The sequence below is a fragment of the Corynebacterium singulare genome (genome assembly GCF_000833575.1).
Taxonomy (GTDB): Bacteria; Actinomycetota; Actinomycetes; order Mycobacteriales; family Mycobacteriaceae; genus Corynebacterium; species Corynebacterium singulare.
Genome location: NZ_CP010827.1, coordinates 1834392 through 1892062, shown reverse-complemented (window position 1 = coordinate 1892062; position 57671 = coordinate 1834392). Strand labels below are relative to the sequence as shown.

The following is a 57671-nucleotide window of genomic DNA, read 5'->3' as shown; positions in this document are numbered from 1 at the left end:
GATGAGTTCCCGCGCGGAGAATCAACGGACATCGAGGGGCTCATCGAAGGATTCCGCAAGACTGGGCTGCGTATTAGCACAAAGGTTTCCCATGATCTGGCGCAGGCATCGAGCCTTGTTCAACTTGTGGTAGCCCGAATCATCACGGAATCCCTGACCAACGTCATCCGCCATCAAGGCATCGACAGCGATGTTGAGCTGGAATTGGAATGCAACGAGAGCGTCGACATTTCCATCACGTCATGGGGCAGCGTGCAGGCAGAAAACTCTGGCTCGCGTACCGGCCTGATTGGGCTGGAGGAGCGAACATGTTCCCTCGGAGGAAGTTTTAGTGCCGAAGGAACTCCCGATCTGTTCTACGTCCGCGCGCAATTACCATTTCGGAGTACGACATGAGCATCCGGGTTTTGCTAGCTGATGACCAAGTTCTGCTCGTCTCAGCGTTATCCACCATCCTCAACGCTGCACCTGACATAGAGGTCGTGGCGCAAGTTGCCAATGGGGTGGAGGCAGTCGCTGCAACCGGCATGCATCGCATCGATGTGGCCGTACTGGATATTCGAATGCCGCACATGGACGGTATCGCCGCGGCAAAGGCAATCAAGGCAGCGCATCCGAATATTCAGGTGGTCATGCTGACTACCTTTCACGACGATGAGCTCGTCGCCGATGCTCTGCAGGCTGGAGCGAACGGTTTCCTCCTGAAAGATGCCGACCCTGACATCTTGGCATCGACGGTGCGTTCCGTTGCCGCGGGTGAGTCTGTTCTATCGACCAAAGTTACTGGCTCGGTCCTTAACTCTTATCGTGCGGCGATGAGATCTGGCAGGGAGTTGACTACGCAACAGCGAAAGGACTTGGAACTCGTGACTGTGCGTGAGATGGACGTGTTGCGTCTTGTCGCCGAGGGGCTAACCAACGGTGAAATCGCAGATCACCTTCATGTTGCTGAGACGACCGTTAAGACACACGTTTCCTCGCTGCTTGCAAAATTACAAGCGCGCGACCGAATTGCGCTCGTTTTGTTTGCAGTGAGTGCTGGACTCGTCTCCTCCTAGAGTAGGAGACAGTGTCGCTGAAATTCGTTTCGGGGGCTGATGTATTAGTGCTGTCTTCTAACCATGATGAGTCACATGACTCGTACACCGACAATCAGCTTTGAACACGTCGCCAAGAACTTTGGCCCACAACAGGTTCTCAGAGACGTCACTTTCCAGATTCATCCGGGCCGCGTGCACGCCCTGCTAGGACGCAATGGAGCAGGCAAGTCTACTCTCATTTCTATTCTGCTGGGACTTCTTCCGGCGGATTCAGGCCGCGTGCTCGTTGATGGCACGCCATGGAGTAGGGCTCACCTGAAAAGAATCGGCGCATCCGTCAACGGGCCTGCCTTTTATGGTCACTTGAGCGCCCGAGCGAACTTGCTCGTCCACACCCGTTTGCTTGGATTACCGGATTCTGAAGCGGATCGAGCGCTCGATGTCGCAGGTATTGCGGATACCGGTCGTAAGCGGGCAAGCAGCTTCTCGACCGGCATGAAGGCGCGCTTGGCTCTTGCCCAGGCAATCCTCGGGGACCCAGAAATTCTCGTTCTTGACGAGCCTCAAAACGGGCTTGATCCGCAGGGCATCGCTGAGCTGCGTGAACTGCTGCGAGACTGGGCGAAAAATGGGCGCACGGTACTAGTCAGTTCCCATCAGCTAGGTGAAGTTGTCCATCTTGCAGACGACGCTACGGTGTTGGCGGAGGGAGAAATCCGCTACACCGGCCCACTGCCGCAGCTGGCACCAAACGGTGACCTGGAGAAGGAATTCTTCCGTCTGACGATGGGAGGAAGGACGAAATGAGTGGTTACCTTTCCTCTGAAGTAATGCGGGCTCGTAACTCGACGTTGCAGTGGCTACCGCTCATTGCGATGCCGTTCTTAGCGTTGATACTTATCATGCAGGTGAGTGTTGACCCGCGCGCCAATGTGGAGGCCATCCTCAACTGGCAGGCGATTTATCTCACTGGCCTTGCCGCTCCCGTGGCAGCGTTGTTCGCGGCAAGCGCGGAATCCCGTGAAAAGCAGGCGCGGTTCGGTGGTACGCTATGGCGAGATACCTCCGCTCAGCGTCAGCGCGCAGCCCGACTGATTGTCGTACTGTTGAGTCTGTTCGCGTTCCACCTCTTGAACTATGGCGGAGCTTGGGCGTTTGCGGCGCTGATGGGCAGGATTGGCAGCGGGAGACTGCTGTACCTTGGCATGCTGGCATTCATCGGCGTTGTGGGGATTGCAGGGTTAGCCTCCGCTCTCGCGCGTTTAACAAACCTGATCGTGCCGGTCATCGTGTTTCTTTTATGGCAGATGGTCGGTGTATCCCGGAATGTAGTCGAAGGCGACTTTTGGTGGGCCTGGCCTATGGCTTGGCCGGTGAGGCTGATTTTGCCTGTTGCTGGAATCCACCAAAACGCGGTTGCCCTGGAACCGGACTCACCGTTACGCGCTGAGAAGCCGTGGTTGGCACTAGGGTTGTGCGCGTTGCTGGCCCTCATCGGCATTGGCGCGGCGTTGCTCACCCCAGAGCAAACCCTTCAAGTCAAGAAGCGCTTCAAGGAAAGGGCTGTGCCGCGTCCGGCCGTTGCGCTCCGCAGTTATGGCTCCGCAGCAGCTGTTGCGCTTCGCAGCGACGCGCGCCGTCCTCGTCCTTACGCCGCGATAACTCCAGCAGTCATGAACGCTGCTTTGCTCGGCTGTACGGCACTTGCGCTGCTGGTCATGGTGGTTGCTGCCATGTTCTATCCGGTGACTATCTTGCATGGGCTATTCACATACGCCGTGCTGCCGATTGGTGCCGGCCTCATGCCGGTAATCATTTGGCCGCGGCTGCAAAAGGTGTGGCCGCTCATGCTCACCGAATACGCGAACAGCGCACGGGTGGTGCTGACCTGGATGCTTGCATACCTAGCTTTGGTGGCATCGATCGCCGCTGGATTAGGGCTTCTCGCCGGAGGAACCTTCGCTGATGAAGGACGACGTTTTGTCCTTTTCGCCATCGTGGGCGGCATTGTCATCCTGATATCCACTCAACTCGTGCTTCGCACGGGCGCGGCAACTGCTATTGCCGCGGTGTTGTTTATGGTCATTCTTTCCGTCTTGGTAGGCGGAGATGTCCTCGCGCAAACGATGCTATGGGTATTCGCTTTTCCAGCGTGGCCGGAATCCGCGACAACTCCGTTGCGACTTACCATCGCGGGGATTCTAGGAACTGTGATGCTTCTAGTTCTGTGGATGCGCACACAACGTCTGCTCGAACGGCTGATAGAGCTAGTACATAGTTGAAATTCCTTCGCAGTTTCCTTGAACTTGAGGCTGAAAATGAGCGATTGTGATGGCGGATTTGTAGCGGTCAATGGCTTCTAATTTGGACAACTTTCTACTTTAGTTACCGGTTTAAGTCGAGGGTCTGTTTGCTCTAGGCTGCTGCGGTCTCTTGGGCTGTGGAGATGTTTCGGTAGAGCTCGCCGCTGAGCTGGAGGCTGCACGCAAGGAACTCGAGGCTACAAAGAAGTCGGGCGCATCCGAACCGCAGAAGGCCGCCGCACCAGCAGCGCCGGCAGCTGCTGATGGTGCCGGAGTCGGCGCTATTGCCACCCCGGACACTCAGATGCAGGCCGTCAAGGTCTTGGGCTTGGCCCAGGAGATTGCAGACCGCCTCACCAACGAGGCCAAGGCCGAGTCCATGCTGCATGAGGACCGCAGCACCGCCGCTGAGAAGCAGATCAACGACGCTGACGCACGCTCCAAGGCTCAGCTGGCTGACGCTCAGAAGAAGTATGACGCCCAGCTGCACGAGGCAGACACCCGCTCCAAGAAGCTCGTTGTTGACGCTGAGGCGAAGGCAAGGCAGACCGAGACCGACGCTGCGTCCCGCGCTGAGGCTCAAGTCGGCCAGGCTCAGGAGAAGGCGGCTGTTCTGCAGTCTGACGCTGAGAAGAAGCACAACGTGTCATTGAACACCGTGAAGCACCAGTAGACCGCTCTCGAGGCCCGCATTTCCGAGCTGTGCACCTTTGAGCACGAGTACCGCAACCGTTTCAAGACCATGCTCGAGTCCCAGCTGGAATAGCTTGCTACCCGTGGCTCCACTGCTCCGAGCAATGAGGCTAAGTAGGGCCCGCCCACCACAAGAACTGATGCCCATTACAAGGGCGTTTGCCCTTGTAATGGGAGTTGAAGGACCCCGCAGCGAGTGCAACCGCACCGCCGCTGGGGTCCTTTTCCATGACCTGTCAGGCCACTGCCACGGTAGCCCCGCAGGCGCCGGCCGAACCCCTTCGGAAGGAGTGGACCACCATGATGCTCGCAGCCTTGTTGAGCGCGCTCGCTGCCTTCGTCGCCTTTGTCACCTACGTCCTGAGCGGAGGCAATGGCCTCGCTGGTCATCACCGTCGTCTGCGCGGTGGGCGGCCTCGGGTACCTGGTGGCGGACTGGTGGCGCGCCCGGGTGGGCAAAAAGAGAGTCCAGCGGCACGCCCGTTGTAAAGGCATTGCGTACAGCATTGCTAGGGCGGCGGCGGGGTGGCTATAATGACCACTTGTATGCGTTGATCCGGTAATCACCGGGGGAGCATTTCGGAAGAACAGTGGCGCGGGTGCGCTGCCCAGTAGAACCGAACGGTCGGGGAGCCGTATAAATCCTTCACTAGAAACGAAGCGGGCGTGGTGCCCGCCGGTACGGGTTGCACGGTGTGTGCGGCGCGGCATCGGCAAGCACGGCGTCAAGCAGGGTGGTACCGCGTGCAACGGTGCCGCGCCGAATCCGGCGCGGGCGTTGGGCGTCCCTGCACCAAGCAACCGTGTAGTGAAGGATGAATTAATGAGCGCAGAAGAAACACAGGCCGGCCAGGTCGGCAGCGTATACCCCAAGGTTGACATGACCGGTGGAACGAGCAAGTTCCCGGTCATGGAAGAGATCGTGCAGAAGTACTGGAAGCAGGACGACACCTTCCAGGCCAGCCTCCAACAGACGGAAGGCTGCCCGGAGTACGTCTTCTACGACGGCCCGCCGTTTGCTAACGGCCTGCCGCACTACGGCCACCTGCTCACTGGCTACGTCAAGGACATTGTCCCGCGTTACCGCACCATGGCCGGTAACCATGTGCCGCGTGTTTTCGGATGGGATACGCACGGTCTGCCTGCGGAACTAGAGGCAGAAAAGCAGCTCGGCATCACCGACAAGGCCCAGATCGAGGAGATGGGTCTGGAGAAGTTCAACGAGTACTGCGCCAAGTCCGTCCTTGAATACACCGATGAGTGGGAAGAGTACGTCAACCGCCAGGCCCGCTGGGTGGATTTCGAAAACGGCTATAAAACCATGGACCTGGACTACATGGAGTCTGTCATGTGGGCTTTCAAGGAGCTCTACGACAAGGGCCTGATTTACCAGGGCTTTAGGGTTCTGCCGTATTCCTGGGCTGAACACACGTCGCTGTCGAACCAGGAGACGCGCCTGGATGACTCGTACAAGATGCGCCAGGACCCGACCCTGACCGTGACGTTCCCGGTGGCGGGCGCACGCGAGGGCAGTGCTGCGGAGAAGACGTTGACGGATAACGCCGAGCTTGTCGACGCCTCCTTCCTCGCCTGGACCACCACTCCCTGGACCTTGCCGTCGAACCTGGCTTTGGCAGTTCACCCAGAGGTCACCTACGTCCTGTTCAAGGCTACTGAGGGCGACTTTGCTGGCCGTACGTTCATCATGGCAGAAGCTCTGGTGGGCACGTTGGCTAAGGAGCTTGGTGAAGCTGAGATCCTTAAGACCTTCACCGGTGCTGAGCTGGAGGGCTTCCAATACCAGCCGATTTTTGATTTCTTCCCGGACGTAGAAAACGCTTACCAGTTGCTTCTTGCGGACTACGTCACCACGGAGGACGGTACCGGTGTGGTCCACCAGGCTCCGGCCTTCGGTGAGGACGATATGCTGACGTGCCAGAAGTATGGCGTGGGTCTGGTCATCCCAGTCGATGAGGATGGCAAGTTCACCTCTCAAGTGCCGCCGTACGAGGGCCAGCTGGTCTTCGATGCGAACAAGGCCATCATCAAGGACCTTAAGGCTGCTGGCCGCGTGGTGCGCCATGTGACCATCGAGCACTCCTACCCGCACTCGTGGCGTTCGGGCGAGCCGCTGATCTACATGGCGCTGCCGGCCTGGTTCGTGAAGGTGACGGAGTTCCGTGACCGCATGGTGGAGCTCAACCACAATGAGATTGAGTGGCTTCCGGAGCACATCCGCGATGGTCAGTTTGGTAAGTGGCTGGAAGGCGCCCGTGATTGGAACATCTCCCGCACGCGCTACTGGGGTGCTCCGATTCCGGCGTGGATCTCCGATAACCCGGAGTACCCCCGCGTGGATGTCTACGGCTCGCTGGATGAGCTGGAGCGTGATTTCGGTGTGCGCCCGACGAGTTTGCACCGCCCGCACATTGATGAGCTGACTCGCCCGAACCCGGATGATCCGACGGGCAAGTCCATGATGCGCCGCGTGCCAGACGTGTTGGACTGCTGGTTTGAGTCTGGCTCCATGCCGTTTGCACAGAAGCATTACCCGTTTGAGAACAAGGAGTGGTTTGAGACCCACTCGCCGTCGGATTTCATCGTGGAGTATTCCGGTCAAACCCGTGGTTGGTTCTACGTCATGCATGCGCTGTCGACGGCGTTGTTTGACCGCCCCGCGTACAAGAAGGTTGTTGCGCACGGCATTGTGCTGGGTAATGACGGCCTGAAGATGTCGAAGTCGAAGGGCAACTATCCGAACGTCAACGAGGTCTTTGACCGCGATGGTTCGGACGCGATGCGCTGGTTCCTCATGTCCTCGCCGATTCTGCGCGGCGGTAACCTCATCGTGACCGAGCAAGGCATTCGCGAAGGCGTGCGCCAGGCTATCCTGCCGATCTGGAACGCCTACACCTTCCTGCAGCTCTATGCCTCCCAGGAGGCGACGTTCGATGTCAGTTCAACCAATGTGCTCGATCGCTACATCTTGGCCAAGACGCATGACTTGGTGAAGAACACCAATGACGCACTGGCCAATACCGACATTGCCTCGGCCACGGAGGAAGTCCGTCTCTTCGCTGACGCGCTGACTAACTGGTACGTGCGCCGTTCCCGTGATCGTTTCTGGGAGGGTGAGGAGACCCATGAAGAGGCTTTCAACACTCTCTATACGGTGCTGGAGACCGTCACCCGCGTGGTGGCGCCACTGCTGCCGCACGTGGCTGAGGTGATCTACCGCGGTCTGACCGGTGAGCGTTCCGTGCACTTGGCGTCCTACCCGAAGGCGGAGGACTACCCGGCTGACGACGCTCTCGTAGCTGCCATGGACGCTACCCGCGCGGTGGCATCGGCAGCGTCGTCGGTGCGCAAGTCCAACAAGCTGCGCAACCGTCTTCCGTTGCCCAAGCTGACGGTGGCGATGCCGGAGTCAGCTCGCTTGGCTGACTTCAAGGACATCATCCGCGATGAGGTCAACGTTAAGGACGTCGTGCTCACTGATGATGTTGATGAGGTCGGCACCTTCGAGGTTGTTTGTAACGCCAAGGTTGCGGGCCCGCGCCTAGGCAAGGATGTGCAGCGCGCCATCAAGAACCTCAAGGCGGGCAATTATGAGCGTGAGGGCGACGAGGTCGTCGTCGATGGCGATATTCGTCTGTCGCCGGAGGAGTACACCGAGCGCCTCCAAGCCGCCAACCCGGAGTCTACGGCGCGCGTGGACGGCGTGGACGGTTTGGTCGTGCTGGACACCGAAGTTACCGAAGAACTCGAGGCGGAGGGCTGGGCCGCTGACGTCATCCGTGGCTTGCAGGATGCCCGTAAGGCCGAGGACTTCGTGGTCACCGACCGCATCTCGGTGGTTCTTTCGGTTCCGGCAGACAAGGAAGAGTGGGCACAGCGTCACCGCGAGCACATCGCGGCGGAGGTTCTCGCTACGGACTTCACCGTGACTGTGGAGGAACTGACTGCCGATGCTGGCCAGGCCGTTCATGACGTTCTCAAGGGCGTTACCGCTACGGCGGCCAAGGCCTAAAGCCATCACAAGCAGACAAAAGCTCCACCTCCCGGAAGGGGAGAGTGGAGCTTTGTGCTGTGCGGAGTTAGCGTCGAGCACCTGGCAGGTGCGCGCGCCAGGCCAGGATGACATTGACCAAGCACACTAGGGCGAGAGCGCTGCCGATGATGAATAGGTTGGTGAACCCGATGTAGGGAGCTAGGGCGCTGAAGGCCATGGGGATGAAAAAGCCGGTGTAGGAGATGGAATAGTACACGGCGGTCAGGCCGGCGAGCTCGCGCTCACCTGCAATGCGCTGTACCTCGGAGAGGCCGGCGACGAGAGCCAAGCCATAACCAGCGCCCATGGTCGCGGCCGCCGCGATGCCGAGCGGCAAGGAGAGCGAGTGGGCAGCAAGGGCGCCAAGAATAGCACCAATAGTGATCACGCCCATGGCGATGGCTGAGGCTCGAGCGGATTTATGGGTATCCACGAGACTGCCTAGCATTTGTACGCCTACGCCGCAGCCCAAGGTGATGACGGTCATGAGGCCGGAGAAGGCAATAGGCGCGCCACCAGCTGAGTCCGAAAGCAGCTGTGGAAGCAGGGCATAGGCAGCGCCAGCGCAGCCGAAGACCCACGGAGCTACCGGGATGACAACGCGAACGAAGCGCTTGTGGGCGGCGGTGGGCACGTGGAGCATCTCGAGCATCTCGCGAACAGTGAGATCCAGAATGGTGGTTTTGACCGTGCCGTGGCTGGGCTGACGGGTCTCCGGGGTATGGAGAATCCAGATGGCGGTGACCACGGTGAGGAGCATGTGCAGGATATAGGCGGTGTGCGTTGGCCAAGGACCCCACTGCGCCAGAACCGAGGCAATGCCAGCACCAACAAGGAATCCTGCGGTCAGGCACAATGACGCCTTGCGCGCACCGGAGGCAGGATCACCGCCGGCGCGGGTAATGAGTTCGGTAATCCATGTGGAACCGACCGCCATGACTAAGCCCAAGGCCATGCCGCACAGGACTCGGCCCAGAGCGATGATGAGGGGCTCCTCGGGAGCGATGGAAAGTAGGAAAGAACCGGCGAGGGAGAGCGGGGCAGCTGGAAGCAACATCGGACGGCGGCCGATGAGGTCAGAGAGCGGACCGCCGATGAGCAATGCTGGAATAATACCGATGACGTATGCCGCGAGCAGACCATTGACCGTGACCTGGGAGAAGTGCGAGGCCTCGCGGTACATCACCAGCAGGGGCGTGAACTCGTTGCCGCCCCATGCCACGGCCACCATGGAGCCAGCGACGGGAAACCAGGCATGCGAATGTAGGGGTACGGGGGACTGGACAGGGGCAGTAGGTTGGTCCGAGTCGGCGTCCGGTGCGTCGACATCTGGGTGCGAATGTGCGGAGACAGTCACAGTTGCTTCCTTGAAGAGTTGAGGTGGGATTCTAGTTCGGTGAGGTAGGTGTCGAGGTGGCCGGCGCGGAGGGCGTCGGCAAGCACGGCGTGTTGGGCTACGAACGCTCGGGCGCGTTCCACGCTGCGCCCCACGGCCGTCGCGGTGAAACGCTGCTGGCGCTCGCGCAGGGTATGGCCCAAGTTGGCCAGCAGGCGATTGCCGCCGTTGTCCATGATGGTCTGGTGGAATTTGGCGTCGAGCTGGGCGTATGCGCGCAAGTCGTCCTGATCGAGCGCGGCATGCTGCTCCTCGATGATGGCGTCGAGGACATCGGCGATGAGACCGCGTTCCTCGGCAGAGAGGGTGCAGATATGGCGGGCAGAGTGCTCGTCGACAAGCAGGCGGGCCTCGTAGACCTCGCGAATTTCACGGGGACTAATCGGTACCACGAGCGCACCGCGTTTGGGGTAGAGCTTCAGAAAACCTTCGACCTCTAGGCGGAGGAAGGCTTCACGCACCGGAGTGCGGCTCATTCCTAGTTCGGCGGCGAGGGCGGCTTCAGAAAGCATCTCCGAGTCGTCGACCTCGTCATCAATGATGCGGCGCTTGAGGTGGTCATAAGCCCGTTCCGCGGCGGGCACCCTGTCTTTCTGCATGCATACATGATGCATGCATGTGGGGGCTGGGGTCTAGTGGAAATGCCGAATGGTGAGAGATCGATCACGCGAAGGACAAGTGAGAGCTAGTTCTCTCCTGAGCGTGTTAGTGCAGGTGGAGAAGCTACAGGCGGGTGAGGGTGGCAGTGGGGACGTCGTAAAGCACAGCGCTACCCATGCCGACCCAGCCGATGAACGGTTCCTCGTTGAGCACTTGAGGGGAGTGGACGTGCCCCAGAACCCAGGCATCGTATCCACACGCCTCCAGTTCTTGAGGAGTAATAGGCAGACACAAGCCCTTGGAAAACTCACCGGACACGGACGAGTGCAGAAGACCGAGGTGCGGGCCGTGATGCTGGCGCGCCGGGAAAGTGAGCATGCGTGGATCCGGATCGGAAGCAACTGCAGCCGTAACAACGGTAGCGCCAGCACAGGTGAAGGAATGCACCTCAGTTGGGTGGACCATGACGGCCGCTGGGAAGGTGAGCTCGTGGTGGACATCGTGGTTGCCAGAAATGAAATGGACCTCGTTGAAGCGCTCGCCGGCGCGGCTCAACACCTCATAGGATTGGGGCACGTAGGTTGCGGGGTCGGCATCGCGGTCGATGATGTCACCGAGGCACACGCAGGCGTCCGCGGTAGCGTTCTCCAGCATGTCCAGCGCCCAGTGCAAGCCGGGCGCGCCGGGCTTGCCTAGGTGGAGATCCGCAAAAATGAGAATGCTAGACACTAGTTTTGCGCCCCTGCCACCACGTGATGAGGACGAGCACCACGGTGGAGGTGCCCACACCGATGAGGGTCATTGCCATGGCCTCGGCGCGGTGGCCTTGATCGAACTGATTCATAATCCACGGTGCCAGGAGGTTCAGCTGACTCGGGCGGATAAGCGACGACATCACAAGCTCCCGGAAACCAACGAAGAACGCCAATAACCATCCGGCGAAGATACCGGGAGCGAGCAGTGGGAGCGTGATGCTGCGCAGCGTGTGGGAAGCTGTTGCCCCTGAAACTGCGGCGGCTTCGTACACAGTGGGAGAGACTGCGCTGGCGGAGGTCTTGATGTTCTGCACGGCCATCGGCAAGAAGAGCACGGTGAAGGCCAAGACGAGGATGCCCATGGTGCCATACGGAGACCACGGCAGCCACGGGGCGTTCCACAGGAGAATGAAGCCAATGGCGAGAACTATGCCGGGAACGGTATCGGGAGCCACGGCGAGGAAGTCGGCGACACGGGCGCTGAGGCGCTTGGTGTGCTGAGTGAGCAGCGTGACTGCAATGCCGAGGACGACGGCCGTCGTAGCCCCGACCGCACCGAGGGCAATAGAGCGCAGGAGCGCCTCCTGGGCAGACGGCATCTGGAGAACGATGGCAAAGTAGTCAAAGGTGAGGTTCTGCGGTGTGGGCGGTGCAGAGCGCAGGATAGTCATCGCAGCCAGGGTGATGGAGATGTACGGGATAAGTACCGAGCAAGCGAAGATAAGGAAGGTCACCAGACCACCAATGGACTTACCCACTGCGCCAACACGCAGTGACACCTGGCGGGACACCCGGCCGCCACCGGTCAGGTCGCGGCGCGAGACCCACTGCTGAAATGCCCATGCGGCCACTCCTAGAGCGAAAAGTACTGACGATGAAGCCGCAGCGTCGGAAAAGCTGAGCGGGTCAATGGTGACATCCTGGTAGATGGAAGAGACCAGCACCTTGAAGCCGATAGCGTAGCCCAAGGTAACTGGGGTGCCGAACTCGCCGGCGGCCTTGATGAAGACAATCAGCGCGCCAAGCGAATAGGGGCCTACCACCGCCGGCATGATGATACGGCTTAACTGCTGCCAGCGGCTGGCGCCTGCCACCTGCGCCATTTCCAGAGACGAAGCAGGAATGGAGGTCAGGCAGTTGCGGAGAATGAGGTAGAGGAACGGGAAAAGTTCGCAGGCCATAATGAAGGCCATGCCGGGCACGGAGTAAATGGCATCGTGAGCGAGCTTGCCCAGGGTATGCCCGAGGAGCATTTCGGCGACTCCACCGCGGCGGGTGAAGTCCATCCAGGCCATCGCTGCGGCAAAAGGCGGGGTCATAAACGGAATCATGATGGCGATTTCTATCCAGTTCGCCTTAGAAAAAGGTGTCCATGCACGCAGAAACGCGAGGGGTGCGGCAAACAAGGTAGAAAAGACCACCACGAGCAAGGAGAGGATGACCGTGTTGAGCAACACCTCTCCCATGCCTGGCTCCACAATCTTGTGGAGCGAGGACGGCTCATCGCGGTAGCCCACCACGGCACTGATGAGCACCGAGACCAGCGGTGCGGCGACGAGCACAAGCAGGACGATGAGTACTGCATAAATACCGAGAATGCGCTGCGGGGTGCGTGTCGTGGTGCTCATGAGATGGGGTTACTCCGTGGTAAGAAAGCAGGGGCTACTTCAGGTAGCGCTGGGCAAACTTTTCCTTGACGTCCTTAGAGGTGGACACAACGGTGTCGAGATCCTCGTTCAGGGTCGTGATCTCATCCAGCTTCGGGCCGTTCTTCGGGGTGATTTCGGTGTTGGCCGGGATCATGTTCTTGGAGGCGGAAATCTCCTGGGCCTCGTCAGAGAAAAGGAAGTCGACGAAGGCTTCGGCGGCCTCCTTGTTGTCGGTGGTTTTGAGAATCATGACCGGACGCGGGGTTACGGTGGTGCCGGAGGAGGGGATGACGACCTCCAGCGGCTCGCCCTTGGACTTAGCGGAGTAGGCGGAGTAGTCCACGCCTCCCATGACGATGCCGCGAGAGCCGGAGGTGACCTGGTCGAGAGCAGGGCCATTTGCGCCCTGGACAATCATGCCGTTGTCGAAGAGCTTGTCAAAGAGCTCCCAAGTCTTGTCCTCACCCCACTGGGACACCATGGCGGCGATGAGGTCAGCGGCGGTACCGGACTCACGCGGATCCGGCATGATGACCTGGTCCTTGTACTTTTCGTCAGCGAGGTCCTCCCAGTCTTGCGGGACCGAGTCAACAACGTTGGTGTTGGTTACCAGGGCCAATGCCGAGCCGTCGCGGCCGGTGAACGTGCCGTTCTTGGAAACCCAACTTGGAGTGATCTTGTCTGCGCCCTCCGGGGTGTACTCCTCTAGAGCGCCAGCCTTGTCCTGCTTGGATGCAGCGGACCAGGAAGCCAGGTACACCACGTCTGCCTGCGGGTTAGCTTCCTCGGCCTTGAGCTTCGCGGTGATCTTGCCGGTGGTGTCAGCGAAGACGTTGACGGTGACGTCGGTCTTCTCTTCGAAGGCTTCGACGAGGGCGTCGGTAAGCCCCTGCGGGTTTGCAGAGTAGTAGTCCAGGTCGCCGGACAGGCCTTCTGGAGCCTCCCAAGCTTCAGCGGAGGATGCCTCGGAACCGGTGGTGTCGGTGGAGGCATCGGTGGACTCGGCGGAGTCAACGGAACCGCAGCCAGTCAAGGCCAGAGCGGACGCCGCAGTGGCGGCTAGGGCGAGAGAGAGTTTCTTGTAGACCATGGAGAATCCTTAGAGGTAGAAAATCTGATGGGGTTAGTACGCGAGGCGCACCGTCGAACCGCGCTCGATTCGGGAGCGGCTGTAGGCCACCCACGGCTCGTCGGAGCCTTCGACGTCACAGTGCAGTTCGTAGCGTCCGCCGATGTACTGGGCGGTGCGGACAGTGCCGTCCACATGGTGCGGGAAAGACCCAATGTCTTCCTCTGCGCCGAGGACGGAGAGGTTTTCGGGGCGGACGTCGGGAAGCCCGTCGCGGCGATTCATGGTGCCCACGAAACCACCAACGAAGGACGTGGCGGGGGAGTCGTAGAGAGTGACAGGGTCAGCGAACTGCTCGATGACGCCGTCTTTCATCACCACAACCCGGTCCGACATTGCGAGTGCTTCCGACTGGTCGTGGGTGACGTAGATAACCGTGAGGCCGAGGTCTTGGGCGAGCGCGGTGAGTTCAGCTCGAATTTGGACGCGCAGGGCGGCGTCGAGCGCTGAGAGCGGCTCATCCATGAGCAGTAGCTGTGGGTTGGACACGAGGGCACGGGCGATGGCCACGCGCTGCTGCTGGCCGCCAGAGAGTTGGTTGGGGCGGGCTTGAGCCTTCGGGGTGATGCCAACCATGTCCATGCAGGTGCGCACGCGTTCGGCACGCTCGGCAGCGGATACCTTGTTGCCAGCGGTGGTGAGGGGGAATTCGATGTTTTTCTCCACCGTCATGTGTGGCCACAGCGCGAGGTCTTGGAAGACCATGGAGAGGTTGCGCTTGTTGACCGGAACATTGGTGTGAGGCCCGAAGACCTCGGTGCCGGAAAAGGTGATGGTACCGGTATCGGGGGTTTCAAGGCCCGCGATGCAGCGCAGGAGCGTGGACTTTCCGCACCCGGAGGGGCCGAGGATGGAAATGAACTCGCCGGAGTTGATGACGAGGTCGGTGGCGTGGAGGCCGGTGTTGTCCGCGAACTCACGCTTGATGCCGTTGACGACCACGTGGGCCTGAGAGGCAGGGGTGTGCGGCGAAAGCTGAGAAGTCACATTAGGGAAAGTTAGAGTACGAAAGTAAACGAAAGGGAAACGTCGTGTGGTGGTTGCCTTAAGGAAAACGAAATGATAGGTAACGCCGAGGCGGGGTTTAGACTGGGGCGCATGCAACGCTGGGTCCTTCACATTGACATGGATGCATTCTTCGCCTCCGTGGAGCAACTGACCCGGCCCACGCTGAAGGGTCGACCCGTGCTGGTGGGCGGGGCCGGTGGGCGCGGCGTGGTGGCGGGGGCTTCGTACGAAGCCCGCAAGTACGGTGCGCACTCGGCTATGCCGATGTTCCGCGCGCAGCAGCTTGTTGGTTATCAGGCCGTGGTGGTGCAGCCGCGCCGGGCGGTGTATTCGGTGGCCTCGCGCCGGGTCTTCGGCATCATTGCTGAGCATGCGGGGCTCATTGAGCAGTTGTCCATTGATGAGGCCTTCCTGGAGCCGGCTGCGCTTGTCGACGCCACCCCCACCGACGTCCTTGAATGGTCCGAGAACCTTCGCCGCGTCATCCGTGAGGAGACTGGTCTGCCCAGTTCAATCGGTGCTGGGGCGGGCAAGCAGGCGGCGAAGATTGCGTCCGGGGAGGCCAAGCCCGATGGCACCTTCGTTGTGCCGCACGACCGCTTTGATGAGCTTCTTCACCCGTTGCCAGTAGGGAAATTGTGGGGAGCGGGACCGGTGACGCAGCAGAAGCTCGCGGCAATTGGGGTGGACACGATTGGGCAGCTGGCGGCGATGAGCCGCAAGGAGGTGGAAATTTCCCTCGGTGGCGTGGTGGGCGTGCAGTTGTGGCAGCTGGCGCAGGGCATTGATGATAGGCCGGTGGCGCCGCGAGCGATTGCGAAGCAGATTTCCACTGAGTTCACCTATCCCACGGATTTGCGCACAGTGGCAGAGGTGGATGCGGCGCTGACCCGCGCGGCGGAGGGCGCGCACCGCAGGCTGCTCAAGGATGGGCGCGGCGCGCGCACAGTGACGGTGAAGTTACGGATGGCGGATTTTCACATCGAGTCGCGCTCAGCTACTTTGCCGTATGCCACCGATGATCTTGACATTCTCAAAGCCAAGGCGTTGAGCCTGGCGCGCTATCCTGACGAGCTAGGGCCCATTCGACTCGTGGGCGTGAGCTATTCGGGACTGGAAACCGCCCGTCAAGATGTGCTCTTCCCCGAGTTGGACCGCGAGGTCGTTCGGTCAGCCCCAGATACGGATTATGAAACCGGCGTGAGCGATCATGCTCCCGGTGAGCCCGAGTCTGGGACAGGATTGGGGCCGGAGTCGGGAGAGCTGGGAACAGCGGGGACGGACCCGGCGCGCCGCTGGCACGCTACTCAGGATGTGTACCATCCCGATTTCGGGCATGGCTGGATTCAAGGCACGGGGCATGGGGTGGTCAGCGTACGTTTTGAAACCAGCGCGACAGGCCCGGGGATTGCCCGGTCTTTTGCTACGGATGATAAGGACCTGCAGCCGGCTGACCCCGTGGATTCCCTGGCCTGGGAGGACTACCTGGACAGCGTCGACTCGGAGGAAGACTAGTCAGCGGTGTAGGTCCGGGTGGCCGGGGCTTGGGCGAAAATGTCGGCCACGGGCGTGCCGGTGGCCAGCGCCGCGGCGAGTAGGATGCGGGCCTGGCCAGCGCGGAAGGCGCCTGAGGCCACCGCGCCCAGTTCGCCCACAGTGGCGCCGCCACCGGCACCTCCGTAGGCCAGCTTGGTCTTTCCATAGGGCGTGCGGGTGCTGATGACAACAGGAATCCCCGCCTCCAAGGCGCGGGCCACGCCGGCGCCCATCTCTTCGCCCATGTTGCCCGAGCCCAAGGCTTCAATGATGAGGCCGGAGGAGTGGGTAAGGGAGGCGTCGACAAGCGCAGCGTCCGAACCCGGATACGCTGCGATGATGGAGACGGTGTGGGGAGCGAGCGGCACCAGGGGCAGGGGTGCGTGGAGTGGTTCGCCCACCGGAAGTTCTTCAAAACCGTTGAGGTGGGATGTGTGCCACTTGCGTGCGCCGCGCCCGGCAATGGTGCGCCCGCCAAACTGAACCCACACGCCTGATTTCTTGGTGCGCAGGAGCTCGAGGGCATCGCGCAGGTTACGCGGACCATCGCCCTGCGGATGATCGAAGGAGCGCTGTGCGCCCGTTACAACGATGGGCCCAGAACCAAGATCAAAAAGCGATAGCGCCAGCGCGGTCTCTTCCATGGAATCGGTGCCGTGGGTGATGAGAACGCCCTCAATCTCGTCACGAGCAAGCTGGGACTGCACGCAAGCGAGGAGTTCATCCAGATCCGCCAGGGTGATAGAGCTTGAATCGAGCTGACGAAATTCGATGACGTCGAAGCTCTGTGCATCAGCAGGTGAGTCGTCGAGGGACTCTACAAGCTGTTGCCCGCTGACGGTGGGAACGAGGGAGCCATCTTCGACGGTGGTGCAGGCGATGGTGCCGCCGGTGGCGATGAGCGCAAAAGTCATTCCACCAGGGTACTTCAGGCGCAACGCTGCGCGGGAAACACAGGGTGATGTTCGTGAGCGCTAGAGTGAAAGGGATTAACCACGACCCCCTAGTGAGGAGTATCTGTGAAATCCATCAAGCTGAGCGTCGCAGCCCTGGCCCTAGGCGCCGCCACCACCCTGGCTGCCTGCTCGTCCTCTGACGATGACGCGGTCAACACCAGCAGCGCCGCCAAGCCTTCCGGCGAGACCTCTGCATCCCAGGTCGTCTCCACCGAGATGCCGTCCGTGGAGGAACTCAACGAGATCCTGACCAAGGCCTCTGACCCGAACGTGCCGCAGGAGGAGAAGATTCAGCTGGTGCAAGGCAGTGAGACCGCGCCGGAGCTTTTCGACGTCATGTCCCAGTCCCAGGCTGAATCCGGTGCCACCTTCGAGGTTGTTGCCCCAGTCATTCCGGGCCTTGTGCCGGATTCCGCTCTGGCTACCGTCCATATCAACACCCCGGACGGCCAGCAGCAGACTGCCGACCAGGTGGAGTTCATCAACGAGGGCGGCACTTGGAAGCTGTCCAAGACTTGGGCGTGTGTCCTAGTGACCAACATCGTGCCGCCAGAGGAAGTTCCGGAGATGTGTGCTGACTCTGTTGTTGATGCGCCTGCCGGTGGCGGCGCCGAAGGCGAGATGCCCGCAGAGGGCGGCGCAGAAGCCCCCGCGCAGTAATCTAGTTCGCTACCCACACATTTACGTACGCCCGCATCCCCCTGGCTTCGAACCGGGGGAGTGCGGGTGTTTCTGCGTGCTCTTAGTCGGTGCGGAACTCCATTTCAGTTGCGTTGGACTGCATGACGCGGAGGTCCGAGCCCTCGGAGCCGTAGGAGATGAGGGTGGTGATGGAGACGGCGCCAGCCGTGGGCAAGGGCTTGGAGAGATCAACAGTGACGGTGCCCTCGGATGTGGTTGATGAGTCGAGGACCTTGAGCTCCTTGCCGTGAAGCTCGGCGGGGGCATCGGCGCTGTCGAAGGACAGGGCGCCCAGGGACGGGCGCTGCTCCACGGATACATCGAGGGTAGCGACATCACCCTCGAGTTTGTTCAAGGTGTACGTCGTGGTCTGCAGCAAGGTCGATTCACCGGTGACACGAGACTCCACGGTCCATTGCGCACCGCGGCCAATCTCCTCGTCGGGGAAGACGATAGGCAGGGAGGTGAGGCTGGTAATTGCGCGCTCTACCGTGCTGCGAGCCTCATCGGTGGCGGCCTGTGGGGCGGCTAGGCGCAGTGAATTCATCTGCCCGGTATCGGTGCCGCGCCAGCCAAACTGGAAACCTTCGGCCGACGCCACATCAGCGTGTGCGGCTTCCGGCTTGCCCACGGTGACAAAAGCATTGCGGCTCGCCGGCACCTGTCCCTCGACGTTCTCGGTCGCAGCCTCCACGGAGGCTTGCAGCGGGAGAGTGACCTCGTCGGTGGCCTCAGGTGAGGAGCCTTCGCTGCCGTCCTTGCGCAAGTCCTGGTTGAAGCCAGTGGCCACCGTGTAGGTCAGGGACTGCTCGGAGTCGAGATCCTGGTACGCCAGCACACGGCCGGCACCATCACCGGGGGAGAGGATGGTAACGCGCGGGGCATCGAGGGGCAAGCCCACGGGCTCCTCCACAGGCTTGGCCGGCTGGGAATAGGTACAGCCAGCGAGCGCGCCGGTTACTCCCAAGGTGGCGGCGGACAGGACTGCTAGGACTCTCACACGAAACACGCATTCCAAATTACCGGATCAGGCTGTTTAGAATGGAACGGGTGAAAGCAAGGAGTTATATCGGAACAATGGCCGCGGTGGTGCTCGGCGTGGCCGCCGTCGACCAAGCAGTCAAGCAGCTCATGCTGTCGATCCTCACCGAGGGTGAAGCGATGCCGGTGATTGGCAACTGGTTCCGGTTGTACCTCCTCTTCAATCCCGGCGCGGCCTTCTCTATGGGCGGCGAGGGCTCCACGTGGCTGTTTACCACCATCCAGTTGGTTTTCGTTATCGGCGTCGCCATTGCTGCTCCTCGGCTCCATGATTCTTGGCAGGCCGTGGGTTTGGCCATGATTGGCGGCGGAGCCCTGGGCAACCTCATGGACCGGCTCTTCCGCGAGCCCGGCTTCTGGTTTGGGCACGTGGTGGATTACATCTCCGTGGGTAACTTCGCCGTCTTTAACATTGCGGATGCGTCGATTACGTGTGGGGTCGTTGTCTTTATTATCGGGATGCTCCGGGCCGAGCGGAAGGAGGCGCAGGAATCTGATGCGTGAGAGTCGTAGGTTGCCAGTACCCGAAGGTTTGGAGGGCATGCGCGCTGATGCGGCCCTGGCCAAGCTTCTTGGGCTGTCTCGGGCAAAGGTGGCGGAGCTGTGCGCGGCGGGGGACGTAGAGATCGACGGCGTCGCTGTAGGCAAGTCCGAGAGGCTCACTGCCGGGGGGTGGGTGGATGTCATGATGCCCGCTCCGGACGAGCCCCTCGTTCCGAAGGAAGAGCTGGTTGAGGGGATGGATGTCCTCTACTCGGATGAGGACATCATCTGTGTGTACAAACCGGTGGGCGTGGCCGCACACCCCACGTTGGGCTGGGACGGCCCCACCGTGATTGGTGGGTTGCGGGCGGCGGGCTATGCGCTTGCCGACGCCGGCCCTACCGAACGCAAAGGCATTGTCCACCGCCTCGACGTGGGAACGTCTGGCGTCATGGTTGTGGCAGCCAGCGAACGTGCCTATTCCCAGCTCAAGACGGCCTTTCGCGAACGCACCGTGGAAAAGACCTACCACGCGGTGGTCCAAGGTCTGCCGGATCCCATCGTTGGCACTATTGATGCCCCGATTGGGCGCCATCCGTCGGCGGGCTGGAAGTTCGCGGTGGTCGATGACGGCAAGCCGGCGGTGACGCACTACACGCTGCTCGAGGCTTTCCGCGAAGCCAGCCTCCTCGAAGTCCACTTGGAGACCGGCCGTACGCACCAGATTCGCGTCCACATGTCTGCCACTGGGCACCCGTGCGTCGGTGATCCGATGTATGGCTGTGATCCGAACCTAGCCAAACGGGTGGGGCTTATCCGCCAGTGGCTGCATGCGGTCACCTTGGGCTTTACTCACCCGGGCACCGGTAAGTGGTTCGAGTGCACGGCCCCGTACCCGGAGGACCTTGAACATGCAGTTGAGGTTCTGCGCGGATGACGAGCCGGCGAGTCCCAAGCGAACGCATCTATTGGCGGCGGCGCATCGCTGCCCTCGTGCTGCTGGCCGTGGCGGCCTGTGCCGTGGTGCTTGCGTTTGGTGTGTTCGGTACCCAACCGAGTACCGCGCTGCAGGGCGATCAGCTGGGACCAGATGGCGCAGAAAGCGCCGCCGAGTACCGTGAGCGTGCCGAGGAATCACTGGCGCAGGCCGACGAGCCGACGTACGCGCTGGTGGGGTTTAATGACGCACTTACCCCCAAGGAAACCGCTGACCTCCTGAGCCCTGTTCAGCGCATGAACGCCATCGTTATCGGCTTGGCAGCCCCCGTGGTCGTCCCGGAGCCTACTGCGGGCAAGGACCGTTCCGATGTCATCGATACTGTGCTTCACCGCGTGGCAGACCGCGCCCGCGATATCGGCGAGGATGCCCCCACCACCGTGGATGCTGCGGTGGTATATTCCAGCGGTGCGGAGCTGCGTGCGCTCGCCGCAGATCCCCGTGTGGCGACTGTGGAGGCCGCGCCTGCCGACGCCCCCTGGGGCTCCTTCGGAGTCCGCCCACCGTCCAACGTCCACCAGACCGCGAAACCTTAAGAGCTAACCATGCGCCTTGTCCCTCAGACCGCTACGTGGCCTGCCAATTACCGCTTCGCTTACATTATGGTGTGGGCAGGAGCAATCATCACAGTTCTCGCCGCTATCGCACTAGCCATCCTTGGCACGGATGGATTGACGCTGGGCATCATGGTTGTCGTTGCACTCTACTGCATTGCCATGGCGGTACTCATGCCGCGCTGGGCGCTCAATGCCGATGAGGAGGCCGCCAAGCGAAAGCGTGCCAAGCAGGCCCGCGACGAGCTTCGCCGCCGTTCCTAGCTCGGTGTCTGATCCGGGGCGGGGTGGAGGCGGGCGTGGCGTCGAGAAGCGCGGCCCATACGCACCAAATCCGCCAGGTAAATGATGACCGCCACCCAGATGATGATGAAGCCGATCCAGCGCTCGGTTGGCATGTGCTCCTGGGTCACGAACACTGCCCACAACATCTGCATGATGGGCGTCATGTACTGCAGCATGCCCAACGTAGAAAGACGAAGGTGCTTAGCTCCTTGTGCGAAGCACAGCAGCGGTAGGGCCGTGACGAGGCCGGACGTCACCAGGAGAGCACTGTGCCCAGGACCCTCGCTGGTGAATGTGGACTCGCCTTGGGCCTGCAAGTAGCCCAAGTACATGAGGGCAAAAGGCAACATAACAATCGTTTCTGCGGCTACAGACCCCATCGAGGACACCGTAATCTGCTTCTTAAGCAGACCATACAGCGCGAAACTAAAAGCCAGCGCCAGTGAATAATACGGTGCCTGGCCGGTCATGAACGTCAGCCATAGCACCGCCGCAAACGCAATGCTGACCGACGCCACCTGTGCCTTAGTGAGCGTCTCTTTGAGGACAACGATGCCCAAGGCCACCGAAACGAGGGGGTTGATGAAATAGCCTAAAGCGGCGTCCGCCACGTGGTCACTATTGACGGCGATGACATAGGTGCCCCAGTTGATAGTGATGGTGATACCGCAGCCCAGCATCCAGCCCCACGTGCGCAGGCTCATCGCCTTGAGCTCACGCCAGCCGCCCGTCACCACCAACATGAGGGTCACGAGCACCGCAGTCCACACGATGCGGTGAGCAAGGATTTCGAATGGGCTGGCGGGGCGCAGCAGGGGGAAGAAAGCCGGAAAGAAGCCCCACATGAGATAGGCGGCGATAGTGTAGAACATCACAGAAAAATGTACAGGATGTTGAGTAATCCAGGAAGTTTGACGGCCCCGCTAAGATGACCGCATGGCCAAAAACTCCTCCTTCGTCCACCTGCACAACCACACCGAGTTTTCCATGCTCGACGGCATGGCCAAGGTGGATATGTTGGCGGATGAAGTGGTCCGCCAAGGCATGCCCGCCGTCGGCATGACGGACCACGGCAACATGTACGGCTCGAATGCCTTCTATCAGAGAATGACTAGCGCGGGCGTCAAACCCATCATTGGTATCGAGGCCTACTTGGCGCCGGAGTCGCGTTTCAACAAGAAGCGCGTGCTGTGGGGAACCCCGGATCAGAAGCGCGATGATGTCTCGGCGTCAGGCGCCTACCTGCACCAAACTATGGTGGCGGAAAATGAGACTGGCCTGCGCAACCTGTTCAAGCTCTCCTCGTTGGCGTCCTATGAGGGCCAGCTGGGTAAGTGGCCGCGTATGGACGCGGAGCTGATTGCAGAGCATGCCGAGGGCATCATCGCCACCACCGGCTGTCCATCTGGTGATGTTCAGACTCGCTTGCGCCTGGGTCAGTTCAACGAGGCCCTCGAAGCCGCGGCGATGTGGCAGGACATCTACGGCAAGGACAACTTCTTCTTGGAGCTTATGGATCATGGGCTGGACATCGAGAAGCGCACGCGTGACGGCCTGCTCGAAATCGGCCGCAAGCTGGATCTGCCGCCGCTGGTGACCAATGACTGCCACTACGTGCTGGAATCCCAGGCGCCGTCCCACGAGGCCATGCTGTGTGTGCAGACCGGCAAGACCTTCATGGACCCGGACCGTTTCAAATTCGACGGCACCGGTTACTACATCAAGTCCGCAGCACAAATGCGCGAGCTGTGGGACCACATGGTTCCGGAAGCCTGCGATAACACCTTGTGGATTGCGGAGCGCGTTCAAGACTACGGCGCGATTTGGGAGGAGCATACCCATGACCGCATGCCGATTGCGGACGTCCCCGAAGGCCACACCCCAACTTCGTGGCTGACCCACGAGGTCATGGAGGGCTTGAAGGACCGCTTTAACGGGGGCGACGTTCCACAGGAATACATCGACCGCGCCGAGTATGAGATTAGCGTCATCGACATGAAGGGCTACCCGTCCTACTTCCTTATCGTGGCTGAGCTCATCAAACACGCCCGCTCCATTGGTATTCGCGTCGGCCCGGGCCGTGGTTCGGCGGCAGGTGCGCTCGTGGCCTACGCGTTGACGATCACCAACATTGACCCCATCGAGCATGGCCTTCTCTTCGAGCGATTCTTGAACCCAGAACGCCCGTCCGCACCCGATATCGATATCGACTTCGACGATCGCCGTCGCGGCGAGATGATCACCTATGCTGCTGACCGCTGGGGCGAGGACAAGGTCGCGCAGGTGATTACCTTCGGCACGGTGAAGACCAAGCAGGCTATTAAAGACTCCGCGAAGGTGCACTTTGGCCAGCCTGGATTCCAGATGGCGGACCGTATTAACGGTGCACTGCCGCCCGCTATCATGGCGAAGGATATCCCGCTCGCCGGCATCATGGACCCGGATCACGCGCGCTACTCTGAGGCTACCGAGGTCCGTCAGATGATTGAGACCGACCCAGACGTCAAGAAGATTTATGAGACCGCGCGCGGTCTTGAGGGCGTTGTTCGTCAGGCAGGTGTCCATGCCTGTGCGGTGATTATGGCCTCGGTCCGTCTGATGGACCACATTCCTATGTGGAAGCGCCCAGCCGACGGCGCCTACATCACCGGCTGGGATTACCCCGCCTGTGAGGCCATTGGCCTGCTGAAGATGGACTTCCTGGGCTTGCGCAACCTCACCGTGATTGGTGACTGCCTGGAAAACATCAAGAAGAACCGCGGTGAGGAAATCGGCCTCGAGGATCTACACGCCGATGACCCGAAGGTCTCCAAGGTGTATGACCTGCTCTCGCGTGGCGATACCCTCGGCGTGTTCCAGCTGGACTCCGGCGGTATGCAGGAGCTGCTCAAGCGCATGAAGCCGACGGGCTTCAAGGATATCGTCGCGTCACTGGCGCTGTACCGCCCCGGCCCGATGGGTGTGAACGCTCACTGGGATTACGCCGACCGCAAGAACGGGCGCAAGGAAATCACTCCGATTCACCCGGAACTGGAGGAACCGCTGCGAGAGATCCTCGATGAGACCTACGGCCTCATCGTGTACCAGGAGCAGATCATGCGTATCTCGCAGAAGGTGGCCAACTACACCGCTGGCGAGGCAGACGGCTTCCGCAAGGCGATGGGTAAGAAGAAGCCGGAAGTTCTGGCGCAGCAGTACGACAAGTTCTGGGGCGGCATGCAGGATAATGGCTATTCCAAGGAAGCCATGGATGCGCTGTGGGGCACGATTGAGCCCTTCGCGTCCTACGCGTTTAACAAGTCCCACGCCGCAGGCTATGGTTTGGTGTCATTCTGGACGGCGTACCTCAAGGCCTACTACGCGCCGGAATACATGGCTGCACTGTTGACCTCCGTGGGCGATAAGAAGGACAAGTCCGCCATCTACCTCGCAGACTGCCGCCATCTAGGTATTCGCGTTCTTTCACCGGATGTTAACGAGTCCGTTGAAACTTTCCAGGCCGTGGGAGAAGATATTCGCTTCGGCATGGGTGCCATCCGCAACGTTGGTGGGGAAGTGGTGGATTCCATCGTGAAGACCCGCCGGGAAAAAGGAGCCTTTACCTCGTTCTCCGATTACCTGGACAAAATTGAGCTGGCTGCGTGTTCCAAGCGCGTGACGGAGTCACTCATCAAGGCCGGCGCGTTCGACTCCCTGGAACACCCCCGCAAGGGTCTGATGCTCATCCATGAGGATGCCGTGGATTCCGTCCAGACCACGAAGAAAGCAGCGGATAAGGGGCAGTTTGACCTCTTCGCCGGCTTCGGCGGGGGCGAGGAAAATGGTGAGTCGGTATCTGCCTTTGCCATCGACGTCCCCGATGAGAACTGGGACCGCAAGCACGAGCTCGCCCTCGAACGCGAGATGCTGGGTCTGTATGTCTCTGGCCACCCACTTGATGGTTTTGAGGAAGCGCTTGAGGCGCAGACCGATACCCCGATTACGAAGATTCTGAACGGTGAGGTTGGCAATGGCCAAGAGTTGGTGATTGGTGGCATCATCTCGGGCGTCGACAGGCGCTTCTCCAAGCGTGATGGCTCGCCGTGGGCCATCGTGAGCATGGAAGACCACAACGGAGCCCAGGTGGACATCCTCGTGTTTAACCAGGTGTATTCGCTGGTAGCGACCCAGATTGCAGAGGACAATATCATCTTGGCCAAGGTCCAAGTGAAGATTCGAGATGAGCGCATGTCGCTCTTCTGCTCCGATATTCGCGTTCCTGACCTGGGCCCCGGCAATGGAGCGGGCTTGCCACTGCGTCTGACCATGCGCACCGACCAGTGCACGATGGACAATATTGCCAAGCTCAAGCAGGTGCTGGTCAATAACCGCGGCGAATCCGATGTGTACCTCACGCTTGTCGACGGCGAAGAGTCCACCATGATGGTCCTCGGCGAGCACCTGCGTGTGGAGCGCTCCAGCAACCTCATGGGTGACCTGAAGGCCACGATGGGGGCCGGCATCCTCGGATGAATTTAAGGTGATGCGAGATCCAGTGGGAGCGTGATGTCTACGTTATTCTAGACAGCATAGACTAGAAGAAAGGACATCCCTTCCCCCATGGTCAACAAGATTCGCACGACTCACGTCGGCTCGCTGCCGCGCACGAAGGAACTGCTGGAGGCCAACCTCGAGCGTTCTGCAGGAACCATCTCAGATGAGAAATTCCACGAAATCTTGGAGCGCTCCGTCGCGGATGTGGTGAAGCGCCAGGTGGATCTCGGCGTCGACATCATCAACGAGGGCGAGTACGGCCACATCACCTCCGGCGCCGTGGATTACGGCGCCTGGTGGAACTACTCCTTTACCCGCCTGGGTGGTCTGACCATGACGGACAAGGACCGCTGGGAAATCGGCGATAAGATTCGTTCCGAGCCGGGGAAGATTCGTCTGTCCTCGATGAAGGATCGCCGCGACCGTGCCCTGTTCTCTGAGGCTTACAACGACCCGGATTCAGGCATTTTCACTGGGCGCAAGAAGGTGGCTAATCCGGAGTTCACCGGCCCGGTGACCTACATCGGCCAGGAGCAGGTCGAGGCTGATGTGAAGCTGCTTGCCGACGCCCTCCCCGCAGACACCGAGGGCTTCGTCGCCGCCCTATCCCCGGGTGCTGCCGCACGTCTTCCCAATAAGTACTACGAGGATGAGTCCGAGCTGGTCCGCGCCTGTGGTGAGGCTTTGTCGGTGGAATACAAGGCCATCACCGATGCAGGATTGACCGTGCAATTCGATGCCCCGGACCTGGCGGAGGCCTGGGATTCCGTCGTGCCGGAGCCAACCGTGAAGGATTTCCAGGCCTTCTTGCACGAGCGCATTGAAATCCTCAACGAGTCCATCAAGGACATCCCGCGCGAGCAAACCCGTCTGCACATCTGCTGGGGTTCGTGGCACGGCCCGCACGTGACGGACATCCCGTTTGAGGACATCATCGATGAGATCCTGCAGGCTAAAGTCGGCGGGTTCTCTTTCGAGGGAGCGTCGCCTCGCCACGCGCATGAGTGGCGCGTGTGGAAGGACCACACTTTGCCGGAAGGCACCGTCATCTACCCAGGAGTGGTGTCTCACTCCACCAATGCCGTTGAACACCCGCGCCTAGTTGCTGACCGCATCATCCAGTTCGCCGAGCTGGTCGGTCCAGAAAACGTCATCGCGTCGACCGACTGCGGCCTCGGTGGCCGCCTGCACCACCAGATCGCGTGGGCTAAGTTGGAGTCCCTCGTTGAGGGCGCTGAGATTGCAACGAAGGAATTGTTCTAGGGCCTAGCCTGGGGGAGGAGCAGAGTCATCCACGGCTAACACAAGGGGAGGCGCTGCGGAGAAAAACTCGCAGCGCCTCCCAGTGTGGACTCTGTGGCTTAGTTCGCAGCCTTTACGTCGGCCTTGTCGTTCTTCTTACTGTTGTCCCAGTAGAAGCCCATGCTCTTGAGGAAGGCGCGCAGGCCGTTCAGGATGGACGGGTCGAACTCAGCCGCGACGACCGCAACGCGGATCCCCGCGGAGAGCAGAGCCAAGGCGCCGACAACCCACGCGGAGATTTCCTTCGTTTTCTCCGTCGGGCGAGCAGACTGGACGAACTCAGGCATCTCGTCCCACTCTTTCTCCAGCTTCGCTTCCTTCTCCGTCTCAATGCACTCCGGCTTCTCCGGCATGCCTGAGGAACCGTAACCATTCAGCACGCCGTATGCCAGCTCCTGCGGGCCCATGAAGGACGACCCTGCAGTGCCGTCGGCGACGGCAGCCTCGTGGTCCTTACGCGCCTGGTTGACCTCATCCTTGCACTCCTGGGACAGCTCTGACGTGTTGGGGTGGCCAACATCTGAGGAACCGCCGTCGAAGCCGGTGGTCTCCTTCGTCGGCTCTTCAGCCGGCTCCTGCGCAGCTTCCTGTGTGGAGGCGGCCTGGGAAGCATCGGCGGAAGCATCCTGGGAGACGGGCTCGGAGGAGGCGTCGGCAGCCGCGGCGGTCGCAGATGCGGTGGCCGATGCGGATGCGGAGGTGTCGTTGTCCGCCGCAGCCAGCGGGGTGACTAGCGCCAGCGTGGTGGCGCAGACGGTGACAAGGGATGTGGAAAGACGCATAGCGAGGGTTCTCCTTGTGAAGGGAAAAGGCAAATATGAAAAGGCTTCTCAGAAAGCTCATTACAATGTAGCAGCCCCTTCCCGTGGGGGGATAGGGCTTAGAGGAACTTCTCCAGCTGTGCACGCAGCGGAGCCGGAGCGAGGCTGAGTACGGTCTCGCGGACGCCCGGGACACGCAGAATGCCAATGGTTGCGGCCAGCGCGGCAATCACACCAATGACGGAACCGGCGATGACACCGCCAGAAACCGAGCGGGAGCTGTTCTCCGCAGAGCCCTTGGAGTCCTTGCCGCCCTGGGTGTCCTTGCTGTTGTCGTCCTGGTCAGAATTGTCCTGGTCGGTGCCGGCATCCTGCTCGTCCTTGCCATCCTGATCGCCGCTGTTGTTGCCGGCGTCATCGGAGTTGGAGTCGTCCGGTTCTCCATCGGTGGAGCCAAGGAGGTCCTCGACGGAGTAGACAGTGGTGGTACCAGAAACCTCGTTGCCGACGATGAGCAGGTAATCACCATTTGGGGAGTCCGCCTTATCTACGAAAGCGAAGCCCTCTGGGCCGAGGTCGCCGGCATCAGCAAACTCATCGGTGGAGAAGTCACGGTTGTTGACGTAGGTGACAAAGGAAGCGTTGGCGGGGTCGGTGACGTCGTAGACGAAGATGCCGCCGACACGCTCAGCACCAATGAAGGCGTAGGTGCGCTCGCCCACCTTGCCAATAACGAGGGCCTCCGGCTCGGGGCCCTTGTTGTCGGAGCGGTCATCGAACTCGGCCCCTTCGTTGTCAGCGTTGTGGTGGAATACGCCCGGCTTGTTGAGCTCTGCCGTGATCTGCTCGAACTGAGCGCCAGAGTCGAAGACGACGGTGCCGTTCGCATCGTAGATGCTGAAGGAGCGGGAGCCGTAGGCGTACAGTTCGTCGAAGCAGCCCTTCTCCTCATTCCAGCCGGAGGCGTTGGTGAGCTTTAGGTTGCCGGCCTGCTTCTTGTCGGCGAGGTCTTCCAGGGAGACGTCGCCAAGCGCGCCCTCGCACACCTTGCCTTCCTCAACAAGGTCCCCGAGCTCCACCTCATCGGTGTAGACGCCGGAGCCGCCGTCCTTCTCCTTGACACCCCACTCGCGGGCGTCGCCCTCATTGGCGGTGGCGAAATAAGTCTGGCCACCCGCAGTGAAAGCACCGATGGAATCCGGCATGGACAGGCCCTTCACCGGAACCGTGCGGAGCTCAGCCTTGTCATCCTTGTTGGAGGTATCGAGCGGAACCGTGGAGTGATCAGCGATGTGTGCCGGCAGAATCTTCTCCACGGTGGCGGACTCGATATCGACGATGGCAATCGCATTCGCCTCCTGCAAGGTCACGAATGCCTTGCCGTCCTGGGAGGAGATGTACTCAGGCTCGAAGTCGATGGAAGGCTTGGACTCGTGTGCGGACGGGCCGAAGACGCGCACGCCCTCCGGGAGATCCTGGCCGTCAAAGGCCTTAAAGTCAGCAACGCGGGCATCAGCCTCGGTTGGGGCTTCGACGCTCTCTGGCAGCTTGATAACGGACACGGAGCCCTCCGGGTCCGTAGCGTAATCAGTACCTTCAGCGTTGAGCTCGTTGGAGGGCTCACCCTCGTTGGCCACCAGGGCGTAGCTCCCATCGGCAGTGATATGAACGTTATCCGGAAGAGCGCCGACGGTCACGCGGCCCAACTCTGCGGACTCCAGGTTCTCAGCCGCGACGTTGAAGAACAGCGCTTCGCCTTCCTCGGTCTTGTCGGCCTGCTGAACGGCGGCGACAGCCAGACCGTCAGGGCGAACAGCAACAGAGTTGATCTCTTTGCCTTCGCCTGCGGAAATCGAACTGATGCGAGTGAGGGTTGTCGGGTCGGAAGCATCAAGAACATCAATCTCACCGGCATGAGCATTGACGGTGAGGATGCGCTTGGTTGCTGGGTGGAAGGCCACGATTTCGGCAGCGGACTCCTTGTATACACCCGACTCGTAAGTGCCAATCGGGGAAACCTTGAGGCTTGCGTTGGCAACAGAGTGCTCGATCACGCTATCCACAATCTTGGCGGAAGCTGCTGGGACAGCCAGGCTGACGGTGGTAGCGGTTGCAACGCACAGGGCAAGGGCGCGGCGGGAGAAAGAGCGAGACATAGCGGGAGGCTCCTTGTGATGAGACGGAAAGATTCCGAACTACGGTACGTGCCGCTGTGTGCCGCTTTGAGGAACAGAACATGACGTCCGGGCAAGATCTGGGTGAATCTTCGGTGAACCGGTCGAACGTTAGGTAATGCGCGTCGCGCGCAGAGCAGCGCGTAGAATGAGCCACCATGACACGCACCCCGGAAGACTTCGAGCCAGTCCACGCCTCGGATATCCAGCTGGCCCAATCACGCATTAGCTCGGAGATCGCCCCGACCCCTCTGCAATACTGCCCGCGCCTGTCCCAGGAAACCGGGTATGAGGTCTACCTCAAACGTGAGGACCTGCAGGACGTTCGCTCCTACAAGATTCGCGGCGCCATCTACGGAATGTCCAACCTTGGTGAGAAGCAGCGCGCGCAGGGCATCGTCACGGCGTCGGCAGGCAACCATGCCCAAGGCGTGGCTTACGCCTGCCGGACCATGGGGATCCAAGGCAAGATTTACGTCCCGGAACCCACTCCGAAGCAGAAGCGCGACCGCATCCTCGTTCATGGTGGGGACTTCGTGGAGCTCGTCGTCACTGGCGCTAACTTTGATGAGGCAGCAGCTGCAGCACACGCAGATGCCGCGGAGCGTGGTGCGTTTTTCATCGAGCCTTTTGACTCCCGCGATACCGTCACCGGCCAGGGCACGGTCGCCGCTGAGATCGTGGCGCAGCTATCATCTTTGGGCAAGTCCCTCGACACCGTCGTGGTACCCGTCGGCGGTGGCGGTCTGATCTCCGGCATCACGTCGTATCTAGCGGACATGGCCCCTCGCACGGCAGTGGTGGGGATTGAGCCGGCCGGGGCGGCGTCACTCAGCGCAGCCTTTGCAGCGGGCGAACCGGTGACGCTGGAAACCGTGGACCCATTTGTGGATGGTGCCGCTGTCAAACGCATAGGGGAGTTACCTTTTAAGGTTCTGGAAGCCAACCAGGGCCGCCTGCATTGGGATACCGTCTCCGAAGGTGCCGTGTGCACGGAGCAGCTCGCGCTGTACCAAAACGAGGGCATCATTGCCGAGCCCGCCGGCGCACTGAGCGTCACCGGCTTGCGCACGCTCAACCTGCAACCGGGATCAACGGTGGTCTGCGTGATTTCCGGCGGCAACAATGATGTGCTGCGCTACGCCGAAATCATGGAGCGCTCTCTGGTGCACCGCGGGCTCAAGCACTACTTTCTCGTGAACTTCCCGCAGGAACCAGGTCAGCTGCGCCACTTCCTGCAGGATGTCCTTGGTCCGGAGGATGACATCACGTTGTTCGAGTATCTCAAGCGCAATAACCGCGAAACTGGTGCTGCACTCGTGGGCATTGAGTTAGGAACCGCGGCAGGTATCGATGGTTTGTTGGAGCGCATGGAAGAATCGAAGCTGAACTGCCAGCAGCTGAAGCCAGGCACCCCCGAGTACGACTTCCTCGTCGCCTAATGCTGGAGAAATACCAACGTCCAGTCGCAGGGAAGACTGTCGAGCACGAGATTGAGATTAAGCGTTCTCGATTCATCACCCTTATCGGGCGGGTGACGGATGAGGACGAAGCGCGGGCGTTCATCGATTCCGCCCGGGACCGGTTCCCCGATGCCCGCCACCACTGCTCTGCCTACATCTACCACGTGGATGGTTCGAACCCGGTGGAGCGATCTTCTGACGACGGCGAGCCTTCCGGTACTGCGGGTAAGCCCATGCTCGACGTACTGAAAGGTTCCGGTCTGCTCGATATTTGTGCGGTCGTGGTGCGCTATTTCGGTGGTATCAAGCTGGGTGCAGGAGGGCTTGTCCATGCGTATGGCGGTGCAGTAAGCGAGACCATGGAACAAGTAACGGCCGTCACTCGGGCCCTTCGCGAGCTGTACACTCTTGAGGTTTCTCACGCCGATGCTGGGCGCCTCGAGGCGGACCTACGCAACCGCGGGGTGGACATCGTCGACACTGCCTACGGCCAGGCGGTGATGTTTACCGTGTCCGTCGCACCCGGTGGGGAAGAAGAACTCACCGCCACCCTGGCTGCCCTGACCCAGGGGGAGGTGGCCCCGAACGAAGCGGGCACAGCCTGGGTGGAACTCAGCGGTTAACTCGTAGTGCTACGAGCCCGAGTCCACGCCGCATAGAGGATAGAAGGATTGTAGAATTAGCGCCATGACTATGCAGCGACGCCCCAATAACCCTATTGAGAAGCGCAAGCAAGCCGTGCGTACCCACGCACGGAACGGCGCTATTGCCGTTGTGGGTGGCGTCGGCGGAGGTATCCTCCTGGGATTAACTGTGGGGAGTTTTTCCACGTGGATGGTGCTAGGTCTCGTCATCGCCGTGGTGGGTGGCGCCTATAACTGGCTAAAGATCCAGAAGATCGTGAACGAAAACCACAACCTTTAGGCCTCCCTATGGCTATTCAGCCAGACGGCCGCCCAGTTCGTATCGATGCCTGGGTCTGGTCTGTTCGCATGTTCAAGACCCGTTCCGAGGCTGCCACCGCAGTGCGCGCCGGGCACGTCAAACTCAACGGCAACGCCACCAAGCCAGCACAGCAGGTCGTCCCTGGTGACCGCGTCCGCGTGTGGCGCAACCATCACGAGCATGACCTGGAAGTTCTTGCCACCGTGTCCAAGCGCGTGGGGGCTCCCGTCGCGCGCACCTGCTACATCGACCACGCCCCGCCACCTCCACCGAAGGAATTCCTTCCGTCAGTTCCGGTTCGCCCACGTGGCGCCGGACGCCCCACCAAGAAGGAACGCCGGCAGATGGATAAGTTCCGCGGTGGTTTCAGGTGACTACCTAGCGGGTGCTACGCAAAGCCTTAAGCCGGGCGTTCAAGCGGCGCTTGCGGTCGGAACGGTCGCCCGCTTCCGACGTGGCCTCAATGTGCTGGGGTCCGAACTTGTCGAGCAATAAATCGTCGATAAGCCTGACCTGCCCCGGGCGGAAACGGTAGCGCATAGCGTCGTGCACGTGGGCGATGGCGTCCTCATCCAGTAAATCCCTGAGTTGGCTCAAGCGGGTGATGCCATTGCTCTCTAGGAGTTCAGCGAGGAAGCGGTAGTGCTCTGAGCGGGAGCGTGGGAAACGATTTCCTAAGATGATGGCGAGCACGCCAGGCAACGTTTCCGCAGTGAGATCAATGTCCTTGTCAGTTTCGGTTCGCGGAGCCTTGAGCGCTGCGATTTCATCAAACTGTTGGTCGGCGAGCTCGATGAGACCAGCAGCGAGGGTAAAGAGGCGATCGACCTGTGGAGACGGCGGGTTCGGGCCTTGTTTGTACCGGATATCGTGCTCAAACTCGGCCCACGCATGCTGCAGGACGGTGCGGATCTGAACCTCGAAGGTCCAGCCGACATAGGGCACAAGCTCTTCGAGGGCTGCGGTGCTATCTTCAGTGACTGTGAGGACCAGGTGGTGGGAACCATAACCAAAACCACCGGAAATACGGGTTTCCGCAGCCTTGTCGACGGAACGCTTGACGTCAAACGTTTCCCCAAGGACAGCGAGAGCTTCGGGAATTACCGTGGAATGAAAAACATTGATGCGCACGCCGAGGACATCATGGATGTCCTCCCACGGCGAGGGATACATGAGTTCACCGTTCTCACGCTTTTTCTTAGCCTTGGCCTTGAGTGAGGGCCACTGTTTCACGCGGGTGGCTACGCGGTCGAAGATAATGCCGGCGTCGTTGAGCAGTTCTTCAATGGTGTATCGGAAGTCTTGTGCCGCGGTGGGGTGGGCATGAATCCAGGAGTGGTATTGGTTGCTCAGGCGGGACATGGGTGATTCAGCCATTGATATGAACACGACTCCTTTCGGCAACGGCGGGGAATTCAGTGGAGGTGCCTTATACCTCCAGTGGAAAGCCGTTAGCCAATACTAGTGGTTGTGGGCTGAGAGTGGGTCTATGGCGCGGGCGCAGTTCACACGCGCGGTCAGCCAGTTCAATGGCCGCGTGATGAGAAACATCAACCAAGGCGTAGACCGTCTGGGAATCAGGAACCAGGTAGGTGATGCGCTGAGCTTGGGTCAGCCGCCGAAGGTGATTGTCCACAATAACGAACGTTTGTGGATGAGCGAGCCAAGCAGACATTGTGCAGTGTTGGGTGCGCACTTCCAGGCCGCCGTGCGCGCCGGGTAGGCTGTGCTCGGCCGGGCGGGTAAAGAAGCGCAGGCCCCGGTCGGTGAGTGCTCGGCGCTGCAAGTTCAGTGCGGCGGCATCCCATGCTTGGCGCACTGTAAGTCCCATGTCATCAAGTGCGCGCTGGCTCACTCGCTTAACTGTTGTGCCCGCGCCGTGCTGTATGGCCATAGACAGTGTTCGAGAGAGCTGGATGCTGGCAGGGGAGTCACTGAAACCGTCATCACACAACTTCACGCCGTTGAGGTCCGCACTGGGGCACAAGGCGGGAAGGAGGTGGTCGACATGCAGGGACGTGGGCAGTGCAACGGTCATGGTGGGCTCCGATAAAGGTAGAACTAAGAATTTCTTACCCTTATTGGACTGGCGTTCACCGCCCTAGGTTCCCAACAGCCTGGAAAAATTTTTCTGGGCGAGTTGCCCTCGTGCAAACGGTTTAGAAAGGAGGAGCTTCGTCCAGCTGGAGCTCTTCGAGCAGCGTGTCAGCGGGCCAGATCGCAATGTCTTGGCCCTTGGCCTGCAGTTCCTCTGCACGTTTTTCCTTGGAGGTCTTGGTGGCCCATTGTCCGGCCACAAGAATGGTGGTCTTTTTCGTTACGTTCTTGCCCACCTGGCCACCGCGCTCGGCAATCTTTGACCACAGCACCCCTTTGTCGAAGGGTTCGAAGTCACCGGTGAGAGTCACGTGCTGGCCGAACAGAGCGCCATCGGGATCGGCGTCGGGGTTTGGTTCTGGAATCGTGTCTGGGGTGGACACGGATTGCCAGGGGGCTGGGCCACGGCGGTCCTTAGGTCCGGAGCTCTGCTTCTTTTTGGTAGAAGCGGCTCCAGCCATGCGGGTGTTATCACGGAAATCAGTGCCTGCGCCCACATCGGCAGCGGACAGTGGTGCGGTGTTAGCGCGCAGGACGGGGATGATGGATTCTTCGCTCATGGTGCCTAGGGCGAACTCGCGGGTAGAGAACAGATTCTCAATAGAGCCGGAGTGGCCGAATAGGCGAGCAAGCGCACTGACAATTTCGCCAGCTGCGCGGGCGTCCGCGGTGGCCTCATGGTGGTGGAACTCAGCCGAACCGATGCATGAGGCAACGGTCGGTAGCTTGTGATTGGCCACGTCGATGATGCCGGCTCGGGACGCATCGCGTGCCAAAGCAAGGGAGCAGGCTAAGCGGATTTTTGGAATGGTGGCCTCGGCCTTTTTCAGTCCACTGCGCAGGGCAGTGGAATCGAACTGTGCGTTGTGGGCCAGCAACGTGTCCGAGCCGAGGAATTCGAAAAGCTCGGCGGCAGCATCCGCGAAGGACGAGGCATCGGCCACGTCCTCGGCAGTGATGCCGTGGATACCCACGTTGACCTCATCGAAGTGTTCTAAGCCCGGAGGGGGCGTGCACAGCCACGTGCGAGATTCAGTTTCTTCACCGTCACGGAAGCGAACCGCTCCAATCTGGCAGACAGAACCCCAGTTGTCGTTGGCCGTCTCCACGTCGACGGCGGTGAAGTCTAATCCGCGAACTCCTTCGCTGGCGGTTGGCGCCTCACCACGCAGTGCAGCCTCGACTGCACGTGTGAAAGCCTGCGCATCCTGACCAGGGGCGAAACGAATGATAGCGAGGTCAATGTCTCCTGCATCACGTATCACGACCTGCCCAAAGCCCGTCGCCGTTGGTGCCGTGCACTCCACGCTCGTGGCATCCGCCAGCGACATTTCCTCGCGGGATGCAGCACCAAGTGACGCCGCAAGTTGCGAGCGGTGGAAAGTAAGGGCATCGGCGGTGACGTCGATGACGGCACCGTGGGCGGTGTAGGACACGAATTCCTTTCAGGATGTGGGTTTGACGGCGTGCAGCGCCAGTTTAGCTCTCAGCAGAATCGTCAGAGCCAACAGTCTCCGCAGCCTCATCGGTTTCATCGAAGACGGGTGGCTCGGTTTGGCGCAGGATGAGCGTCGAGCGCGGCTGGACCATGATGGTTCCTTCGGCGTCGATAAGCTTCTCCTCGTCTGGGTAACCACCGGAGTCGGACGTGTCCACGATGAGACGCCAGCTGGCACCCAGGTCCTTGGTGGGGAGGGTGAACTCGATGTCCTCATGGTGAGCATTGAAGATCATGATGAAGGAATCATCCGTGATGCGCTCGCCGCGAGCAGTGGTCTCCGTAATGGCATTGCCATTGAGGTAGACCATGAGGGCTTTACCGAACTCAAAGTCCCAATCTCCGGGAGTCATGAGCTTGCCGGAAGGCACGAGCCATGCGATGTCACGATCCTTCACATCGGAGCCGAAGGGGCCACCGGCCAGGAAGCGCTGGCGGCGGAAGACTGGGTGGTTCTTGCGGATATTGATCAGACGCTTGGTGAAGCCGTGCATGGCGGCATTCTTTTCCTGGTCCAGCATCGACCAGTCAATCCAGGAAATCTCGTTGTCCTGGCAGTACACGTTGTTGTTGCCATCCTGTGTGCGGCCTAGCTCATCACCGTGGCAGAGCATCGGGGTGCCTTGGGACAGGAGCAGCGTCGTGAGGAAGTTACGAATCTGACGGCGACGAAGCTGCTTGATCTCCTCGTCATCCGTGGGGCCCTCCACACCGTGGTTCCATGACCTGTTGTGGGACTCACCATCACGGTTGTCTTCCCCGTTCGCGTCATTGTGCTTCTCGTTATAGGTCACCAAGTCACGCAGAGTGAAGCCATCGTGCGCGGTGATGAAGTTGATAGACGCGGTGGGACGGCGACCATTGTTGGCGTAAAGATCCGAGGAACCAGTCAGGCGGGAGGCGAATTCACCCATGGTGGATGGCTCACCGCGCCAGAAATCGCGGACGGTGTCGCGGTACTTTCCGTTCCACTCGCTCCAGATCGGCGGGAAGTTACCAACCTGGTAACCATTGTGGCCGACATCCCACGGCTCAGCGATGAGCTTGACCTTGGAGACCACGGGATCTTGCTGAACCAAGTCGAAGAAGGTGGCCAGCTTGTCCACGTCATCAAGCTCACGCGCCAGGGTGGAGGCCAAGTCGAAGCGGAAACCGTCGACGCGCATCTCCTCCACCCAGTAGCGCAGGGAATCCATGATGAGCTGCAACGAGTGCGGGTGACGCACGTTAAGGGAATTACCGGTGCCGGTGTAATCCATGTAGTGCTCAGGGTTGTCATCCACCAAGCGGTAATAGGCATGATTGTCGATGCCGCGGAAGGCAATGGTGGGGCCCATGTGGTTACCCTCAGCAGTGTGGTTGTACACCACGTCAAGGATGACTTCGATGCCGGCCTCGTGGAAGGCGCGGACCATGGCCTTGAATTCTGCGACGACCTCACCGGGCTTCTTGGCGTAGGCATAGTCTGCGTGTGGGGCGAAGAAACCGAAGGTGTTATAGCCCCAGTAGTTGCGCAGGTCTAGTTGGCGCAGACGGTCATCCTGGAGGAATTGGTGAACCGGCAGAAGCTCTACCGCGGTGACACCGAGGTCTTTGAAGTAGTTGATGATGGCTGGGTGTGCCATGCCGGCGTAGGTTCCACGCAGTTCTTCGGGGACGTCTGGGTGGGACATCGTCATGCCCTTGACGTGGGCTTCGTAGATGATGGTCTCGTTGTCGGGGGTGTGCGGGCGGTTGTCGCCGTGCCACTCGAAGAAGGGATTGATGACCACCGAGAGCATGGTGTGGCCGAGCGAGTCCTCCTCGTTGCGGCCGGTGCCGGGCTCAGAGGCGTAGATATCGTAGGAGTACAGGGAGGCATCCCCGTCGAAGTCTCCGTCGAATGCGCGGGCGTAGGGGTCCACGAGGAGCTTGGAGGGGTCACAGCGCAGACCGCGCTCAGGCTCGTAGGGTCCGTGGACGCGGTACCCATAGCGCTGGCCTGGGGTGACGTTGGGGAGGTAAGCGTGCCAGACGTGCGCGGTGATCTCGGTGAGTTCAACGCGCTCCTCGGTGCCATCTTGATCGATGAGGCACAGCTCGACCTTTTCTGCTGCTTCGGAAAAGATTGCAAAGTTGGTTCCGGCTCCATCGAAGGTGGAACCGAGGGGAGAAGGGGATCCTGGCCAGACTTGGCGGGAGTGGGGTGCATCAGCACGGGTGTCAGTCATGGCGTTCAGCTTAGTCATATTTGACGAAAGGGATCGTCACGCGCGGGGAACACAGCGAACTCACAGGGCGCGTAAACCAGCGATGACGAGTTCCGTGGCGCGCACGGCAGCATCATCGGTGAGGGACTCTGTGGAAGCGCCACCGAGCTGGGCGTGGGACTGTTCCATGAACGAGGCGCCGAGGACATAATGAATCAACGTGCGTGCGGCGACGCCGATGCTTTCCGACGCCCCTTCCGGCACCTCCTTCTGCAGGGCTTCGCAAAAAAGCTCCTCAAGGTCGGCGCGTGTGGTTGACTCCGGAAAGGCGGCTCCGGCGATCGCTACTTCGGCGCCGTCCCGCCATCGCGAGAGCTCGCGGTGGAGGGAGCTTGCTAAATCGACCGGGGTATCGCCGGTAACTGGTGAGAGGATTTCCGCGGCCATGGCGGCGATAAGGGCCTGCTTGTTGGCCACATGCCAATACAAGGCGCCGGGAGCAACGCCGAGGGTCGTGGCGACGCGGCGCATGGTGACGTCGGCAAGCCCATAGCTTGTTAAGAGCTCTAGGGCCGTGGATACGATAGCGTCGCGAGAAAGGTGCACAAAGGTCTACTTTACGGGTCGGGCGGAGATGGTGGGGGCAAAAAAGAGTAGTGAGACTCACAGGAAGCTTCAAGGTGTGGGTCATGATTTCTTCAACGACGCCTTGTTAGGGTTGTGTGAAACGCACAAGAGCATGCGTTATGTCCGCTACGCATCGAGCGCAGTGGACGTGGCGAAATCTGTCGCTCTCTTTATAGAAATTTAGGAGTTAACCCTTGTCTTTTTTGACCCCTGCCAAGAAGTCCCTCGTTGCAGTTGCACTCGTTGCGCCGCTCACCCTGGCTGCCTGCGGTGGTGACGGCGAGGACGTTGCGGAGACCGCCTCCTCCGCGGTCAAGACCACCAAGTCCAAGGAGGAGACCTCCGAGGATAAGGACAAGGAGTCCGAGAAGAAGGACGACGACGCCGAGAAGAAGGACGAGGGCGCGGAGAAGAAGGACGGCGAAGAGCAGGCCCCGAAGCCGGAAGGCGAAGAGGCGCCGGCTGAGGGTGAAGGCGCTGAACAGACTCTTGCTAACCCGTTCGAGAACGGTGTGGACCCCTTCCAGAGCATGCCGAAGGTCGATCCGATCCAGGGCCAGGCCGCAAGCCAGGAAGACATCGACGGTATCAACGGCCTCGTTCGCGGTATGTACGACCAGCAGACCATGCGTAGCTTCGTGAAGTACCTGCCGGATCACACCTGTGAAGCAGTGCGTAATGACCCGAACTCCGGCCTGAGCGAGTTGGACTACAACCAGATTCCGGATGTTCCGATGAACCAGCTCAAGGACATGATGGCAACAGCCGGTGCTGACACCTCCCAGATGGAAGGCTTCGATTGGAACCAGACTGGCGTTGAGTCCATCAACGACGTCGTGGTCGATGGTGACTCCGCGTCCGCAACCGTGAACGTCAACACCAGCAAGGGCTTGGATAGCTCCACCATGCGTTTCAAGCGTGAGAACGGTAACTGGACCTTCTGTAACTAAGCGCAGCTCGTGTCTATACTGCGTACTCCACACCTTCGTATACCCCGCGCCATCGGCTTTGGCGCGGGGTTGCTCGCGTTGGCGCTCCTTCTTTTCTCTGGGGTTGGGGCTGTGTGGGGTCTGTGGCGGCCCACGCTGGAGGGGCATCGAGTGGAGGGCGGTGGGTATGCGCTGACTAACTCCGCGAACGTGCAGTTTCTATCCTTTGTCACATTCGTCATGATTACCGGCCTTCTTGGGGTGGTGATCGGCACGGTGGCTTATCTTCGAGGGGAGCGCTTTCGGGGTGTTGGGGTGCTTGTGTGGTCAGGCGTGGTGTGCTTGGCGGGTGCGGCGGCCTTTTATGTTTTCGGCGGGGCTACTGCCACGGCCGTGCCGGAGAACCCCGGAGAGTTTGTCGAGTTTGTGCCGAAATTTTCTCCTGCCATTGGATGGCTCGTGGCCCCGTTTATGTCCATGTTTGCCTACTGGTCTGCTGTTTTTATTAATCCTGATAGTGGTCGTGGGATGACAACTGGCAATGATCCGAGCAATAAAACGCAGAAAAGTCTAGAATCCGCAGATTAAATGAGGAAAAATAGGTGTTAAATCTGCTGAAGGCCAGCTTCTCTATCTCTAGGAGTCACCTCTATGGACCTCGTTCTCGCTTTAGGCGAAAACCCTGACTATCCTCTCTGGCTGCGTGCGAGCCACCTCATCAACTTCATCTTGATGGGTATGTTGCTTCGTTCCGGCTGGGAGATGCTATCTTCCATGCCACGTCTGTGGTGGCGCAATGACTGTGCGCCTGGTACCGAGTGGTTGAAGTTCACCAAGCGTGAGCTCCCGAAGGAGGAGGGCGTGTACACCTCCCTCATGGATGAGCTCTCAGCCTCACCATTGCTGACATTACCGGGACGCGAAAACATCGGTCTGGGACGCCACTGGCATGGTGTGTCGGTCATGCTCTGGGTGCTCAACGGACTCGTTTATGTCACGTTGCTCTTCGCCACCGGCTTGTGGCGGCGCATCGTTCCGACTTCCTGGGACATCATCCCCGAAGCGTGGGATAGCTTGCTTACCTATATGAGTCTGCAAGCACCGGCTCTTGAGCATTTCGATCCCTACGATGCCTTGCAGCAATTGGCCTACTTTGGAGTCATTTTCATCCTTGCACCATTCATGATGCTGACGGGTGTGGCCATGGCTCCAGCGGTGCGCGTCCGCTTCCCGTGGTACGTCAAGTTGTGGGGCGGCCACCAAGGTGCACGTTCCCTGCACTTCATCGGCATGGTCTTCATGTGCGTGTTCATCATCATCCACGTCTTCCTAGTGTTCTTCGTCCACCGCGAATACAACATGGTGCATATAGTTTTCGGTGATGTCACTCCGGAGCGCTATGCCCAAGCCTTCACCACAATCGTCATCACCATCGGTGTTGTCATCGCCTTCTGGATTGGCCTGTCCTACTGGTCCTTGGCGGACCGCGCACGTGCGCACCGTCTTACTACAGGGATTTCGGAGATTGGTCGCAAGCTCTTCCTCAACTGGATGCGTCCCCAGGGTGCCAGCAAGAGCGCGTACACGGACAAGGACATCTCTGAGTTTCACTGGACCAACGGCTTGCCGCCGACCCCGGAAGAGTCGCAGGAATGGACTGCCTTCCACGACAACGATTGGGCTGGCTACGAAATTACTGTTGCGGATGACGTGACTGGTGCCTCTCGCGTGGTGACACTAGAGGAACTCCGCGCACTGCCACAGCGCTCGTACATTGCAACCCACACCTTCATGCAGGGCTGGTCGGCGACCTCCCGGTGGGAAGGTCCTGCCATCAGGGATGTTCTGGCCTTGCTGGGGCCGAAGCCCGACGGTGCGAACTATGTGATGGTGGAATCTTATGGCCTGGCCCAAAAGATGTATGACAACCGTCCGCGTGAGCCCTTCTACGCTTGCTTTGACATCGAGACGGCTTCGGAAGAGCAGTCAATTCTGGCGATTACACGAAATGACAAGCCGCTCGAGGTTCATCTTGGTGCTCCCGTGCGTGCCCGTGTGGAATCCAATCATGGCTATAGGCCGTGAAATGGGTAAGCAAAGTCGCGTGGATTCGTGACTACGCTGACTATGGAGACGGCCGAGGAGGTACTCGTGAGGACTCGGCATTGCAGGCCTTCAATGGCCGTATTTAAGTAGGGGCGTACACTCTCCTCCATGTCGATTGTTTCCAGTTATTTTCAGGTCAGCGGCGTCAAAGACGATAATGATGTTCGTAAGGCGCTGCAGGCTTTATATGACATCTTTGCGGAAAATGGGCTTGGTCAGGCGACCTTCGAGATTACCGATTCGGATCACGCGCAGCTTGTGGTGAAGCACAAAGAGAACGTGGAACCGTCCATCGACGTGATGAATAAGGCGTTGGCGAAAGCGGGCGAGTACCGCATCATCGCTTAACGCCGAAGGGGGCAAGAGGCGTCTAGCAACCTAAGGCCAGACGACGGGGGAGGAGCCCATGGCATCGTGGGAAATGTCATCGATGCCGTGGAGTACATGTTTGATGCCGCGGCCGAGGGCGGTGACCAGTTGGGCGTCGGAAAGCCCAGCTCCTGTCATGACGGCGTAATCCACCCGGATCTGCAGGCCATCCATGTTGGAGTGGCAAAATGCGGACGCCGAATGGTTGGCCCGGTTCCAGTCATTGCAGATGAGGAACATCTTGGAAAACTCGCCGCCGGGAAGGTTTGGATCCCAGTGGCCCTTAATGATGAGGCTAGGTCCAGAATCTATGGCAAAGGCGAAGAGAACATCGTTGATCCACGCGTAGATGGCGTCCCCGGAATCCGATTGAAAGCGTGTGATTCCGAGCGAGGGCAGCATTTCCTCTAGACGGGAAATATCGACGGTGGACACTGGGCCATCGAGCTCGGAAGGCTCATCCGGCGCCGCGGGACGGGGAAGCATCAGTGCAGGAAAACGCGTTGCGAGCTCCTCGAGACACGCCCCTGCATTGAACAGCGCCGGCAGGACGGATGCAGCGAGCTGTGCTGTGGTGGGTGCTTGGTGGACGACGAGGAAAGAATGACCCCACACTTCGACCTCGGTGGGGGTGGTGTAATTGAGCACCAAATGGGGTGACAGGCAGTCGTGATTCCAGTCGTTGACGAACTCGCTGAGCTCAGGGATTTCACCAAACCCAAGGGCCCCATTATGAGTGGTGTAGAGGCGCAAGATGGGCTCACCGTCGGTGTCCATGTACACGCGAGTTTCCCCTAAAGGGGAGTGGGGAAAGAGGAGCTCGTCGGCGTTGACGCGGATGCAATCCAGCTCTTCGCAGTGTGCGAGCTTCTCCATTCGAGTGAGTAGCTCGGAGTGGTCCTGGCCGTCGTGCTCGTCGGCGTCGTTACTCATGTCGCCGCCTCTCTTCACCAGTGGTGGTGCGTCAATGTATTAGTAGTGACACATTCTATAACCTGCACCTTGGGGCCCGCTGGCTTTTGGCACGGGTATAGTAAAGGGAAGGTATAGAAACCACTGCATATTATAAAAAGGGGCTGCGCCATGCTAAGAACCATTGACCTGCGTGGAGAGAAACTCACTACCTCCCGCCTGCGCCGAGTCCTGCCGCGTGGAGGCACGGATGTGTCCTCCGTGATGGACACAGTGATCCCCATGGTGGAGTCAGTACGCGATGGTGGCGCGGCCGCAGCCCTCGATTTTGGTGAGCGTTTTGATGGTGTGCGCCCAGAAGCTGTGCGTGTGCGCACCGAAGAGCTCGAGAAGGCCGCAGCCGAACTCGATCCTCACGTGCGAGCCGCAATCGAGGAATCCATTAACCGTGTGCGCGCCGTGCATGCGGATCAGAAGCCTTCCCCGCACACCACAACCCTGGCTCCTGGCGCTACGGTCACAGAGGTGTTCCAGCCGATTGAGCGTGTGGGGCTCTACGTGCCCGGCGGTAAGGCGGTTTATCCTTCCTCGGTCATCATGAACGTCATCCCGGCTCAGGAAGCAGGCGCTGAAGCCATGGTTGTGGCCTCCCCACCACAGAAGGACTTCGGTGGCCTGCCACACCCGACGGTTCTGGCGACCTGCCACATGCTGGGCGTGGACGAGGTCTGGGCGGTTGGTGGTGGCCAAGCTATCGCGCTGTTGGCCTATGGTGACGATGAGCCAGCTACGGGAGAGGCAGCGCTTGAACCAGTCGATATTATTACCGGCCCAGGCAACGTATTCGTGGCTGCAGCTAAGCGGGCGGTACGGGGAGTAGTAGGGATCGACGCTGAGGCAGGACCGACCGAAATCGCCATTTTGGCTGATGAAACGGCGAACCCCGTCTACGTTGCCTATGACCTCATTTCCCAAGCGGAGCACGACCCAATGGCAGCATCCGTCCTCATTACTGACTCCGAAGAGCTAGCGGAGGCCGTGGGCGCAGAAGTAGCTCGGCGTTACACTGCGACGGCGAATGCCGAGCGGGCTGCCGCGGCGTTGCGCGGCGAGCAGTCCGGCATCGTGCTTGTCAGTGACCTTGAGGCGGGCATCGCCGTGGCTGATGCGTATGCCGCCGAGCACGTGGAGATTCATACCGCGAATGCCCGCGAGGTGGCGGAGCGCATCCGGCATGCAGGCGCCATCTTTGTGGGTGACTACTCGCCGGTACCGCTGGGTGATTACACGGCAGGCTCCAACCACGTCTTGCCAACCTCCGGCACAGCACGATTCAGCGCGGGGTTGTCCACCCACACTTTCCTGCGCCCAGTCAATCTTGTGGAATATGACCGTGCAGCACTGGGGGAGGTGGCCGAGAAGGTCATTGCCTTCGCCACAGCCGAGGAACTTCCAGCACACGGCGAGGCAATAGCCGCCCGCTTCGATGCCCCGAACACACCCGAGAACTAGCGAGAGCTAGCGACACCTGAGGAGGCCCACACCATGGCTGAGTTGAAGGATCTTCCCCTGCGCGAAGAACTGCGTGGATCCAGCGCCTACGGCGCGCCGCAGCTGACAGTGACGAATCAGCTCAACACCAACGAAAACCCATATCCGCCGTCGGAGGCTTTGGTCCGAGACATGGTCACGGCCGTCGAAAAGCACGCAGCCCAGCTCAACCGCTACCCCGAGCGTGACGCCGTGGAGCTGCGCACCGCGCTGGCGAGCTACGTGAGCGGTCAGACTGGCGTGACCGTTAGCGTGGACAATGTGTGGGCCGCTAACGGTTCGAATGAGGTGCTGCAGCAGTTGCTGCAGGCCTTCGGCGGTCCTGGGCGCAGTGCCCTCGGGTTTACCCCCAGCTATTCCATGCATCCGATTCTCTGTGCCGGCACCCAGACGGAATTCATCTCGTGTCCGCGTACTGAGGATTTTCGGATTGATGAGGAGGCTGCGCTGGGGGACATCGAAAAGCACCGCCCTGATGTTATCTTTATCACCACCCCGAATAACCCCACCGGTGATGTTACGCCCATCGAGGTGGTGGAGAAGATTATCCAGGCAGCGCCCGGAATCGTCATCGTGGACGAAGCCTACATGGAGTTTTCTCCCTCGCCTTCGGCCACCACTCTCCTGGAGAAATACCCCACGAAGCTCGTGGTGTCCCGCACCATGTCAAAGGCCTTCGACTTCGCCGGTGGCCGCCTAGGATACTTCGTTGCTGACCCCGCCTTCGTGGAGGCCGTCATGCTCGTGCGCTTGCCCTATCACCTTTCGGTGCTCTCCCAGATTGCGGCCATCGTGGCGATCAAACACAAAGAAGAAACATTGAGCACCGTGGCCACACTATCGGCGGAACGCGATCGCGTCGTGGCCCGCCTCAAGGAGCTCGGCTACTACGTAGTACCGAGCGAATCCAACTTTGTATCCTTTGGGCGCTTTGCCGACCAGCATGCAGTGTGGCAAGGATTCCTTGACCGCGATGTTCTCATCCGTGACAACGGCGTCCCGGGACTATTGCGCGCCACCATTGGCCTGCCGCAGGAAAATGACGCCTTCCTTTCGGCCGCAGCGGACCTGGCAGATACAGTAGAGATGGTTGAGAAATAACACCATGAACACGATGTGAAGGAGGAGCGTGAGACTATGAGTACCGACGTAGATGAGAGCCAAGAGCGCGGTCACCGTATTGGTCGCGCTGAGCGCGCCACAGGGGAGACAAGAATCTCCGTCGAAATCAATCTCGACGGTACTGGGAAGGCGGATATTTCCACAGGTCTGCCGTTCTTCGATCACATGCTCACTGCCGTGTGTACTCACGGCGCCTTCGACCTCACTGTTCACGCTGAAGGCGACATTGAGATCGACGCGCACCACACTGTCGAAGACACGGCCATTGTCCTCGGCCGCGCATTTCTTGAAGCCCTGGGGGACAAGTCCGGCATCCGCCGCTTTGGTTCCCAGCTTCTGCCTATGGATGAGACCCTCGTTGAGGCTGTCGTGGACATTTCTGGCCGCCCCTACTTCGTCATGAACGGCGAGCCCGAGAGCTTGGAATGGCAGATCATCGGCGGGCATTATGCCACGGTGATTAACCGGCACTTCTTCGAGACCTTCGCTATCCATTCGGCGACGACCCTGCATGTCAATGTTCGCTACGGGCGCGATCCGCACCACATCACGGAGGCGGAGTACAAGGCGGTGGCCCGTGCTCTGCGCCACGCCACCGAACGTGATCCGCGGGTCAGCGGCGTTCCGTCGACGAAGGGAGCGCTCTAACCTGTTATGAACATCTTTGTTCTTTTCTTGTTTCTCGTCGCTGGGTTGCTCATCGGCGGCGCATGGTCGGCCTACCAGAATGACTCCAAACTCATGACTGTGGTTGCGGGCGTCTTGGCAGCGATAACGGTCGCGGCCGCAGTGGCATGGCTGCTGGATATTTTCTCGGAAGGGGTGTCGGCGAAATGACTGGATCGACTCCTACGAGCGTATGGAAGGTTGCCGGCTTTAAAGAGACCATGATCGCGGTGGTCTCCGCGTTCGGTGCCTGGTCAGTGCTGCTGCCCGTTGTGCCCTTGGCGGTGCTTGATGCCGGCGGTTCGGCGACATTGGCTGGCGCTACCACGGGTGTCTTTATGTTGGCTACCGTCCTCACCCAGATGATGACCCCGATGCTGTTGCGTATCTTTGGCTACCGTCCTGTGATGGCGGCCTCAGCTTTGCTCCTGGGAGTGCCAGCGTTGGGGCACATGCTTGGTGACGCCGCTCCCATTGCCCTTGGCTTTTCTGCCCTACGCGGTATTGGCTTTGGTGCTCTGACTGTGGGCGAAAACGCCTTGATCGCGGAAATTACACCGCGACGCCTTCTGGGTAAGGCCACAGGCATTTTCGGATTGTTTATCGGTGCAGCACAAATGGCCTTCTTGCCGGTTGGTCTCGCAGTTGCAGCGGCCTTCAACTACAACATCGTCTACCTGCTGGCGGCGGGACTTGGTCTGCTGGGATTCTTCACCTGCATCCTCGTCCCCAAGATCAAGGCAGCCCCTGTCGGAACCCCGGATCCGTCGGATACCACCCCGCGTGCGCCGATGTGGAAGCTCGTGTTGGTTCCGGCGCTGGCGCTGACCAGCTTCTCCGTGAGCTACGGTGTGGCCTCAAACTTCATCTCCCCAGCAGTGCGTGAGCTAGATCCAGAGCGCGGCGCCGTCCTTGGTGGCCTCATGCTGTCCGTTATCGGCGGTGCGGCCATGATCTTCCGCTATGTGGCGGGTGTCGTGGCGGACCGAGCCGGAAGGCCGGGAACGCTCATGATTCCGGCGCAGATTTTCTCTGTCTTTGGTGTGGGACTTATCGCGGTGGTGCTGTGGCAGGAGTGGTCGGTCTGGCTGCTCGTATTCGGAACCACGATTTATGGCGCGGGCTTCGGCGTTGTTCAGAATGAGGCGTTGCTGTCGATGTTCGACCGACTGCCTCGTGAGCGCCTTTCAGAAGGCTCTGCCGTGTGGAATATCTTCTACGACGGTGGCACCGGTCTTGGTTCCACGGCCCTCGGTGCGGTGGTGGCGATGTCCGGTTATGACGGGGCGTTTGCCACGGGTTCCGCCATTATCGCGGTGGGTCTTCTCATGACCTTGGCGGATAGCGCACTGGGCAAGACGCGCGTGAGTGAAACCAATGACATCAAAACCCGACTCCGGATGATTAGGTGGCCGAGGAGGCCTGGAAAGGAACAACGATGAGTTCCCGGAACGTCGCCGTCCTGGATTATGGGGCGGGTAATCTGCGCTCTGCCGTCCGCGCGCTTGAGCGCGTCGGTGCAGAGGTCACCGTCACAGCAGACCCCAAGCGTGCGGTTGAGGCGGATGGTTTGCTCGTGCCCGGTGTGGGCGCCTTCGCCGCCTGCATGAAGGGGCTGCGTGACGCCCAGGGCCCGCGCATCATCGGTCAGCGACTTGCCGGTGGACGTCCGGTTCTTGGCATCTGTGTGGGTATGCAGGTGCTCTTTGAATCCGGCACCGAACATGGCATTCACACAGAGGGCTGCGGGGAATGGCCGGGCGATGTGAGCAAGCTGGATGCTGACGTCTTGCCTCACATGGGATGGAACACAGTGGAAATCCCTCAGGGCAGCGATATGTTCGACGGTATCGGCCCGGAGGATCGCTTCTACTTCGTCCATTCCTACGCTGCCCGTAGCTGGGAGCTGCAGACCGAAATCACCGAGCCACCAAAAGTTGCGTGGTCAGAGTACGGCGGGGACCGCTTTGTGGCCGCGGTGGACAATGGTGCGCTGTGGGCTACGCAGTTCCATCCGGAGAAGTCTGGGGATGCGGGCTCGCAGCTGTTAAAGAACTGGATCGGAACGCTTTAAAGAGCTCGTCCGGAAGGTAGACTACCCACCATGAGCTTTACACTGTTGCCCGCGGTTGACGTTGTTGATGGCCAGGCCGTGCGCCTAGATCAAGGCGAAGCCGGAACCGAAAAGTCCTACGGATCCCCGTGCGAGGCCGCCCTCAAGTGGCAAGCCCAAGGCGCGCAGTGGCTGCATGCAGTGGACTTGGACGCTGCCTTTGGCCGCGGTTCCAACCACGAATTACTGGCAGAGATCACCACGAGTGTGGACCTTGAGGTGGAGCTCACCGGTGGAATCAGGGATGATGAGTCCCTCGCCCGAGCACTGGCCACAGGGGCACGTCGAGTCAACATTGGCACTGCAGCCCTGGAACAGCCTGAGTGGATAGCTAAGGTGCTGGCTGAACACGGAGATCGTATCGCGGTGGACTTGGCCGTACGGCTCGTTGACGGTGAATGGCGCACCCGTGGCCATGGCTGGGTCTCCGATGGTGGGGACCTCTGGGAGGTTCTCGAGCGCCTCGATTCCGCTGGATGCACTCGTTTCGTAGTCACCGACGTGTCCAAGGACGGTACGCTGCAGGGCCCGAACATCGAGCTCCTGCGCGACGTGGCTGCAGCCACCGATGCTGCAGTGACTGCCTCGGGCGGTATTTCGAGTCTGGATGATCTGCGCGAGCTGGCACTCTACGAGAATGAAGGCATCGATTCTGCCATCATCGGCAAGGCGCTGTATGAAGAGCGCTTCACGTTGGAAGAAGCACTTGCCGCCGTTGCAGAGGTCACTCCGCTGCCGGCTGAGGAGTACATCGATCCTATTGAGGAGGCCTAAGCGTATGGCAGCCATGTCAAGACTTTCTGCCTCAGATCCTCGCGAACTTGTTGCTTTTGCGGAAGCTGCCGTGGACCAGGTCGATGACCTCTTCCGCGCTGGTTTGGGAGCGGCCCCTGCCCGTTTTAAGGGGGAGGGTGACTTTGCCACCGAAGTCGACCTGCAGATTGAGCAGCAGCTGCGGGTGACGCTGAGCCAACTTACCGGCATACCTGTCTTTGGCGAGGAGTCCGGTGGCAGCCTCGAGGACACCGTGTGGGTCGTTGACCCAGTCGATGGCACCGCTAACTACTCCGCGGGTAATCCATGCTGCGGAATCTTGGTCACTCTCCTTCATGAGGCGAAGCCGGTTGTTGCGGTGGCGGACTTCCCGCTCTTGGGCCGCCGCGTCGTGGCCGCAGAAGGAATGCCGCTGCGCACCAGCGGTGGTCCCTCCACCGGGTTTGGTGGCGGAGAAGGCGCTCTCGGCTTTGATGAAGCCCGTGGCCATATTGGCTGCTCGTCGCACCTGCCCACGGCACTGTTCAACGATCTTCGTGAGACTGGCTTGCGCCCGCGCATGACCGGCTCGGTGGGCCTAGATAATGCTTTCGTGGCGCAAGGAGTCTTTGATGGCGCGGTGAATTTCTCACCGCACCCGTGGGATAACGCTGCAGGTGCGCTCATGATCAAGGCAGCTGGAGGACGCGTCAGTGATCCCGAAGGCAACGAGTGGACGGCGACCTCGAAAGGTTTTGTGGGCGGCACCCCACAGGTCCATGCCACCATGTTGGATGCCATTGCTCGCAACCCGCGAGGCCAGCGCTAGAGCGCTTTCTATTATCCCGTTTACCTTCAAACCCCCATCCCTTGAGGAGGACAATCACCATGGCGCTTGCCGTGCGCGTGATCCCGTGCCTAGACGTTGACAATGGCCGTGTGGTCAAGGGCGTCAATTTTGAAAACCTGCGTGATGCCGGTGACCCAGTGGAGCTTGCCGCCCGCTATGACCAGCTGGGAGCAGACGAGTTGACCTTTTTGGACGTATCCGCATCTAAGGATGGTCGCGGCACCATGCTTGATGTCGTGCGGCGTACTGCGGATCAGGTATTCATCCCGCTCACGGTGGGAGGAGGAGTGCGGTCGGTTGAGGATGTACGCGAGCTCCTCCGCGCTGGCGCGGACAAGGTTTCTGTGAACTCGTCTGCACTTGCTCGCCCTGAACTGCTGCGTGAACTTGCTGATGTTTTTGGCTCGCAGTGCATTGTGCTTTCTGTCGATGCGCGCCGTTCGCCTGAATATCCCAGCGGTTTTGAAGTCACCACGCATGGCGGCACCAAGCCTGCTGGTCTTGATGCGGTGGAGTGGGCTCGCCGCGGCGAGGAGCTGGGCGTGGGTGAAATCTTGCTCAATTCTATGGATGGTGATGGCACCAAGGAGGGCTTCGACATCGAGCTCCTCCAGGCGGTTCGTGCAGCGGTATCCGTCCCCATCATCGCCTCGGGTGGTGCCGGTGAGGCCGAGCACTTCCCGCCGGCTGTTGAGGCTGGGGCGGATGCCGTTCTAGCAGCGAGTATCTTCCACTTCGGTGAGATCGACATCGCTGAGGTTAAGCAGGCGCTGGCGGCTTCGGGGTATGAGGTGCGCCTGTGAGCACAGCGGGAAACACAACAGGTCGCACTGTTGAAGACTATGAACTGGCAGGAGACATCGCCCAGCAGCTCAAGCGCAACGAGGCCGGACTTGTTCCCGCTATTGTGCAGTCGGAGCGCGGCGAGGTACTCATGATGGCGTGGATGGATGACCACGCGTTGGCGTACACGCTGGCTACGCGTCGTGGTACCTACTATTCGCGTTCCCGCCAGGAGTATTGGATCAAAGGCTTGACGTCCGGGCATACCCAAGAGGTGCTCGGCGCTCGCCTGGATTGTGACGGCGACACCATCTTGCTCACCGTGCGCCAAGAGGGCGGTGCCTGCCACACGGGGGATCGCACGTGCTTCGATGCGCATAATCTCTTGGCTAAGGCGGAGGAAACAACCGAAGAGGCAATGACTGTAACCAAGGCTGGGGAGATAACTCATGGCTAGACGCATCGGACCGGTTCTTATGTTCGTGGGAACCATTGCGCTGTGGTTGTCCTCGCGCATGACCTGGGTTAAAGCCGCTGTGGAAGATGATAAGGCTGGCTCGAGCGTCATGGAGCTGTCCGGTTCGCTGTGGTCACTCGAGCTCATAGCGTTGACTGTGGTCATTCTTGCTGGCAGTGTGGCTGCTCTGGCGCTCCGCCGTACCGCTCGACGCATCGTCGCCATTCTGAGTGCAGTGGCGGCAGCTGGCGCGGCGTGGCGCCCTATCGCGTTGCTGACTGCGGGGCCTGAAGTTGAACGCGCCCAGGAACTGTTGCAGGGCGGCACGAACGATACCTCGGTGGGAGCCACGAGCATTTCTGACTGGGCTGTGGTCCTTGCCGCGGACGCGGCGTCGGCAGGCCCAGTTCTGGCGCTCGTCGGCGCAGCCTTGGCGCTGTTTGGCGCGGTTATGGTGGCCAGCAATCCCGGCGCAGACAAGCCGCGCACGTCGAAGTATGAGACTCCAGCTGTGCGCCAGGAGCGTCTCCAGGACGATTTGGAGACATCCCAGGATTCGGGCCGTGTGATGTGGGATGCTCTCGACGCAGATATTGATCCCACAGATTCCACGCCGCGTGAATGAAAGGTCGGGTGTACCGGATTTCCGGTTAGGGGCGTGGGCGCGCTAGCCTAAGTGTGATCTCAATCGCCCCGGTTCGTCTTTGAGTCTCCTCACGGAGGGAGGTGCTGATGCCTACCCCGATCGCTGTCGATCACCTCATCGCCGGCGTGCTTGCCGACGTCTCCGCGCGCGAGGCCCGCGTCCCCTTCAAGGAAGTCAAAGCGCGCTCCCGTGATATGGATGCCCCGCGCGATGCAGCCCGGGCCCTGCTGCGCCCAGGGTGCTCAATCATCACCGAAATCAAACGTGCCGTGCCTTATGCCGGTGAGATCGCGAACCTCGAAAGCCCACAGTCGGTTGCGACGCTAGCTCATGACCTTGAAGCGGCGGGGGTCCACGTCATGGCCTGCCAGACGGATCGGCGCCGCTTTCACGGTTCGCTTGAAGATATGCGCGTGGCCCGCGATGCCGTGGACGTCCCCATGGTGTGCCGCGACATCATTGTGGATCCGTATCAAATTCACGAGGCACGCTGCTACGGCGCCGATGCGATCCCGTTGCAGGTGGAGCTTCTCGAGCAAGCCCGTCTTGAGTCTCTTCTGGACCGCGTTGAGTCCTTAGGGATGACCGCCATTCTTGAGGTACGCACGAGCGCCGAAGTGGATCGTGTCATCAAAGCTGGTGGCTCTGTCGTGGCGATCAATGCGTGGTCTTTGGCCTCCGATGCTATTAATCGGGAGGCCTTTTCTACTATCTCGCCCGGTCTTCCGGAGTCCATTACCCGCATTGCCGTCGGCGGCGTCAACGGACCCCGCAATGTTTTGTCTTATGCCTCCCACGGCGCAGACGCTATCTTGGTCGGCGAGTCCATCATGGCGGCTCAGGATCCCATGGCCTTGGCGCGCTCGCTGGTGGCGGCCGGGCAACACCCGGCTTGTCCCTCCCGAAAAAGCTAGTCACAGACGCAGTATCGAGCGCGGTAGGAAACCCCCGTGCCGCTGAAGCGTTGTAGAGACAGCACTTTTCAGGCACACTATCTCCCGTGCAAATTTACAACCTCGCCAACATTCCGTCCCCGCCGCAGGGCGTGTGGCACCTCGGCCCGATCCCTATTCGCGCTTACGCCATGTGCATCATCCTCGGCATTCTCGTGGCCATGTGGATGACGCTGCGCCGCTATACCGCGCGTGGTGGCAACCCGGACGTGGTCTGGGACGCTGCCATAGTGGTCATTCCTGCTGGTATTATCGGCGGACGCCTCTACCACGTAATGACGGATTATGATAAGTACTTCTGCTCTACGTGTGACCCCATCGACGCTCTGAAGATCACCAACGGTGGCCTGGGTATTTGGGGAGCCGTGGCGCTGGGCGCAGTGGCGTTGTGGGGCATGTTCAAGATTAAGCGCATTCCGCTGGGTCCCTTCGCGGATGCCGTCGCTCCCGGCCTCATCTTGGCCCAAGCCATTGGGCGCTTGGGCAACTGGTTCAACCAAGAGCTCTACGGCCGCGAGACAAGCGTGCCGTGGGCGCTCGATATCTACTATCGCGTCAATGAAAACGGCGAGTACGCGCCGATCAGCGGCCGGTCCACCGGCGAGGTTATGACTTCAGTGCACCCGACTTTCCTCTACGAGCTTGTGTGGAACGTCATTATCTGTATCTTCCTGCTCTGGGCTCACAAAGCTTGGAAGTTGGGGCATGGTCGCGTGTTCGCGCTCTACGTTGCCGGTTACACGGCGGGCCGCTTTATTGTGGAGAATATGCGTGCGGATGAGGCCACGCACGTCTTTGGCCTGCGCATCAACATCATTGTGTCCGTTGTCTGTTTCATTATCGCTCTCATCGTGTTTTTCCGATTGCCCCGAGGACAGGAGACTCCTGATGAGGTTGATCCAACTCACGCTCAGGGCGATGATACGCCCGGCGGGAGTCATGGTTCCGCCGCGTACCCGGCCATCTAGGTCCGCGGAAGCGGTGGTGCAGTAGTAGGGATCACAGAACTTTTCTGGTGGCGACGGCACGGGAGGTGGGGCGGCTCCACACAGTGCTCCATAAGTCCGATTGTGCCCGGTCACGTCCGTATGAGACTGCGGGTACTGGCGAAATATGGGTTTCGCCGTGAAGAAGGGACTCTGGGTGGCGTGGGATGTGAGCAGCGTTCACAGTGGCCGAGACACACCAACGGGGGTAGTTTGGGAATCGTTAGATAATCCCCGATGCGAATAAGGCACTCCATGTTGGATAGAAGAACCAAAATCGTTTGTACGTTGGGTCCCGCCGTGGCAAGCAAGGAGGGAATCCTTGGCTTGGTGAATGCGGGCATGAACGTCGCGCGCCTTAACATGTCCCACGGCGAGCATGCAGACCACGAAGCAAATTACCGCTGGGTCCGCGAGGCCACTGATGAAAGTGGCAAAGCTGTTGGCGTCCTCGCTGACCTCCAGGGCCCCAAGATCCGTCTGGGTCGATTTATTAATGGCGAGGAAATGTGGGCGGAAGGTGAAACTGTCCGCATCACCGTGGAGGATGTTGAGGGAACTCACGACCGCGTATCCACGACGTATAAGAACCTGGCACAGGATGCGAAGCCGGGAGACCGCTTGCTGATTGATGACGGCAAGGTTGCCGTCGTATGCCGGGAAGTAGACGGCAACGACGTAGTCTGCGAGGTCACCGAAGGTGGTCCCGTGTCTAACAACAAGGGCGTTTCCCTGCCAGGCATGGATATTTCCGTGCCGGCTCTGTCGGAAAAGGACATCGCGGACCTTCGTTTCGCGCTGAACCTTGGTGTGGACATGATTGCTCTGTCCTTCGTCCGCTCCCCAGCAGACGTGGACAAGGTTCACGAGATTATGGATGAGGAAGGCCGCCGCGTTCCGGTCATTGCCAAGTTGGAAAAGCCCGAGGCCGTCGACGCCCTCGAATCCATCGTGCTGGCATTCGACGCCATTATGATTGCTCGCGGTGACCTTGGTGTTGAGGTGCCGCTGGAGCAGGTTCCGCTCTTCCAGAAGCGCGCTATCCAGATTGCGCGTGAGAACGCCAAGCCGGTCATCGTGGCCACCCAGATGTTGGACTCCATGATCTCCAACCTGCGTCCGACTCGTGCGGAGGCGTCCGACGTTGCTAACGCCGTGCTCGATGGCGCTGACGCCGTCATGCTCTCCGGTGAGACCTCCGTGGGTATCGACCCACAGAACGTCGTGCGCACCATGTCCAAGATCGTCACGAACGCTGAGGAAGGCGGCAAGGTTCCGCCGCTGACCCACGTGCCACGTACCAAGCGCGGTGTGGTGTCTTACTCCGCACGCGACATTGCTGAGCGTCTTAACGCTAAGGCAATCGTGGCCTTCACCACCTCCGGTGACACCGCGAAGCGCGTGGCTCGTCTGCACTCCCCGCTGCCGCTGCTGGCGTTTACCCCGCACCCGGCGGTACGTTCGCAGCTGGCCCTGACTTGGGGCGCAGAGACCTTCTTGAGCTCCGAGGTGAAGTCTACCGATGACATGATGGAAGCCATCGATCAGTCACTGCTGGGGATGGACAAGTACAAGGAAGGCGACATGATCGTCGTCATCGCTGGTACTCCTCCGGGAATCTCCGGCAATACCAACATGATCCAGGTTCACCAGCTGGGTCAGACTCTCCGCGAGCAGTAAGCACACTTTCTTACGCAGCAGAGAAAAGCACCACCGTCGCGCCCTAGAACTGGGACGACGGTGGTGCTTTTATATGTCCACCCGGGAGCCATCAGTGGGATTGCTGTGTTTGTAGCATCCTTGATGTTCCGGGTGGTGGTGCAGAACTAGAGGCTGGCGATAGGGGTCGGTGCCAGCTTCCATACCTCGTTGGCGTAGTCCGCGATGGTGCGGTCAGAGGAGAAACGACCGGAGTAACAGATGTTCAGCCAGGCCTTCTTGGCCCACGCCATCTCGTCCGCGTCGTAGTCTGCGGCCATACGGTCACGGGTCTCGCGGTAGTCGGCGAAGTCACCGAGGACGTAGTACGTGTCCTGGGCATGCTCACCGAAGCCATCGAGGAGCGAGGAGCGAAGGTCACCGAACATGCCGTTGTTCTCGGGGCCCAGGGTGCCGTCGATAAGCGCATCCAACACGCGCGACAGGCCCGGTACTGAGTTGTAGAGCTCGCCAGGGTTGTACTCGGCGCGCAGCTGCGGGATGTCCTCGTTGCGGGCACCGAAAATGTAGGCGTTTTCTTCGCCCACGGCTTCGACGATCTCCACGTTGGCGCCGTCCATGGTGCCCAGCGTCAGTGCACCGTTCATCATGAACTTCATGTTGGAGGTGCCGGATGCTTCCTTACCGGCCACGGAAATCTGCTCGGAGACATCGGCAGCCGGGATAATGTGCTCGGCAGGGGAGACATTGTAGTTCTCCACGAAGACAACGTTGAGGATGTCCTTGGTCGCCGGGTCATTGTTGACCAGATCACCGATGGTGTTGATGAGCTTAATGATGGCTTTTGCGCGTACATAACCCGGAGCTGCCTTGGCGCCAAAAATGAAGGTGCGCTTCGGCACGGTCTCGCCATCGATCTTGATGCGGAAGTAGAGGTCCAGGATGTACAGGGCGTTCATGAGCTGGCGCTTGTACTCGTGGAGGCGCTTAATCTGAACATCGAAAATGGAATCCGGATCCACGGTGGAACCTTGGTGGTATTCAATCCAGGCGGCGAAGTCCTGCTTGTTCGCGCGCTTGACGTTGATGAGCTGGCGCAGAACCTTTTCATCCTCTGCTAGCGGGGCGAGCTTAGCCAGCTCTGTGAGGTCAGTGACCCAGGCATCGGAGCCTGCCTGCTCAGTGAGCAGGTTCGCCAGACGCGGGTTGCACATGCGCAGCCAGCGGCGAGGGGTAACACCGTTGGTCTTATTGTTGAACTTTTCGGGCCACAGTTCGTGCCACTCGGAAAGCGTGTCGGCCTTAATGATTTCGGTGTGCAGGGCTGCAACACCGTTGATGGAGTAGGCCGCGTAGCAGGCAATCCATGCCATGTGAACGTGGCCGTTCGACACGGGCGCCATGTAATCAATGCGGCCCTGGTCCAGGCCGCGCTCGGCCATGTCGAGGCGGAAACGGCGGTCGATCTCCTCCACGAGCTCCCAAATGCGCCAGAAGAGCTTCTGGAAGATGGATACTTCCCAGCTCTCCAGAGCCTCTGCCAGAACGGTGTGGTTGGTGTAGGCGAAGGTCTCAGTAACGACCTTCCAGGCCTCATCCCAGCCCATGCCGTGTTCATCAAGAAGCAGGCGCAGCAGCTCCGGGATAGCGAGAACCGGGTGGGTGTCATTGAGCTGAATGCAGTTGAATTTGGCAAATCCAGTGAGGTCCTCGCCGTGGTGCTCGATGTAATTGTCGATCATCTGCTGCAGCGAAGCGGAGACGAAGAAGTACTGCTGACGAACGCGCAGAACCTTGCCCTCGTAGGTGGTGTCATTGGGGTAGAGCACGCGGCAAATGTCCATCACGCGCTCGCGTTCAACGATGGCCTCGGTGAAGCGCTGCGAATTGAAAGCATCATAGTCGAACTCGTTGATCGGCTCGGACTTCCACAGGCGCAGGGTGCCGACGTTATCGGTGCCGTAGCCGGTAATCGGCATGTCATAGGGAATTGCACGCACGTCCATGTCATCGAAGTGGATGCGGCGCTGCTCGGACGCGCGGCGGATGATGAAGTCGTAGCCATTCTCC

Annotated in this window: 54 protein-coding genes and 1 pseudogene (2 of these 55 cut by a window edge); 37 read left to right on the top strand and 18 right to left on the bottom strand. The window is 60.1% G+C overall.

Annotated elements, in window-relative coordinates; genetic code table 11:
* The 7 genes and pseudogenes from CSING_RS08805 to ileS form a co-directional block, all read left to right on the top strand.
* Positions 1-396: the 3' end of a sensor histidine kinase gene (locus CSING_RS08805; protein WP_236683948.1), read on the top strand. The gene continues 411 nt to the left of window position 1, outside the view; only the last 396 of its 807 coding nucleotides appear in the window; its start codon lies beyond the left edge, outside the window; its stop codon occupies positions 394-396.
* Entirely contained in the window at positions 393-1058 is a 666-nt protein-coding gene (locus tag CSING_RS08800) for a response regulator (RefSeq protein WP_042531531.1), read from the top strand. The genes CSING_RS08805 and CSING_RS08800 overlap by 4 nt, the downstream gene beginning before the upstream one ends.
* 75 nt (positions 1059-1133) lie before the next feature.
* Positions 1134-1847, top strand: a complete 714-nt coding sequence (locus CSING_RS08795) for an ATP-binding cassette domain-containing protein (RefSeq protein WP_042531529.1) — start codon at positions 1134-1136, stop codon at positions 1845-1847.
* The gene (locus CSING_RS08790) at positions 1844-3322 is read left to right on the top strand and encodes an ABC-2 family transporter permease (RefSeq protein WP_052471403.1); all 1479 of its coding nucleotides are present in this window, start codon (positions 1844-1846) and stop codon (positions 3320-3322) included. Before CSING_RS08795 ends, CSING_RS08790 begins: the two co-directional genes overlap by 4 nt.
* A gap of 187 nt (positions 3323-3509) precedes the next feature.
* Positions 3510-4109, top strand: a pseudogene (locus tag CSING_RS08785) (DivIVA domain-containing protein); the annotation flags it as partial.
* Between the two features lie 155 nt (positions 4110-4264).
* On the top strand, positions 4265-4525 hold the full coding sequence (locus CSING_RS13620) for a hypothetical protein (protein WP_144403129.1): 261 nt from the start codon (positions 4265-4267) through the stop codon (positions 4523-4525).
* A gap of 334 nt (positions 4526-4859) precedes the next feature.
* A complete protein-coding gene (gene ileS, locus CSING_RS08780) occupies positions 4860-8066 on the top strand; it encodes an isoleucine--tRNA ligase (RefSeq protein ID WP_042531528.1) in 3207 nt (1068 codons plus the stop codon).
* Positions 8067-8133: 67 nt separating this feature from the next.
* Here ileS and CSING_RS08775 read toward each other — a convergent pair whose 3' ends face one another.
* From CSING_RS08775 to CSING_RS08750, 6 genes are all read right to left on the bottom strand, one after another.
* The gene (locus CSING_RS08775; RefSeq protein ID WP_042533331.1) at positions 8134-9318 is read right to left on the bottom strand and encodes an MFS transporter; all 1185 of its coding nucleotides are present in this window, start codon (positions 9316-9318) and stop codon (positions 8134-8136) included.
* A 122-nt stretch (positions 9319-9440) separates the two neighbouring features.
* Positions 9441-10082 (bottom strand): GntR family transcriptional regulator, encoded by a 642-nt coding sequence (locus CSING_RS08770; protein ID WP_042531526.1) that lies wholly within the window; start codon positions 10080-10082, stop codon positions 9441-9443.
* Positions 10083-10206: 124 nt separating this feature from the next.
* A complete protein-coding gene (locus CSING_RS08765; protein ID WP_236683947.1) occupies positions 10207-10812 on the bottom strand; it encodes a metallophosphoesterase family protein in 606 nt (201 codons plus the stop codon).
* Positions 10805-12466 (bottom strand): ABC transporter permease, encoded by a 1662-nt coding sequence (locus CSING_RS08760; protein ID WP_042531524.1) that lies wholly within the window; start codon positions 12464-12466, stop codon positions 10805-10807. Before CSING_RS08760 ends, CSING_RS08765 begins: the two co-directional genes overlap by 8 nt.
* A 34-nt stretch (positions 12467-12500) precedes the next feature.
* Entirely contained in the window at positions 12501-13577 is a 1077-nt protein-coding gene (locus CSING_RS08755) for an ABC transporter substrate-binding protein (RefSeq protein ID WP_042531522.1), read from the bottom strand.
* A gap of 33 nt (positions 13578-13610) precedes the next feature.
* Complete coding sequence (locus CSING_RS08750) at positions 13611-14603, bottom strand: ABC transporter ATP-binding protein (protein WP_042533327.1); 993 nt, start codon at positions 14601-14603, stop codon at positions 13611-13613.
* Positions 14604-14714: 111 nt separating this feature from the next.
* On the opposite strand from CSING_RS08750, the gene CSING_RS08745 reads away from it, so the two are divergent.
* The gene (locus CSING_RS08745) at positions 14715-16139 is read left to right on the top strand and encodes a DNA polymerase IV (protein WP_042531520.1); all 1425 of its coding nucleotides are present in this window, start codon (positions 14715-14717) and stop codon (positions 16137-16139) included.
* On the opposite strand, the gene CSING_RS08740 is transcribed toward CSING_RS08745, so the two are convergent.
* On the bottom strand, positions 16136-17074 hold the full coding sequence (locus tag CSING_RS08740; protein ID WP_042531518.1) for an asparaginase: 939 nt from the start codon (positions 17072-17074) through the stop codon (positions 16136-16138). The two genes, CSING_RS08745 and CSING_RS08740, sit on opposite strands and share 4 nt — an antisense overlap.
* A gap of 105 nt (positions 17075-17179) precedes the next feature.
* On the opposite strand from CSING_RS08740, the gene CSING_RS08735 reads away from it, so the two are divergent.
* Complete coding sequence (locus tag CSING_RS08735) at positions 17180-17776, top strand: nuclear transport factor 2 family protein (protein WP_042531516.1); 597 nt, start codon at positions 17180-17182, stop codon at positions 17774-17776.
* A gap of 82 nt (positions 17777-17858) precedes the next feature.
* Here CSING_RS08735 and CSING_RS08730 read toward each other — a convergent pair whose 3' ends face one another.
* Complete coding sequence (locus CSING_RS08730) at positions 17859-18806, bottom strand: DUF6263 family protein (RefSeq protein WP_042531514.1); 948 nt, start codon at positions 18804-18806, stop codon at positions 17859-17861.
* Between the two features lie 32 nt (positions 18807-18838).
* Between CSING_RS08730 and lspA the strand changes: the two genes are divergently transcribed.
* The 4 genes from lspA to CSING_RS08710 are packed head-to-tail and all read left to right on the top strand — an operon-like array spanning position 18839 to position 21136.
* Positions 18839-19342, top strand: a complete 504-nt coding sequence (gene lspA / locus CSING_RS08725) for a signal peptidase II (RefSeq protein ID WP_042531512.1) — start codon at positions 18839-18841, stop codon at positions 19340-19342.
* Positions 19335-20258 carry an RluA family pseudouridine synthase gene (locus CSING_RS08720; protein ID WP_042531510.1) on the top strand — a complete coding sequence of 308 codons (924 nt, stop codon included), beginning with the start codon at positions 19335-19337 and terminating at the stop codon, positions 20256-20258. Before lspA ends, CSING_RS08720 begins: the two co-directional genes overlap by 8 nt.
* Positions 20255-20854, top strand: coding sequence for a hypothetical protein (locus CSING_RS08715; RefSeq protein ID WP_042531508.1), 600 nt, complete (start codon positions 20255-20257; stop codon positions 20852-20854). The genes CSING_RS08720 and CSING_RS08715 overlap by 4 nt, the downstream gene beginning before the upstream one ends.
* Positions 20855-20863: 9 nt before the next feature.
* Complete coding sequence (locus tag CSING_RS08710; RefSeq protein WP_042531506.1) at positions 20864-21136, top strand: hypothetical protein; 273 nt, start codon at positions 20864-20866, stop codon at positions 21134-21136.
* On the opposite strand, the gene rarD is transcribed toward CSING_RS08710, so the two are convergent.
* Positions 21133-22029, bottom strand: a complete 897-nt coding sequence (gene rarD, locus CSING_RS08705; protein ID WP_042531504.1) for an EamA family transporter RarD — start codon at positions 22027-22029, stop codon at positions 21133-21135. The genes CSING_RS08710 and rarD overlap by 4 nt on opposite strands.
* A 64-nt stretch (positions 22030-22093) precedes the next feature.
* On the opposite strand from rarD, the gene dnaE reads away from it, so the two are divergent.
* Both dnaE and CSING_RS08695 read left to right on the top strand, forming a co-directional pair.
* A complete protein-coding gene (gene dnaE, locus CSING_RS08700; RefSeq protein WP_042531502.1) occupies positions 22094-25669 on the top strand; it encodes a DNA polymerase III subunit alpha in 3576 nt (1191 codons plus the stop codon).
* 87 nt (positions 25670-25756) lie between these two features.
* Positions 25757-26953: a cobalamin-independent methionine synthase II family protein gene (locus CSING_RS08695; RefSeq protein WP_042531500.1), complete on the top strand. Its 1197-nt coding sequence runs from the start codon at positions 25757-25759 to the stop codon at positions 26951-26953.
* Positions 26954-27051: 98 nt separating this feature from the next.
* Here CSING_RS08695 and CSING_RS13015 read toward each other — a convergent pair whose 3' ends face one another.
* Positions 27052-27774 (bottom strand): hypothetical protein, encoded by a 723-nt coding sequence (locus CSING_RS13015; RefSeq protein ID WP_052471401.1) that lies wholly within the window; start codon positions 27772-27774, stop codon positions 27052-27054.
* 98 nt (positions 27775-27872) lie between these two features.
* The gene (locus CSING_RS08685) at positions 27873-29909 is read right to left on the bottom strand and encodes a choice-of-anchor I family protein (protein WP_042531498.1); all 2037 of its coding nucleotides are present in this window, start codon (positions 29907-29909) and stop codon (positions 27873-27875) included.
* Positions 29910-30085: 176 nt separating this feature from the next.
* Here CSING_RS08685 and ilvA point away from each other — a divergent pair, with 176 nt between their 5' ends.
* The 4 genes from ilvA (at position 30086) to CSING_RS08665 (ending at position 32709) form a co-directional block, all read left to right on the top strand.
* Complete coding sequence (gene ilvA / locus CSING_RS08680) at positions 30086-31369, top strand: threonine ammonia-lyase IlvA (RefSeq protein WP_042531496.1); 1284 nt, start codon at positions 30086-30088, stop codon at positions 31367-31369.
* Positions 31369-32013 carry a YigZ family protein gene (locus CSING_RS08675; protein WP_042531494.1) on the top strand — a complete coding sequence of 215 codons (645 nt, stop codon included), beginning with the start codon at positions 31369-31371 and terminating at the stop codon, positions 32011-32013. The genes ilvA and CSING_RS08675 overlap by 1 nt, the downstream gene beginning before the upstream one ends.
* A 64-nt stretch (positions 32014-32077) precedes the next feature.
* Complete coding sequence (locus CSING_RS08670; protein WP_042531492.1) at positions 32078-32314, top strand: hypothetical protein; 237 nt, start codon at positions 32078-32080, stop codon at positions 32312-32314.
* Between the two features lie 8 nt (positions 32315-32322).
* Positions 32323-32709: an RNA-binding S4 domain-containing protein gene (locus CSING_RS08665; protein ID WP_042531490.1), complete on the top strand. Its 387-nt coding sequence runs from the start codon at positions 32323-32325 to the stop codon at positions 32707-32709.
* 4 nt (positions 32710-32713) lie between these two features.
* Here the strand turns inward: CSING_RS08665 and CSING_RS08660 are convergent, their stop codons facing one another.
* From CSING_RS08660 to CSING_RS08640, 5 genes are all read right to left on the bottom strand, one after another.
* On the bottom strand, positions 32714-33712 hold the full coding sequence (locus CSING_RS08660) for a GTP pyrophosphokinase (RefSeq protein ID WP_042531488.1): 999 nt from the start codon (positions 33710-33712) through the stop codon (positions 32714-32716).
* 52 nt (positions 33713-33764) lie between these two features.
* Complete coding sequence (locus CSING_RS08655; RefSeq protein ID WP_042531486.1) at positions 33765-34373, bottom strand: hypothetical protein; 609 nt, start codon at positions 34371-34373, stop codon at positions 33765-33767.
* 121 nt (positions 34374-34494) lie between these two features.
* Entirely contained in the window at positions 34495-35868 is a 1374-nt protein-coding gene (locus tag CSING_RS08650) for an exonuclease domain-containing protein (protein WP_042531484.1), read from the bottom strand.
* 43 nt (positions 35869-35911) lie between these two features.
* Positions 35912-38140 (bottom strand): glycogen debranching protein GlgX, encoded by a 2229-nt coding sequence (glgX, locus tag CSING_RS08645; protein ID WP_042531482.1) that lies wholly within the window; start codon positions 38138-38140, stop codon positions 35912-35914.
* A 60-nt stretch (positions 38141-38200) separates the two neighbouring features.
* Positions 38201-38725: a TetR family transcriptional regulator gene (locus CSING_RS08640; RefSeq protein WP_042531481.1), complete on the bottom strand. Its 525-nt coding sequence runs from the start codon at positions 38723-38725 to the stop codon at positions 38201-38203.
* Positions 38726-38940: 215 nt separating this feature from the next.
* On the opposite strand from CSING_RS08640, the gene CSING_RS08635 reads away from it, so the two are divergent.
* The 4 genes from CSING_RS08635 to CSING_RS08620 all read left to right on the top strand — a co-directional run bounded on the left by CSING_RS08635 (position 38941) and on the right by CSING_RS08620 (position 42129).
* Positions 38941-39696: a hypothetical protein gene (locus CSING_RS08635; protein ID WP_042531479.1), complete on the top strand. Its 756-nt coding sequence runs from the start codon at positions 38941-38943 to the stop codon at positions 39694-39696.
* Between the two features lie 189 nt (positions 39697-39885).
* Positions 39886-40263 (top strand): hypothetical protein, encoded by a 378-nt coding sequence (locus CSING_RS13930; RefSeq protein ID WP_236683946.1) that lies wholly within the window; start codon positions 39886-39888, stop codon positions 40261-40263.
* 63 nt (positions 40264-40326) lie between these two features.
* Positions 40327-41760 (top strand): cytochrome b/b6 domain-containing protein, encoded by a 1434-nt coding sequence (locus tag CSING_RS08625; RefSeq protein ID WP_236683945.1) that lies wholly within the window; start codon positions 40327-40329, stop codon positions 41758-41760.
* 129 nt (positions 41761-41889) lie between these two features.
* On the top strand, positions 41890-42129 hold the full coding sequence (locus tag CSING_RS08620; RefSeq protein WP_042531477.1) for a hypothetical protein: 240 nt from the start codon (positions 41890-41892) through the stop codon (positions 42127-42129).
* A 30-nt stretch (positions 42130-42159) separates the two neighbouring features.
* Here CSING_RS08620 and CSING_RS08615 read toward each other — a convergent pair whose 3' ends face one another.
* Positions 42160-43083: a YbjN domain-containing protein gene (locus CSING_RS08615; RefSeq protein WP_042531476.1), complete on the bottom strand. Its 924-nt coding sequence runs from the start codon at positions 43081-43083 to the stop codon at positions 42160-42162.
* Positions 43084-43233: 150 nt separating this feature from the next.
* Here CSING_RS08615 and hisD point away from each other — a divergent pair, with 150 nt between their 5' ends.
* The 14 genes from hisD to pyk all read left to right on the top strand — a co-directional run bounded on the left by hisD (position 43234) and on the right by pyk (position 55622).
* The gene (gene hisD, locus CSING_RS08610; RefSeq protein WP_042531474.1) at positions 43234-44574 is read left to right on the top strand and encodes a histidinol dehydrogenase; all 1341 of its coding nucleotides are present in this window, start codon (positions 43234-43236) and stop codon (positions 44572-44574) included.
* Positions 44575-44607: 33 nt separating this feature from the next.
* Positions 44608-45714, top strand: coding sequence for a histidinol-phosphate transaminase (locus CSING_RS08605; RefSeq protein WP_042531472.1), 1107 nt, complete (start codon positions 44608-44610; stop codon positions 45712-45714).
* Positions 45715-45750: 36 nt separating this feature from the next.
* Positions 45751-46383 (top strand): imidazoleglycerol-phosphate dehydratase HisB, encoded by a 633-nt coding sequence (hisB, locus tag CSING_RS08600; protein WP_042531470.1) that lies wholly within the window; start codon positions 45751-45753, stop codon positions 46381-46383.
* A 6-nt stretch (positions 46384-46389) separates the two neighbouring features.
* Positions 46390-46572, top strand: coding sequence for a hypothetical protein (locus tag CSING_RS08595; protein WP_042531468.1), 183 nt, complete (start codon positions 46390-46392; stop codon positions 46570-46572).
* Positions 46569-47843 carry an MFS transporter gene (locus tag CSING_RS08590; RefSeq protein WP_042531466.1) on the top strand — a complete coding sequence of 425 codons (1275 nt, stop codon included), beginning with the start codon at positions 46569-46571 and terminating at the stop codon, positions 47841-47843. The genes CSING_RS08595 and CSING_RS08590 overlap by 4 nt, the downstream gene beginning before the upstream one ends.
* Positions 47840-48475 (top strand): imidazole glycerol phosphate synthase subunit HisH, encoded by a 636-nt coding sequence (gene hisH / locus CSING_RS08585; RefSeq protein ID WP_042531464.1) that lies wholly within the window; start codon positions 47840-47842, stop codon positions 48473-48475. The genes CSING_RS08590 and hisH overlap by 4 nt, the downstream gene beginning before the upstream one ends.
* 30 nt (positions 48476-48505) lie before the next feature.
* Complete coding sequence (gene priA / locus CSING_RS08580; RefSeq protein WP_042531462.1) at positions 48506-49288, top strand: bifunctional 1-(5-phosphoribosyl)-5-((5-phosphoribosylamino)methylideneamino)imidazole-4-carboxamide isomerase/phosphoribosylanthranilate isomerase PriA; 783 nt, start codon at positions 48506-48508, stop codon at positions 49286-49288.
* A 4-nt stretch (positions 49289-49292) separates the two neighbouring features.
* Positions 49293-50096, top strand: coding sequence for an inositol monophosphatase family protein (locus tag CSING_RS08575; RefSeq protein WP_042531460.1), 804 nt, complete (start codon positions 49293-49295; stop codon positions 50094-50096).
* 59 nt (positions 50097-50155) lie between these two features.
* Complete coding sequence (hisF, locus tag CSING_RS08570) at positions 50156-50920, top strand: imidazole glycerol phosphate synthase subunit HisF (RefSeq protein ID WP_042531458.1); 765 nt, start codon at positions 50156-50158, stop codon at positions 50918-50920.
* A gap of 44 nt (positions 50921-50964) precedes the next feature.
* A complete protein-coding gene (gene hisI, locus CSING_RS08565; RefSeq protein WP_236684072.1) occupies positions 50965-51357 on the top strand; it encodes a phosphoribosyl-AMP cyclohydrolase in 393 nt (130 codons plus the stop codon).
* Positions 51350-51982 carry a TIGR02234 family membrane protein gene (locus CSING_RS08560; protein ID WP_042531455.1) on the top strand — a complete coding sequence of 211 codons (633 nt, stop codon included), beginning with the start codon at positions 51350-51352 and terminating at the stop codon, positions 51980-51982. The genes hisI and CSING_RS08560 overlap by 8 nt, the downstream gene beginning before the upstream one ends.
* 107 nt (positions 51983-52089) lie before the next feature.
* Entirely contained in the window at positions 52090-52917 is an 828-nt protein-coding gene (locus tag CSING_RS08555) for an indole-3-glycerol phosphate synthase TrpC (RefSeq protein WP_042531453.1), read from the top strand.
* 86 nt (positions 52918-53003) lie between these two features.
* Positions 53004-53924, top strand: a complete 921-nt coding sequence (gene lgt, locus CSING_RS08550; protein ID WP_042531451.1) for a prolipoprotein diacylglyceryl transferase — start codon at positions 53004-53006, stop codon at positions 53922-53924.
* Positions 53925-54200: 276 nt separating this feature from the next.
* Positions 54201-55622 (top strand): pyruvate kinase, encoded by a 1422-nt coding sequence (gene pyk, locus CSING_RS08545; RefSeq protein ID WP_042533319.1) that lies wholly within the window; start codon positions 54201-54203, stop codon positions 55620-55622.
* Positions 55623-55768: 146 nt separating this feature from the next.
* Here the strand turns inward: pyk and CSING_RS08540 are convergent, their stop codons facing one another.
* On the bottom strand, positions 55769-57671 hold the 3' portion of the coding sequence (locus CSING_RS08540; protein WP_042531450.1) for a glycogen/starch/alpha-glucan phosphorylase. It continues 482 nt past the right edge of the window; only the last 1903 of its 2385 coding nucleotides appear in the window; the start codon falls outside the window, past its right edge; its stop codon occupies positions 55769-55771.

Excerpts from the sequence above, each read along its gene's own strand:
- hisB (WP_042531470.1), top strand. The coding sequence starts at position 45,751 with ATGAGTACCGACGTAGATGAGAGCCAAGAGCGCGGTCACCGTATTGGT.
- rarD (WP_042531504.1), bottom strand. The coding sequence starts at position 22,029 with ATGTTCTACACTATCGCCGCCTATCTCATGTGGGGCTTCTTTCCGGCT.
- CSING_RS08790 (WP_052471403.1), top strand. The coding sequence starts at position 1,844 with ATGAGTGGTTACCTTTCCTCTGAAGTAATGCGGGCTCGTAACTCGACG.
- CSING_RS08720 (WP_042531510.1), top strand. The coding sequence starts at position 19,335 with ATGCGTGAGAGTCGTAGGTTGCCAGTACCCGAAGGTTTGGAGGGCATG.
- dnaE (WP_042531502.1), top strand. The coding sequence starts at position 22,094 with ATGGCCAAAAACTCCTCCTTCGTCCACCTGCACAACCACACCGAGTTT.
- CSING_RS08685 (WP_042531498.1), bottom strand. The coding sequence starts at position 29,909 with ATGTCTCGCTCTTTCTCCCGCCGCGCCCTTGCCCTGTGCGTTGCAACC.
- CSING_RS08595 (WP_042531468.1), top strand. The coding sequence starts at position 46,390 with ATGAACATCTTTGTTCTTTTCTTGTTTCTCGTCGCTGGGTTGCTCATC.
- CSING_RS08775 (WP_042533331.1), bottom strand. The coding sequence starts at position 9,318 with ATGGTGGCCGTGGCATGGGGCGGCAACGAGTTCACGCCCCTGCTGGTG.
- ileS (WP_042531528.1), top strand. The coding sequence starts at position 4,860 with ATGAGCGCAGAAGAAACACAGGCCGGCCAGGTCGGCAGCGTATACCCC.
- CSING_RS08575 (WP_042531460.1), top strand. The coding sequence starts at position 49,293 with ATGGCAGCCATGTCAAGACTTTCTGCCTCAGATCCTCGCGAACTTGTT.
- CSING_RS13015 (WP_052471401.1), bottom strand. The coding sequence starts at position 27,774 with ATGCGTCTTTCCACATCCCTTGTCACCGTCTGCGCCACCACGCTGGCG.
- CSING_RS08655 (WP_042531486.1), bottom strand. The coding sequence starts at position 34,373 with ATGACCGTTGCACTGCCCACGTCCCTGCATGTCGACCACCTCCTTCCC.
- ilvA (WP_042531496.1), top strand. The coding sequence starts at position 30,086 with ATGACACGCACCCCGGAAGACTTCGAGCCAGTCCACGCCTCGGATATC.
- CSING_RS08755 (WP_042531522.1), bottom strand. The coding sequence starts at position 13,577 with ATGGTCTACAAGAAACTCTCTCTCGCCCTAGCCGCCACTGCGGCGTCC.
- CSING_RS08740 (WP_042531518.1), bottom strand. The coding sequence starts at position 17,074 with ATGACTTTTGCGCTCATCGCCACCGGCGGCACCATCGCCTGCACCACC.
- CSING_RS08555 (WP_042531453.1), top strand. The coding sequence starts at position 52,090 with ATGCCTACCCCGATCGCTGTCGATCACCTCATCGCCGGCGTGCTTGCC.
- CSING_RS08675 (WP_042531494.1), top strand. The coding sequence starts at position 31,369 with ATGCTGGAGAAATACCAACGTCCAGTCGCAGGGAAGACTGTCGAGCAC.
- glgX (WP_042531482.1), bottom strand. The coding sequence starts at position 38,140 with ATGACTGACACCCGTGCTGATGCACCCCACTCCCGCCAAGTCTGGCCA.
- CSING_RS08560 (WP_042531455.1), top strand. The coding sequence starts at position 51,350 with ATGGCTAGACGCATCGGACCGGTTCTTATGTTCGTGGGAACCATTGCG.
- hisH (WP_042531464.1), top strand. The coding sequence starts at position 47,840 with ATGAGTTCCCGGAACGTCGCCGTCCTGGATTATGGGGCGGGTAATCTG.
- CSING_RS08795 (WP_042531529.1), top strand. The coding sequence starts at position 1,134 with ATGACTCGTACACCGACAATCAGCTTTGAACACGTCGCCAAGAACTTT.
- CSING_RS08670 (WP_042531492.1), top strand. The coding sequence starts at position 32,078 with ATGACTATGCAGCGACGCCCCAATAACCCTATTGAGAAGCGCAAGCAA.
- hisD (WP_042531474.1), top strand. The coding sequence starts at position 43,234 with ATGCTAAGAACCATTGACCTGCGTGGAGAGAAACTCACTACCTCCCGC.
- CSING_RS08660 (WP_042531488.1), bottom strand. The coding sequence starts at position 33,712 with ATGGCTGAATCACCCATGTCCCGCCTGAGCAACCAATACCACTCCTGG.
- CSING_RS08695 (WP_042531500.1), top strand. The coding sequence starts at position 25,757 with ATGGTCAACAAGATTCGCACGACTCACGTCGGCTCGCTGCCGCGCACG.
- CSING_RS08625 (WP_236683945.1), top strand. The coding sequence starts at position 40,327 with ATGGACCTCGTTCTCGCTTTAGGCGAAAACCCTGACTATCCTCTCTGG.
- CSING_RS08770 (WP_042531526.1), bottom strand. The coding sequence starts at position 10,082 with ATGCAGAAAGACAGGGTGCCCGCCGCGGAACGGGCTTATGACCACCTC.
- CSING_RS08665 (WP_042531490.1), top strand. The coding sequence starts at position 32,323 with ATGGCTATTCAGCCAGACGGCCGCCCAGTTCGTATCGATGCCTGGGTC.
- CSING_RS08615 (WP_042531476.1), bottom strand. The coding sequence starts at position 43,083 with ATGAGTAACGACGCCGACGAGCACGACGGCCAGGACCACTCCGAGCTA.
- CSING_RS08590 (WP_042531466.1), top strand. The coding sequence starts at position 46,569 with ATGACTGGATCGACTCCTACGAGCGTATGGAAGGTTGCCGGCTTTAAA.
- lspA (WP_042531512.1), top strand. The coding sequence starts at position 18,839 with ATGGAACGGGTGAAAGCAAGGAGTTATATCGGAACAATGGCCGCGGTG.
- hisF (WP_042531458.1), top strand. The coding sequence starts at position 50,156 with ATGGCGCTTGCCGTGCGCGTGATCCCGTGCCTAGACGTTGACAATGGC.
- CSING_RS08715 (WP_042531508.1), top strand. The coding sequence starts at position 20,255 with ATGACGAGCCGGCGAGTCCCAAGCGAACGCATCTATTGGCGGCGGCGC.
- CSING_RS08620 (WP_042531477.1), top strand. The coding sequence starts at position 41,890 with ATGTCGATTGTTTCCAGTTATTTTCAGGTCAGCGGCGTCAAAGACGAT.
- CSING_RS08800 (WP_042531531.1), top strand. The coding sequence starts at position 393 with ATGAGCATCCGGGTTTTGCTAGCTGATGACCAAGTTCTGCTCGTCTCA.
- priA (WP_042531462.1), top strand. The coding sequence starts at position 48,506 with ATGAGCTTTACACTGTTGCCCGCGGTTGACGTTGTTGATGGCCAGGCC.
- CSING_RS08760 (WP_042531524.1), bottom strand. The coding sequence starts at position 12,466 with ATGAGCACCACGACACGCACCCCGCAGCGCATTCTCGGTATTTATGCA.
- CSING_RS08605 (WP_042531472.1), top strand. The coding sequence starts at position 44,608 with ATGGCTGAGTTGAAGGATCTTCCCCTGCGCGAAGAACTGCGTGGATCC.
- CSING_RS13620 (WP_144403129.1), top strand. The coding sequence starts at position 4,265 with ATGACCTGTCAGGCCACTGCCACGGTAGCCCCGCAGGCGCCGGCCGAA.
- CSING_RS08710 (WP_042531506.1), top strand. The coding sequence starts at position 20,864 with ATGCGCCTTGTCCCTCAGACCGCTACGTGGCCTGCCAATTACCGCTTC.
- CSING_RS08745 (WP_042531520.1), top strand. The coding sequence starts at position 14,715 with ATGCAACGCTGGGTCCTTCACATTGACATGGATGCATTCTTCGCCTCC.